At 38.8% G+C, this 57,671-nt stretch carries 58 protein-coding genes, 2 tRNA genes and 3 rRNA genes (2 of these 63 only partly in view); 23 read left to right on the forward strand and 40 right to left on the reverse strand.

The genetic code is table 11. The annotated features are described in order from the left end of the window. From CVT15_RS05835 to CVT15_RS10015, 4 genes are all read left to right on the forward strand, one after another. Positions 1–305, forward strand: partial view of a prepilin peptidase gene (locus CVT15_RS05835; RefSeq protein ID WP_103576804.1) — the final stretch only. It extends 484 nt beyond the left edge of the window; the window shows 305 of its 789 coding nt (coding positions 485–789); its start codon lies off the left edge, out of view; the stop codon is at positions 303–305. Next, complete coding sequence (locus CVT15_RS05840) at positions 298–1,326, forward strand: LptF/LptG family permease (RefSeq protein ID WP_103576787.1); 1,029 nt, start codon at positions 298–300, stop codon at positions 1,324–1,326. Before CVT15_RS05835 ends, CVT15_RS05840 begins: the two co-directional genes overlap by 8 nt. Beyond that, on the forward strand, positions 1,326–2,057 hold the full coding sequence (gene truA, locus CVT15_RS05845) for a tRNA pseudouridine(38-40) synthase TruA (protein WP_107898182.1): 732 nt from the start codon (positions 1,326–1,328) through the stop codon (positions 2,055–2,057). The genes CVT15_RS05840 and truA overlap by 1 nt, the downstream gene beginning before the upstream one ends. A 66-nt stretch (positions 2,058–2,123) precedes the next feature. Next, positions 2,124–2,309, forward strand: a complete 186-nt coding sequence (locus tag CVT15_RS10015; RefSeq protein ID WP_269059543.1) for a hypothetical protein — start codon at positions 2,124–2,126, stop codon at positions 2,307–2,309. Between the two features lie 141 nt (positions 2,310–2,450). Here CVT15_RS10015 and CVT15_RS10330 read toward each other — a convergent pair whose 3' ends face one another. The 11 genes from CVT15_RS10330 to mqnE form a co-directional block, all read right to left on the reverse strand. After that, positions 2,451–2,897: a ComEA family DNA-binding protein gene (locus CVT15_RS10330; protein ID WP_087586583.1), complete on the reverse strand. Its 447-nt coding sequence runs from the start codon at positions 2,895–2,897 to the stop codon at positions 2,451–2,453. Between the two features lie 223 nt (positions 2,898–3,120). Continuing rightward, a 5S ribosomal RNA gene (gene rrf / locus CVT15_RS05855) occupies positions 3,121–3,239 on the reverse strand. A gap of 133 nt (positions 3,240–3,372) precedes the next feature. After that, positions 3,373–6,277: ribosomal RNA gene (locus CVT15_RS05860) — 23S ribosomal RNA — on the reverse strand. A gap of 328 nt (positions 6,278–6,605) precedes the next feature. Next, positions 6,606–6,681 (reverse strand) — tRNA-Ala (locus CVT15_RS05865). Positions 6,682–6,693: 12 nt separating this feature from the next. Further along, positions 6,694–6,770, reverse strand: a tRNA-Ile gene (locus CVT15_RS05870). 94 nt (positions 6,771–6,864) lie between these two features. Further along, positions 6,865–8,375, reverse strand: a 16S ribosomal RNA gene (locus CVT15_RS05875). The 16S, 23S and 5S rRNA genes sit together here with 2 tRNA genes alongside, the layout of an rRNA operon. Positions 8,376–8,739: 364 nt before the next feature. Further along, the gene (locus CVT15_RS05880) at positions 8,740–9,441 is read right to left on the reverse strand and encodes a pilus assembly FimT family protein (RefSeq protein WP_107898116.1); all 702 of its coding nucleotides are present in this window, start codon (positions 9,439–9,441) and stop codon (positions 8,740–8,742) included. Next, positions 9,442–10,659 (reverse strand): glycosyltransferase family 39 protein, encoded by a 1,218-nt coding sequence (locus CVT15_RS05885; protein WP_107898117.1) that lies wholly within the window; start codon positions 10,657–10,659, stop codon positions 9,442–9,444. Positions 10,660–10,668: 9 nt separating this feature from the next. Continuing rightward, positions 10,669–11,109, reverse strand: a complete 441-nt coding sequence (locus tag CVT15_RS05890; RefSeq protein WP_021091484.1) for a phosphoribosyltransferase — start codon at positions 11,107–11,109, stop codon at positions 10,669–10,671. Positions 11,110–11,121: 12 nt separating this feature from the next. Next, the gene (locus tag CVT15_RS05895; RefSeq protein WP_103576861.1) at positions 11,122–12,414 is read right to left on the reverse strand and encodes an NCS2 family permease; all 1,293 of its coding nucleotides are present in this window, start codon (positions 12,412–12,414) and stop codon (positions 11,122–11,124) included. A 12-nt stretch (positions 12,415–12,426) separates the two neighbouring features. Continuing rightward, positions 12,427–13,491, reverse strand: a complete 1,065-nt coding sequence (mqnE, locus tag CVT15_RS05900) for an aminofutalosine synthase MqnE (protein ID WP_103576860.1) — start codon at positions 13,489–13,491, stop codon at positions 12,427–12,429. 110 nt (positions 13,492–13,601) lie between these two features. Between mqnE and CVT15_RS05905 the strand changes: the two genes are divergently transcribed. From CVT15_RS05905 to CVT15_RS10340, 7 genes are all read left to right on the forward strand, one after another. Further along, positions 13,602–16,097 (forward strand): HD domain-containing protein, encoded by a 2,496-nt coding sequence (locus tag CVT15_RS05905; RefSeq protein WP_107898118.1) that lies wholly within the window; start codon positions 13,602–13,604, stop codon positions 16,095–16,097. Positions 16,098–16,100: 3 nt separating this feature from the next. After that, a complete protein-coding gene (glmS, locus tag CVT15_RS05910; protein ID WP_103576433.1) occupies positions 16,101–17,912 on the forward strand; it encodes a glutamine--fructose-6-phosphate transaminase (isomerizing) in 1,812 nt (603 codons plus the stop codon). Positions 17,913–18,059: 147 nt separating this feature from the next. Next, positions 18,060–18,848 (forward strand): peptidoglycan-binding protein, encoded by a 789-nt coding sequence (locus CVT15_RS05915; RefSeq protein WP_103576432.1) that lies wholly within the window; start codon positions 18,060–18,062, stop codon positions 18,846–18,848. A gap of 1 nt (position 18,849) precedes the next feature. After that, positions 18,850–19,272 (forward strand): gamma-glutamyl phosphate reductase, encoded by a 423-nt coding sequence (locus tag CVT15_RS05920; protein WP_103576431.1) that lies wholly within the window; start codon positions 18,850–18,852, stop codon positions 19,270–19,272. A 135-nt stretch (positions 19,273–19,407) separates the two neighbouring features. After that, on the forward strand, positions 19,408–19,629 hold the full coding sequence (locus CVT15_RS10335; RefSeq protein WP_430516348.1) for a DUF4172 domain-containing protein: 222 nt from the start codon (positions 19,408–19,410) through the stop codon (positions 19,627–19,629). A gap of 111 nt (positions 19,630–19,740) precedes the next feature. Then, positions 19,741–19,989 (forward strand): hypothetical protein, encoded by a 249-nt coding sequence (locus CVT15_RS05930; RefSeq protein WP_103576429.1) that lies wholly within the window; start codon positions 19,741–19,743, stop codon positions 19,987–19,989. After that, complete coding sequence (locus CVT15_RS10340) at positions 19,986–20,096, forward strand: Fic family protein (protein ID WP_430516349.1); 111 nt, start codon at positions 19,986–19,988, stop codon at positions 20,094–20,096. The genes CVT15_RS05930 and CVT15_RS10340 overlap by 4 nt, the downstream gene beginning before the upstream one ends. A 179-nt stretch (positions 20,097–20,275) precedes the next feature. Here CVT15_RS10340 and CVT15_RS05940 read toward each other — a convergent pair whose 3' ends face one another. Both CVT15_RS05940 and CVT15_RS05945 read right to left on the reverse strand, forming a co-directional pair. Then, positions 20,276–20,770: a hypothetical protein gene (locus CVT15_RS05940; protein WP_103576427.1), complete on the reverse strand. Its 495-nt coding sequence runs from the start codon at positions 20,768–20,770 to the stop codon at positions 20,276–20,278. Positions 20,771–20,781: 11 nt separating this feature from the next. After that, positions 20,782–21,981: a tetrahydrodipicolinate N-succinyltransferase N-terminal domain-containing protein gene (locus CVT15_RS05945; RefSeq protein ID WP_103576426.1), complete on the reverse strand. Its 1,200-nt coding sequence runs from the start codon at positions 21,979–21,981 to the stop codon at positions 20,782–20,784. Between the two features lie 163 nt (positions 21,982–22,144). Between CVT15_RS05945 and CVT15_RS05950 the strand changes: the two genes are divergently transcribed. After that, positions 22,145–22,747: a YagU family protein gene (locus tag CVT15_RS05950; protein WP_084109298.1), complete on the forward strand. Its 603-nt coding sequence runs from the start codon at positions 22,145–22,147 to the stop codon at positions 22,745–22,747. 84 nt (positions 22,748–22,831) lie between these two features. Here CVT15_RS05950 and CVT15_RS05955 read toward each other — a convergent pair whose 3' ends face one another. The 6 genes from CVT15_RS05955 to thiC all read right to left on the reverse strand — a co-directional run bounded on the left by CVT15_RS05955 (position 22,832) and on the right by thiC (position 28,387). Beyond that, positions 22,832–23,284: a hypothetical protein gene (locus tag CVT15_RS05955; protein WP_103576929.1), complete on the reverse strand. Its 453-nt coding sequence runs from the start codon at positions 23,282–23,284 to the stop codon at positions 22,832–22,834. 156 nt (positions 23,285–23,440) lie between these two features. After that, entirely contained in the window at positions 23,441–24,130 is a 690-nt protein-coding gene (locus CVT15_RS05960) for a cytochrome-c oxidase (RefSeq protein WP_103576930.1), read from the reverse strand. 104 nt (positions 24,131–24,234) lie between these two features. Beyond that, a complete protein-coding gene (locus tag CVT15_RS05965) occupies positions 24,235–25,572 on the reverse strand; it encodes a PFL family protein (RefSeq protein WP_103576931.1) in 1,338 nt (445 codons plus the stop codon). A 9-nt stretch (positions 25,573–25,581) separates the two neighbouring features. Beyond that, positions 25,582–25,923 (reverse strand): ACT domain-containing protein, encoded by a 342-nt coding sequence (locus CVT15_RS05970; RefSeq protein ID WP_269059521.1) that lies wholly within the window; start codon positions 25,921–25,923, stop codon positions 25,582–25,584. A gap of 72 nt (positions 25,924–25,995) precedes the next feature. Beyond that, the gene (locus tag CVT15_RS05975; RefSeq protein ID WP_103576932.1) at positions 25,996–27,096 is read right to left on the reverse strand and encodes an Mrp/NBP35 family ATP-binding protein; all 1,101 of its coding nucleotides are present in this window, start codon (positions 27,094–27,096) and stop codon (positions 25,996–25,998) included. Beyond that, positions 27,086–28,387 (reverse strand): phosphomethylpyrimidine synthase ThiC, encoded by a 1,302-nt coding sequence (gene thiC / locus CVT15_RS05980; protein WP_103576933.1) that lies wholly within the window; start codon positions 28,385–28,387, stop codon positions 27,086–27,088. Before thiC ends, CVT15_RS05975 begins: the two co-directional genes overlap by 11 nt. A 150-nt stretch (positions 28,388–28,537) precedes the next feature. On the opposite strand from thiC, the gene CVT15_RS05985 reads away from it, so the two are divergent. The 4 genes from CVT15_RS05985 to CVT15_RS06000 are packed head-to-tail and all read left to right on the forward strand — an operon-like array spanning position 28,538 to position 32,178. Further along, positions 28,538–29,656 (forward strand): bifunctional 2-C-methyl-D-erythritol 4-phosphate cytidylyltransferase/2-C-methyl-D-erythritol 2,4-cyclodiphosphate synthase, encoded by a 1,119-nt coding sequence (locus CVT15_RS05985; RefSeq protein ID WP_103576934.1) that lies wholly within the window; start codon positions 28,538–28,540, stop codon positions 29,654–29,656. Beyond that, the gene (locus CVT15_RS05990) at positions 29,653–30,543 is read left to right on the forward strand and encodes a response regulator (protein WP_103576935.1); all 891 of its coding nucleotides are present in this window, start codon (positions 29,653–29,655) and stop codon (positions 30,541–30,543) included. Before CVT15_RS05985 ends, CVT15_RS05990 begins: the two co-directional genes overlap by 4 nt. After that, positions 30,521–31,702: a sulfate adenylyltransferase gene (locus tag CVT15_RS05995; RefSeq protein ID WP_103576936.1), complete on the forward strand. Its 1,182-nt coding sequence runs from the start codon at positions 30,521–30,523 to the stop codon at positions 31,700–31,702. The genes CVT15_RS05990 and CVT15_RS05995 overlap by 23 nt, the downstream gene beginning before the upstream one ends. Positions 31,703–31,710: 8 nt before the next feature. Next, positions 31,711–32,178, forward strand: coding sequence for a phosphatidylglycerophosphatase A family protein (locus CVT15_RS06000; protein ID WP_103576937.1), 468 nt, complete (start codon positions 31,711–31,713; stop codon positions 32,176–32,178). Between the two features lie 53 nt (positions 32,179–32,231). Here CVT15_RS06000 and CVT15_RS06005 read toward each other — a convergent pair whose 3' ends face one another. The 3 genes from CVT15_RS06005 to CVT15_RS06015 are packed head-to-tail and all read right to left on the reverse strand — an operon-like array spanning position 32,232 to position 34,565. Next, complete coding sequence (locus CVT15_RS06005; RefSeq protein ID WP_103576938.1) at positions 32,232–32,693, reverse strand: response regulator; 462 nt, start codon at positions 32,691–32,693, stop codon at positions 32,232–32,234. A 49-nt stretch (positions 32,694–32,742) separates the two neighbouring features. Beyond that, complete coding sequence (gene hemH / locus CVT15_RS06010) at positions 32,743–33,699, reverse strand: ferrochelatase (RefSeq protein WP_103576939.1); 957 nt, start codon at positions 33,697–33,699, stop codon at positions 32,743–32,745. Next, positions 33,696–34,565: a Gfo/Idh/MocA family protein gene (locus CVT15_RS06015; protein WP_087586456.1), complete on the reverse strand. Its 870-nt coding sequence runs from the start codon at positions 34,563–34,565 to the stop codon at positions 33,696–33,698. The genes hemH and CVT15_RS06015 overlap by 4 nt, the downstream gene beginning before the upstream one ends. Positions 34,566–34,732: 167 nt before the next feature. On the opposite strand from CVT15_RS06015, the gene alaS reads away from it, so the two are divergent. From alaS to CVT15_RS06045, 6 genes are all read left to right on the forward strand, one after another. Beyond that, the gene (alaS, locus tag CVT15_RS06020; RefSeq protein ID WP_107898119.1) at positions 34,733–37,291 is read left to right on the forward strand and encodes an alanine--tRNA ligase; all 2,559 of its coding nucleotides are present in this window, start codon (positions 34,733–34,735) and stop codon (positions 37,289–37,291) included. Next, entirely contained in the window at positions 37,288–37,788 is a 501-nt protein-coding gene (locus CVT15_RS06025; protein WP_021091492.1) for a hypothetical protein, read from the forward strand. Before alaS ends, CVT15_RS06025 begins: the two co-directional genes overlap by 4 nt. Further along, on the forward strand, positions 37,785–38,327 hold the full coding sequence (maf, locus tag CVT15_RS06030) for a septum formation inhibitor Maf (RefSeq protein WP_107898120.1): 543 nt from the start codon (positions 37,785–37,787) through the stop codon (positions 38,325–38,327). Before CVT15_RS06025 ends, maf begins: the two co-directional genes overlap by 4 nt. After that, a complete protein-coding gene (locus CVT15_RS06035) occupies positions 38,324–40,252 on the forward strand; it encodes a transglycosylase domain-containing protein (RefSeq protein WP_107898121.1) in 1,929 nt (642 codons plus the stop codon). The genes maf and CVT15_RS06035 overlap by 4 nt, the downstream gene beginning before the upstream one ends. Positions 40,253–40,261: 9 nt before the next feature. Beyond that, complete coding sequence (locus CVT15_RS06040) at positions 40,262–40,549, forward strand: ComEA family DNA-binding protein (RefSeq protein WP_107898122.1); 288 nt, start codon at positions 40,262–40,264, stop codon at positions 40,547–40,549. Positions 40,550–40,625: 76 nt separating this feature from the next. After that, positions 40,626–42,197, forward strand: a complete 1,572-nt coding sequence (locus CVT15_RS06045) for a phosphoethanolamine transferase (protein ID WP_107898123.1) — start codon at positions 40,626–40,628, stop codon at positions 42,195–42,197. Positions 42,198–42,242: 45 nt separating this feature from the next. Here CVT15_RS06045 and glyS read toward each other — a convergent pair whose 3' ends face one another. From glyS to CVT15_RS06105, 12 genes are all read right to left on the reverse strand, one after another. After that, positions 42,243–44,261: a glycine--tRNA ligase subunit beta gene (glyS, locus tag CVT15_RS06050; protein ID WP_107898124.1), complete on the reverse strand. Its 2,019-nt coding sequence runs from the start codon at positions 44,259–44,261 to the stop codon at positions 42,243–42,245. A gap of 152 nt (positions 44,262–44,413) precedes the next feature. After that, on the reverse strand, positions 44,414–45,817 hold the full coding sequence (locus tag CVT15_RS06055; RefSeq protein WP_103577355.1) for an endonuclease/exonuclease/phosphatase family protein: 1,404 nt from the start codon (positions 45,815–45,817) through the stop codon (positions 44,414–44,416). Then, positions 45,814–46,293 (reverse strand): tRNA (cytidine(34)-2'-O)-methyltransferase, encoded by a 480-nt coding sequence (locus CVT15_RS06060; protein WP_103577356.1) that lies wholly within the window; start codon positions 46,291–46,293, stop codon positions 45,814–45,816. The genes CVT15_RS06055 and CVT15_RS06060 overlap by 4 nt, the downstream gene beginning before the upstream one ends. Before the next feature lie 74 nt (positions 46,294–46,367). Next, positions 46,368–47,555, reverse strand: a complete 1,188-nt coding sequence (locus CVT15_RS06065; RefSeq protein ID WP_103577357.1) for a CCA tRNA nucleotidyltransferase — start codon at positions 47,553–47,555, stop codon at positions 46,368–46,370. Continuing rightward, on the reverse strand, positions 47,515–47,934 hold the full coding sequence (locus CVT15_RS06070) for a CiaD-like domain-containing protein (protein WP_180998554.1): 420 nt from the start codon (positions 47,932–47,934) through the stop codon (positions 47,515–47,517). The genes CVT15_RS06065 and CVT15_RS06070 overlap by 41 nt, the downstream gene beginning before the upstream one ends. Beyond that, the gene (locus CVT15_RS06075) at positions 47,916–48,161 is read right to left on the reverse strand and encodes a hypothetical protein (RefSeq protein ID WP_087586446.1); all 246 of its coding nucleotides are present in this window, start codon (positions 48,159–48,161) and stop codon (positions 47,916–47,918) included. Before CVT15_RS06075 ends, CVT15_RS06070 begins: the two co-directional genes overlap by 19 nt. Next, a complete protein-coding gene (leuB, locus tag CVT15_RS06080) occupies positions 48,158–49,225 on the reverse strand; it encodes a 3-isopropylmalate dehydrogenase (protein ID WP_103577358.1) in 1,068 nt (355 codons plus the stop codon). Before leuB ends, CVT15_RS06075 begins: the two co-directional genes overlap by 4 nt. 3 nt (positions 49,226–49,228) lie before the next feature. Continuing rightward, positions 49,229–49,708: a 3-isopropylmalate dehydratase small subunit gene (locus tag CVT15_RS06085; protein ID WP_054196874.1), complete on the reverse strand. Its 480-nt coding sequence runs from the start codon at positions 49,706–49,708 to the stop codon at positions 49,229–49,231. 124 nt (positions 49,709–49,832) lie between these two features. After that, positions 49,833–50,006 carry a YgaP family membrane protein gene (locus CVT15_RS06090; protein WP_230853907.1) on the reverse strand — a complete coding sequence of 58 codons (174 nt, stop codon included), beginning with the start codon at positions 50,004–50,006 and terminating at the stop codon, positions 49,833–49,835. Positions 50,007–50,019: 13 nt separating this feature from the next. Then, positions 50,020–50,181 (reverse strand): YgaP family membrane protein, encoded by a 162-nt coding sequence (locus CVT15_RS06095; protein ID WP_021091464.1) that lies wholly within the window; start codon positions 50,179–50,181, stop codon positions 50,020–50,022. A 10-nt stretch (positions 50,182–50,191) separates the two neighbouring features. Next, on the reverse strand, positions 50,192–51,529 hold the full coding sequence (locus CVT15_RS06100; RefSeq protein WP_103600157.1) for an NAD(P)/FAD-dependent oxidoreductase: 1,338 nt from the start codon (positions 51,527–51,529) through the stop codon (positions 50,192–50,194). Between the two features lie 84 nt (positions 51,530–51,613). Then, the gene (locus CVT15_RS06105; protein WP_103577361.1) at positions 51,614–52,258 is read right to left on the reverse strand and encodes a Crp/Fnr family transcriptional regulator; all 645 of its coding nucleotides are present in this window, start codon (positions 52,256–52,258) and stop codon (positions 51,614–51,616) included. Between the two features lie 83 nt (positions 52,259–52,341). Here CVT15_RS06105 and CVT15_RS06110 point away from each other — a divergent pair, with 83 nt between their 5' ends. Further along, positions 52,342–53,301, forward strand: coding sequence for an SLAC1 anion channel family protein (locus CVT15_RS06110; RefSeq protein WP_103577362.1), 960 nt, complete (start codon positions 52,342–52,344; stop codon positions 53,299–53,301). Between the two features lie 20 nt (positions 53,302–53,321). Here CVT15_RS06110 and CVT15_RS06115 read toward each other — a convergent pair whose 3' ends face one another. The 6 genes from CVT15_RS06115 to CVT15_RS06140 all read right to left on the reverse strand — a co-directional run. After that, positions 53,322–54,173 (reverse strand): hypothetical protein, encoded by an 852-nt coding sequence (locus tag CVT15_RS06115; protein WP_103577363.1) that lies wholly within the window; start codon positions 54,171–54,173, stop codon positions 53,322–53,324. Positions 54,174–54,341: 168 nt separating this feature from the next. Further along, the gene (locus tag CVT15_RS06120; protein ID WP_103577364.1) at positions 54,342–55,238 is read right to left on the reverse strand and encodes a DUF4299 family protein; all 897 of its coding nucleotides are present in this window, start codon (positions 55,236–55,238) and stop codon (positions 54,342–54,344) included. 19 nt (positions 55,239–55,257) lie between these two features. Next, a complete protein-coding gene (locus tag CVT15_RS06125; RefSeq protein ID WP_021091421.1) occupies positions 55,258–55,617 on the reverse strand; it encodes a DsrE/DsrF/TusD sulfur relay family protein in 360 nt (119 codons plus the stop codon). A gap of 74 nt (positions 55,618–55,691) precedes the next feature. Further along, on the reverse strand, positions 55,692–56,291 hold the full coding sequence (locus CVT15_RS06130; RefSeq protein ID WP_103577365.1) for a LysE family translocator: 600 nt from the start codon (positions 56,289–56,291) through the stop codon (positions 55,692–55,694). 108 nt (positions 56,292–56,399) lie between these two features. After that, positions 56,400–57,446: a type II asparaginase gene (locus CVT15_RS06135; RefSeq protein WP_107898125.1), complete on the reverse strand. Its 1,047-nt coding sequence runs from the start codon at positions 57,444–57,446 to the stop codon at positions 56,400–56,402. Between the two features lie 85 nt (positions 57,447–57,531). Continuing rightward, positions 57,532–57,671, reverse strand: the 3' portion of a protein-coding gene (locus CVT15_RS06140) for a branched-chain amino acid transporter permease (protein WP_103577367.1). 196 nt of this gene lie beyond the right edge of the window; the window shows 140 of its 336 coding nt (coding positions 197–336); its start codon lies beyond the right edge, outside the window — the gene reads right to left on this strand; its stop codon occupies positions 57,532–57,534.

Here is a 57,671-nt window from a genome sequence, read left to right on the forward strand (position 1 = left end):
TTTTAAATTTATTCCTTTTTGCACTTATCTTTTGGGTGCTTAGATTTGTTGTAAGCTTTGCCATAAAAAAAGAAGCGATGGGTAGTGCAGATATCTTTATAGCAGCGATCATCGGAGCTATCTTGCCAGTCAAACTGGCTCTAGTGGCGATCTATCTTGCAGCGCTTTTTACACTTCCAGTCTATGCGCTCGTTCGCAAAAAGAGCTATGAGCTAGCCTTTGTGCCATTTTTAAGTCTTGGCTTACTTATTACATACGCTTTTAAAGAGCAAATTTTAGAAATTTTAAGGTTTATTTATGAGTAGAGTGAATAGATATCTTTTGTTTAACTTCCTAGGGACTTTTGCATCGCTATTTAGTACGCTTTTTTTGATCATGTCGATCGTATTTTTCATCCAGATCGCGCGCATCACTTCTTACATTGAGATCAGCTTTGGTGAGCTTTTTAAACTCTACTCATTTATGCTTCCACGTGTACTACTTTTTGTCGTGCCTATAGCATTTTTTGTATCACTTGCGATGACTCTTTTTAGATTATCAAAAGAGAATGAAAGTATCGTTATTTTTACGCTTGGTGGCTCACCAAATAAGATTGCTAAATTTTTCTTAATATTTTCAGCATTTTTAAGCACTGCTCTACTTATAATCGCTACCATAATGATACCAATAGCCGCACAGCTAAATGCAAATTTTATTGATTATAAAAAAACTGTTGCAAAGCTGAATTTAAAGCCAACTCAGTTTGGACAAAAATTCTCTGACTGGATGGTCTATGTGGGCAGTGAAATGCAAGATAACAACGGAACTACTTATAAAGATATCGTGATGTTTAATCCTTACATTAAAGACTACCAACGCTTAATCACTGCAAAAAATGCAAAGATCACTAATACAAATCAAAGCATTGAGCTCTCTTTAGTAGATGGAAAAATGTATGACATAAAAGATGAAATTTATCATCAAAGCAACTTCAAATCCATGAAAATAAGGACTGCACAAAGTGAAGAGATAAGCGATATAGGCAGTATAAAAGAGTACTGGGCGGAGGCAAATAGTAGCGAAAAAAGAAGAAAAGACCTTAGCACATATGTGCTTGTTGCACTATTTCCACTTGCCAGTACACTTTTTGCCATAAGCTTTGGCATCGTTACTTATAGATATGAAAAGGGCATGGTTTATGTTGGTACGTTTGGCGTTTTATTTGGGTATTTTACGCTCATAATGCTATTTTCATCAAAGCCAGCTCTTGCGATTCCGCTAATATCTTTTGTTTTTTTATTGGCAGGAATTTTGCTTTTTAAAGCCAAGATCATGCGAAGATACTAATGAAAATCCAACTAATCTATAGCTACGATGGCTCCAAATTTCAAGGCTCCCAAACTCAGCCACATGAAAATGGTGTAGAAGATGAGCTTTCGCGTGCTCTAGCTCACGTTGGAATATTTGAAAAAATAGTCTCTAGCTCGCGTACAGACAAAAACGTCCATGCGATAAATCAAAGCTCAAGCGTAATTTGTGGCGATCATTTTAAAAATTTAGAGCACTTAAAAGAGCTGATCAACCGCCATGCTCATCCAAATATTCATATAAAACGTATAAATTTAGTTGATGAAAATTTTCAAGCAAGATTTGACGCCATAGCAAGATCTTATAGATACATTATAGATCATGGAGAATTTGATGTTTTTGGCTCAAACTATAAAGTCTTTTTGCCAAAATTCGATATCAAAAAAGCAAATGAAATTTTATCTAATTTTGTTGGTGAGCATGATTTTAGCTCCTATATGAAAACAGGAAGTGATACAAAAAGCCCTGTGCGAGAAATTTTTAAGGCATTTTGTTATGAATACAAAAACAAAACTATCATCGTTTTTAAAGCAAATGGCTTTTTACGCGCTCAAGTACGGCTTATGGTTGCAAATCTACTTAAAGCCTTAAGTATCAAAAATGGTGGTGAGTTCATCAATGCTTCACTTAATGGATGCTTTGCCTTAACTCGTATCCCAGCTCCAGCTGAAGGACTTTATCTAAATAGAGTTTTTTATAAATTTAACTAGGTATTTAGAATATTTGATAGTAAGCTTATTTAAAATATTAAATAGAGAATCTTAACCCTCCTTCAAATTTTTAACGCAGTAAATGATAAAGAAAAACTTTTCAAGATCCACTCTGACTCACCTAAAGCCTGCCCACTTGGTGGCAAGATCGAGGGACTTTTAACCGGTCACTTCCTAAAAGCACAAGAAGCTTTAGAAGATAGTTTAAGAAGCATTACTTTACAAGATCTATTAGATGAACTTATTAATTAAAAGCAGGTAAACTAAGTTATAGAATTTAAAAAGCAGGCAGATATATAAAAAACCAATCTATTTTATTAGTTAGAAGCACCATACACTCCTAACTATTTTTATATACTTTATGTAAGAATTTTTATAAATTTCTAGCTTTTATTACTCTTTACTCTTCTCTTTTTTAGCTTTACTCTTTTTCTCTGTTTTATCTTTTAGGCTTTCTTTCTTATCTTTTATCTCTTTTATACTATCATCTTTAGCACTATCTTTTTTCTCTTTTACTTCATCACTCTTTTTACTTGCTTTTTCTTTTATCTCATCTTTTTTAGATTTTATTTTTGATTTTGTGTCATCTATCTTTGTAGTACCTGATACTGATATATCTGATTTTAAATTTTCAAATGTCTTATCACCTATACCATTTACATTTTTTATGTCTTCTATTGAGTTAAATTTATTTGCTTTTCTATACTCTATTATTGCATCTGCCTTTGAAGATCCTATACCATCTAAACTCATTAACTCTTCTTTTGTAGCTGTGTTTAAATTTATGGCTGCTAGTAATGTAGAAGCTGCTACTAATAGTGAGAATACAATCTTTTTCATTTTTGTCCTTTTTGGGTAAATTTGGGTTTGGAGTCTATCATATTTGGTGTTTTTAGTCAACACTCGTATAAAAGCATAAACTAAAAGATATTTATAAATGTAAAGATAAAAAGTCTAATTATTTAAAAATATAAATAAATATAAGATTTGATATTTTGTTATAAATTAAGAAATAATATTTTAAAAGATAATTGTTTAGATAAAGAATATTAAAAATTAACAAAGCCCGCAACGACCTACTTTTCCAACATCCCAGTAAGGGAGAGTATCATCAGCCAGGACGAGCTTAGCTTCTTGGTTCGAGATGGAGCAAGGCGTTTCCTCGTCTGTATAGTCACGGGCAGTGTTAAATAAAAGATATATTAGATAAATCTCTTATTTAACACTACTTGATAAAGTTAAAAGTCATAAACAAAGTTTTATAAAAACATATCTTATTAAGTTTTTATCCTTAACAAGGAAGTGATGCTTATTAAAAGATAAGCAGACGAGCTATTAGTACTGGTCAGCTAAAGGACTTTCATCCATTACACACCCAGCCTATCAAACACATAGTCTATATGAGCTCTTAAAAGAAGATTCATCTTGGAGTTGGCTTCCTGCTTAGATGCTTTCAGCAGTTATCACATCCCAACATAGCTACCGAGCGGTGCTCTTGGCAGAACAACTCGTACACCAGTGGTTGGTTCGACCCGGTCCTCTCGTACTAGGGTCAACTCTCCTCAATCTTCTTGCGCCCACGGCAGATAGGGACCGAACTGTCTCACGACGTTCTGAACCCAGCTCGCGTACCGCTTTAAATGGCGAACAGCCATACCCTTGGGACCTGCTCCAGCCCCAGGATGCGATGAGCCGACATCGAGGTGCCAAACCTCCCCGTCGATGTGAGCTCTTGGGGGAGATCAGCCTGTTATCCCCGGGGTACCTTTTATCCTTTGAGCGATGGCCCTTCCACACAGAACCACCGGATCACTAAGACCGACTTTCGTCTCTGCTTGACGTGTATGTCTCGCAGTTAAGCTGGCTTATGCCTTTATACTCTACGAACGATTTCCAACCGTTCTGAGCCAACCTTTGTAAGCCTCCGTTACATTTTGGGAGGCGACCGCCCCAGTCAAACTACCCACCAGACATTGTCCTACTTGAGGATAACTCAAGCTAGTTAGCTATCAGAATAAAAAAGAGTGGTATCTCAACAACGGCTCACCATAAACTGGCGTCTATGGATCAAAGCCTCCCACCTATCCTGCACATTTTTATCCCAATAGCAGTGTCAAGCTGTAGTAAAGGTCCACGGGGTCTTTCCGTCTTGCCGCGGGTAGGAGGAATTTTCACCTCCACTACAATTTCACTGGATCCCTCTTCGAGACAGCTCCCATCTCGTTACGCCATTCATGCAGGTCGATATTTAATCGACAAGGAATTTCGCTACCTTAGGACCGTTATAGTTACGGCCGCCGTTTACTCGGGCTTCGATCAAACGCTTCGCAGAGCTAACGTCATCAATTAACCTTCGAGCACCGGGCAGGCGTCACACCCTATACATCCTCTTACGAGTTAGCAGAGTGCTGTGTTTTTGGTAAACAGTCGGGAGGGACTCTTTGTTGTAACCTTCAATGCTTACGGAGTAAATCCTTCACAAAGTTAGGCACACCTTATACCGAAGATACGGTGCTATTTTGCAGAGTTCCTTGAAGAGAGTTCTTCCACGCGCCTTAGAATACTCATCCCACCCACCTGTGTCGGTTTACGGTACGGGCAACTATAACTAAACTTAGAAACTTTTCTTGGCTCGACAGTATCAGCAATTCGCTATCCATTCCGAAGAACTTCAAACGCCTGTGGGGTCTCGGCTTAAAAAGATCCGGATTTGCCTGGATCTTAACCTACACCTTTCGACTAGCACTACCATCCGCTAGCTTGCTTAACTCTAAGCGTCCTTCCATCGCACATTATAGTTGGCATTGGAATATTAACCAATTTTCCATCGCATACCCCTTTCGGACTTTGCTTAGGACCCGGCTAACCCTACGATGACGAGCATCGCGTAGGAAACCTTGGGTTTACGGCGTTGGGGATTCTCACCCCAATTATCGCTACTCATGCCTGCATGCTCACTTGTATTCGCTCCAGCACTCCTTACCGGTATACCTTCGACGCAAATACAACGCTCTCCTACCACTTAGTAAAACTAAGTCTAAAGCTTCGGTACTCATTTTAGCCCCGTTATATTTTCCGCGCAGAATCACTAGACCAGTGAGCTATTACGCTTTCTTTAAAGGATGGCTGCTTCTAAGCCAACCTCCTGGTTGTTTAAGTAACTCCACATCGTTTTCCACTTAAATGAGATTTAGGGACCTTAGCTGTTAGTCTGGGTTGTTCCCCTCTCGACGACGGATTTTATCACTCGCCGCCTGACTGCCATGATTACACACTAGGTATTCGGAGTTTGATAGGGTTTGGTACATTGGTGTATGCCCTAGCCCATTCAGTGCTCTACCCCCTAGTGTTACTACATGACGCTATACCTAAATATATTTCGGAGAGAACCAGCTATCACGATGTTTGATTGGCCTTTCACCCCTATCCACAAGTCATCCCATAGCTTTTCAACGCTAGCGGGTTCGGTCCTCCACCGGCTCTTACACCGGTTTCAACCTGCTCATGGATAGATCACATCGTTTCGGGTCTGCAACGTCTGACTAAACGCCCTATTAAGACTCGCTTTCGCTATGGCTCCGTGTTTCCTTAACCTTGCCAGACATCACAACTCGCAGGCTCATTATGCAAAAGGCAGTCCATCACCCTGATAAATCATAGGGCTCTGAATGATTGTAAGCAAATGGTTTCAGGTTCTATTTCACTCTGATCACCTCAGTTCTTTTCACCTTTCCCTCACGGTACTTGTGCACTATCGGTCTAGTAGTAGTATTTAGGGTTGGATAGTGGTCTACCCAGCTTCAGACAGAATATCACGTGTTCCGCCCTACTCAGGATACTGCTAAGTAAAACAAAGCTTTCATATACGGGAGTATCACCCTCTACGCTTAATCTTTCCAGATTATTCTATTAGCTAAGTTTAGTCTATATTGCAGTCCTACAACCCCGTTAGTAAACTAACGGTTTGCCCTCTTACGCGTTCGCTCGCCGCTACTAGCGTAATCTCTTTTGATTTCTTTTCCTGAGGGTACTAAGATGTTTCAATTCCCCTCGTTCGCTCCGTTATACGGTAACTAATATCTCTATTAGTTGGGTTGCCCCATTCAGAAATTCCCGGATCAAAGCCCCTTGACGGCTCCCCGAGACTTATCGCAGCCTGGCACGTCTTTCATCGCCTCTACTAGCCAAGGCATCCACCACTTGCTCTTTGTAGCTTACCTTTTCTATATTAGATTATTCTAATTCGCATCACTTCCTTGTTAAAGATAACTTTAATGTTATTACATTTAAATTCTAGCTCTCAAGACGGAAAGCATTGACTACTATTTAGATAAGTTTTAAATCCTAATTAGATTGTGATGTCAAACTTTTGCATTAAATGCAAAGAGAATAGAAATTTAAATCTTTAACAAGTCCTGTAAAATTGTTTTTAAAACTTGCTTGTGACTATTAACAATATTAATTAAAAGAACATTTAGACAAAAGTCTAATTAGAAAGTTTAAATTTTTAAGCTCTCTAATTAGACTTAATATAGTTAAACTATTTTATGGTGGAGAATAGCGGGATCGAACCGCTGACCTCCTGCGTGCAAAGCAGGCGCTCTCCCAGCTGAGCTAATTCCCCAATTAAATTCTCTGGTGGGCCTAACAAGACTTGAACTTGTGACCTCACCCTTATCAGGGGTGCACTCTAACCAGCTGAGCTATAGGCCCCTATAGGTCTATCAATCTTTCAAAACTAAACAAGGATGATTGAGAATATCTTTCTTATAGATATCTTGTGAGAGAATATCTATATGTACTCTAGAAAGGAGGTGATCCAACCGCAGGTTCTCCTACGGTTACCTTGTTACGACTTCACCCCAGTCGCTGATTCCACTGTGGACGGTAACTAATCTAGTATTCCGGCTTCGAGTGAAATCAACTCCCATGGTGTGACGGGCGGTGAGTACAAGACCCGGGAACGTATTCACCGTAGCATGGCTGATCTACGATTACTAGCGATTCCGGCTTCATGGAGTCGAGTTGCAGACTCCAATCCGAACTGGGACATATTTTATAGATTTGCTCCATCTCGCGATATTGCTTCTCATTGTATATGCCATTGTAGCACGTGTGTCGCCCCGGACATAAGGGCCATGATGACTTGACGTCGTCCACACCTTCCTCCTCCTTACGAAGGCAGTCTCATTAGAGTGCTCAGCCGAACTGTTAGCAACTAATGACGTGGGTTGCGCTCGTTGCGGGACTTAACCCAACATCTCACGACACGAGCTGACGACAGCCGTGCAGCACCTGTCTTAACATTTCTGCAAGCAGACACTCTTCTATCTCTAGATGATTTGTTAGATATCAAGTCCGGGTAAGGTTCTTCGCGTATCTTCGAATTAAACCACATGCTCCACCGCTTGTGCGGGTCCCCGTCTATTCCTTTGAGTTTTAATCTTGCGACCGTACTCCCCAGGCGGTATACTTAATCCGTTAGGTGCATTACTGCCAAGACTAGCTTAGCAACAACTAGTATACATCGTTTAGGGCGTGGACTACCAGGGTATCTAATCCTGTTTGCTCCCCACGCTTTCACGCATTAGCGTCAGTTGAGTTCCAGCAGATCGCCTTCGCAATGGGTATTCCTGGTGATCTCTACGGATTTTACCCCTACACCACCAATTCCATCTGCCTCTCCCTCACTCTAGATTATCAGTTTCCCAAGCAGTTCTATGGTTAAGCCATAGGATTTCACAAGAGACTTGATAATCCGCCTACGCGTCCTTTACGCCCAGTGATTCCGAGTAACGCTTGCACCCTCCGTATTACCGCGGCTGCTGGCACGGAGTTAGCCGGTGCTTATTCGTTAGGTACCGTCATTATTCTTCCCTAACAAAAGGAGTTTACGCTCCGAAAAGTGTCATCCTCCACGCGGCGTTGCTGCTTCAGGGTTTCCCCCATTGAGCAATATTCCCTACTGCTGCCTCCCGTAGGAGTCTGGACCGTGTCTCAGTTCCAGTGTGACTGATCATCCTCTCAGACCAGTTATGCGTCATAGCCTTGGTGAGCCATTACCTCACCAACTAGCTGATACAATATAGCCTCATCCTACACCGAAAAACTTTCCCTATCTAACTTATGTAAGACAGGAGTATAGAGTATTAGCAGCCGTTTCCAACTGTTGTCCTCTAGTGTAGGGCAGATTAGCTATACATTACTCACCCGTGCGCCACTAACTCATAAGAGCAAGCTCTTACTTGTCCGTTCGACTTGCATGTATTAGGCACGCCGCCAGCGTTCACTCTGAGCCAGGATCAAACTCTCCATATTAATTACCTAGCAAAATTTATTTTGATAGGATTTTATTATGAAGTTTTTAATCAAAAAAACTTTTAGTTTTATTTATTAGTTTGTCTAATCTATTATAAATTATAAAATAATAGACTGGCTCAATCGATCACTTGTTTAGATTTCAAAGATTGACTAATAGTTTAACAATTGTAAGTTAAAAGAACAACGATAAAAAGAAAAGGCTTTATTAACCAATGAAGTTAAAGGTGGTTTCTCGTTTCGTGAGCTGGAATTATATACGAGCAATACTTAAAGATAGTTGAAATATTTAGGGAATTTTAGAAAAAATTGTTAGGCACTTAAAAATTTTAAAGTATGTATTTTTATTATAGGTTTATAGGGCTTAGTTTATATATGCGTATCCACTTCTTTTTTCTATATTTATAGAGGCTACATTGTTATTTTTATCTGTTAAAATTATCTTGCAATCACCTTTCAATAGTCTTGAATAAGGTCTTTTTGCTCCTTTATTGTTAGTAACACTCACCACTCTCATGGGCCTACCTAATTCGTCAAAATCAATGGTTTGTGTTTTGCCTTTTCCGCAACTACCAACAAATTTAACTGATTTTATGCCATATTTTTTCTCGATATTTAAATCTGTATTAATTTTATTGCAATAGGACTGAGGAATGCCTCTCCAGCCCGCACTTAAAAATTTATTTGACTTTTGCGTATCGATGGCAACCTCTTCTTTGGAATTTAAGTTACCACTAAATTTATTACCACTACCTCTTTTATCATAAAAAATACTATATTTCCAAGATTTAACCCCAGGCTCATCTACAGAGCACTCTTGCAAACTAGTATCATTAATAGCTATCCCCCATCTCATTTTAAACCAAAATTTTTCATTTTCTGAATGAACAAATTTATCATCTTGCATGGCAAGGTGCTGGGCGTATCTTATATGCGTTAGCATCTGTGTAGCTGCCTCTCTAGCTCCATTTATTTCTAGCCTTGGTATGATCATTGCTGCAAGTATGCCTACGGCAATAATCACAAAGATAAGCTCCATAACAGTAAAACCCTTGTTTTTATGCATCTACCTGCCTCTTATGTCAAAATTTGCAATTACTTTTCCCATTTTTTCTATGCAAAATTTTGATTTTCCATTTAGATCGACGCTTAATAATAAATTTTTAGACTCATCTCTTACATCTATACCATAAAATTTAAGTCTTAATGCAAGCTTTTTATTGTCAGTGTATAAATCCTTGATTTCCGCTTCTTTTAATTTATCAGCAAGCTCTTTTACAATATCAAATTTATAGACAAAATGCTTTGTTGGATTATCCAAAAATAGGTAAAAAATTTGATTAAATACAATCATCGACCAGTTTATAGCCAGAAAAAGCATCACTAAAGTCGTACAAATTTTATAGCCTTTTCTAAATTTTGGCAATCTTACGCGATACGAATTAAAAAAAACTCTTACCATAAGTGGCGTTGCGATCACGCAAAACGGCAAAAACTGCTCAAGCTCTAGCCTTTGGCGCACTGAGACTATCATACAAAAGCAAAATGAGCAAATCGCAATAAACCATAAAAGATCCTTCTTTTCCTTAACCCAAATTCTATAAATAGTATAGACAAAAAAGATAAAAATAAACGGTGAAAAAACAGCGGCAAAGATACCAAAAGTATCAATGAAGTGTCCACTTGGCCTACCATTTGTATCAAAGCCAAAAAAGTAAAGCGTGAGTAAAAATAAAATAGCACTTAGCCAAGCAAGCGGAGGCCTTCTTTTATAAAGTGAAAATATAAAAAATCCTGCGTAAAATATCAAAAAATCGCCATCTATAAAAAAAGAAAGGCAAAAAAATACTACAAATAAAATTTTATTTTTAACATGAAAAAAGTATATACATAGGAGCGCCAGCATAACGCAAAGCCCAGCATTATTGACGATAAGAGCTGAAGCTAGCGTGCCAGGAAGTAAGATAAAAAGCAATACCGCAATAAGTCTATCAAACTCTAATTTAATGTAAAATTTGCTTATCTTATACATTAAAACGACGCTTATGACATGAAAAGCGATCATTACAGATCTTAGAGCAATATCTGTTTGACCAAAAATTTGAACGCTTAAGTTTAAAACATAACTAAGAAAATTTTGTTTGTTAAAAAAAATTTCAGCTTCACTATAACTTATGCTAAGAGAATTTGCCGTATAAAGTAAAAATATACAATCGATCAAACATATCAAAAATACGCTAAAGGCGACGTGATGTCCAACAAATTCCCTAAATTTATCTAGCAAAAATTTTCCTTAAATATGTATATCCCAAAAAAACTCAATCCAATCGTGAGCCTCTTTTACCTTAAATTCTGGCAAAAGCAGAGCTTTCTCTTTATAAAAGACGGTCGCTATTTTGATATCTAAATTTGGATAACGCTTAAGCAGTTCTCTTTTTATCTCGACCATGCTCTCGCCACTATCAATGATGTCATCTACGAGTAAAATCTTAGTGTATTTGCTAAGATCTGGTACGTTAAAGATATTAATCGTATCAAGCTTGTTTGTATCTTCATAGTGGATAGAATTTAGGGTAAATAAATTTCTATTATTAAGCGCAACAGCTAGCGAATGGCCAAGCGTTAGACCGCCTCTTGCCACAGCTAGTATCACCTCTGGGTCAAACTCGTCTTTTATCTGTTTTGCCATCTTTTTGGCATCAACGGCAAATTCATCGTAGCTATAAAATATCATCTTTCATCCTTATCAGTGCACTAAAAATACGATAAAACTAATGAGCGCTAGCACGACTACACCTAAATTTATATCGCTAAATTCTCTCTTTATGAGCTTAACTATTACGTATGACATAAAACCAAATGCAAGGCCGTTTGTGATCGAGTAAGTAAGCGGGATGAGCACAACTATGAAAAATGTCGCTACAGCTATGGCTGGATCTTTGAAATTTATACTAGCAAGCTCAGCAAACATAAGCACGCCAACCATCACAAGGATCGGATAAATGGCATTGCCAGGGATCGCTTTAAAAAGTGGCAACATAAAGAGTGTAAGTATAAATAAAAGTCCGCAAAATACAGCCGTTAGACCAGTTCTACCGCCCTCTTCTACACCGCTAGCACTCTCTACAAACGATGTGGTCGTACTTACGCCTACAAGTGAGCCAGCCGCCGTAGCAATAGCGTCAGCTTCAAGAGTTTTTTCAAGTTTTACGACGCCATCTTTTTTGTTTTCATCAAAAATTCCAGCCCTCGTTCCTACACCAGCTAGTGTGCCTATCGAGTCAAAAAGATCGGTCACAAAAAATGTGATAATAACTGGCAGCAAGGCTAGGCTAAGCGCACCTTTTATATCAAGCTCTAAAAATATCGGAGAGATAGAGGCTGGAGTTGAGAAAATTTCTGTTGGATGAGGAGCGATACCAAGCACCCAAGCTATCACTGAAGTAGCAAGCACAGCTAGGATAAACGCGCCCTTTATCTTCCACGCCCAAAAGCAAATAACTAAAAATAATCCCAAAACGCCAAGAAGTACGTTTGGATCTTTGAAATTTCCTATACCAACCAAAACTGCGTCGCTATTTACGATAAAGCCCATTTGCTGAAACGCCACAAAGCTGATAAATGTGCCTATGCCAGCACTTATCGCTCTTCTTAGATCAAGTGGAATGGATCTTATTATCCACATTCTAAAATTTGTAAAAGATAAGACGACAAATATCACGCCGCTTAGAAAAACAACGCCAAGAGCTGTTTGCCAAGGCACTTTCATGCCGATGCAAAGACCAAATGTAAAATAAGCATTAAGTCCCATACCAACGCTCATCGCAACTGGTGTGTTCGCCCAAAGACCATTTAATATCGTAGAAAAGATGGTAATTAGCGCAGTTGCCGTGATTAGTGCCTCATAAGGCATACCAGTTTTGCTCATAATGATCGCATTTACCGGCACGATATACATCATCGCCAAAAACGTCGTAAGTCCCGCTCCAAATTCCTGCTTCACACTCGTTTTGTTTTGTGCTAAGTCAAAAAATTTCACCCCAAGCTCCTTTTAGTAAATTTTAAGTTCGTTATATAAGCTATCACGCTCAACCGGCGTAAAACCAGATGTCTTTATGAGATCGCAAAATGTCTTTAGTGTAACGCCATTTGCGCTATTTGCGCCAGCTGCACTTTGGATGCTCTCTTTTTCTATCGTGCCATCAAGATCATCAGCACCAAATTCCTGAGCTATCATCGCTAAATTTAGCGTCGAAGTAGCCCAGTAAGCTTTGATATGTGGGACATTATCAAGCACAAGACGTGAGATCGCCAGAGTCTTTAAAATTTCAGCTGATCCTAGAAATTTCACATCTTTTAAGTAGTTATTTTCTCTTTGATAGACAAGCGGGATAAACGCGTTAAATCCGCCAGTTTCGTCTTGCAAGTCTCTAATCCTTAGCATATGATCGATCCTGTTACCGCGGCTTTCTATGTGACCAAAAAGCATTGTTGCGTTGCTTTGTTTGCCGTGATCGTGCCACATTTTATGGATTTTGAGCCAGTTTTCGCTACTAACCTTGCCTTTGCAAATTTTAGCCCTAACCTCTTCATCAAAAATTTCAGCCCCGCCGCCTGGCATGCTATCGACGCCGTATTCGAGCATCTTCTCTATCACCTCATCATAGCTTAAGCCGTAATGTCTTGATAAAAAGTCGATCTCAGCTGCCGTCATCGCCTTTACGTGAAGCTCTGGATGAGCTGCTTTTATCTTTTTAAAAATTTCTAAATACCACTGCCAGCCACTTTTTGCGTTGTGAGCTGATACGATGTGTATCTCTTTTACGCCGTGGCTTACGCTCTCATCAACGATCTTTAAAATTTCTTCGTGGCTCATTAAGTATGGATTTGGATTTTTTCTGTGAGCCGAAAATGCGCAAAATTTACAAATATCAGCACAAATATTTGTTGGATTGATATGGCGATTTACATTAAAAAAGACCTTGTTGCCGTACAGTTTTTTGCGCTTTTTATCGGCAAATTTAGCCAAGGTAAAAAGATCAAGCCCATAAAGCGAAAAAGCCTCTTGCTTGCTTAATCTCTCGCCACTTTCTAGTTTTTGTAATAGATTCATTATTTGTATCGTCCTAAAGCTGAACTTAAGGCTTTATTATAGGCAAATAAAGCTTTGTTTTTGCAAAAATTATGTAACATTTGCCAAGATATTTTTAACAATGGAAACATTAAATGCTGTCTGATAAAAGTACCAAAAATAGCGATAATTATTTAAAAATCAAAGAGAAATTTCTTGATTTTAAGGCAAATTTACCAAAACATTTTCAAAAAAATCAGGGTAGAAATTTTGCAAATTTTTTAGCCAAAGAATACGATGATTTTATAAAATCTTATTTAAATGAAACTATGCGAGATTTTTTTGATGATTTTATTCCGCAAAATGACAGCTTTGCCTTTAGCGTTCTAGCCACTGGCAAATACGCCCAAACCTTACTTAGCGCAAATAGTGAGCTTGAAATTTTACTAGTTTATAAAAATTTAAAAGGCTACAACATAAAGAATTTCTTAAAAGAATTTAGCGAAATTTTAAGTAGCTCTGGAATAAATTTTTATATAAAAAGCGTTGAGTTAGATGAAATTTTTACAAATTACAAAGACGATCTCAAATTTAAAAGCGAAACATCGCAAGTCCGATATATCTGTGGTTCAAAAAGTCTCTACCGCCTAGTAAAAAGTGAGATCGTAAAATTAAAAGAATTTGATAAAAAAGCCTTTTTAAACTACCATTTAAAGGCATTTTTGCCGTTTTCTAGCATCAGCTACTTAGCCCAAGAGCCAAATCTAAAAAGTGGCTTTGGCGGGATAGATGAAATTTATCACTTAAACTGTATACTAAACTGCCTAGATAGCGACATTTCAGTTAGATCACAGGCTCTAAAAGTGATGAATGAAAAAGAGATCGCTAGTTTTAATCTAAATGTGGACTTTTTACTAAGCCTACTAACCACCTTAAATTTAACGCAAAATTCTGATACTTTTAGCGCTTCAAGCGTTGAAATCACGACAAATTTCATGCAAACAAAGTCTAAAAAGCTTCAAGATAACGAAAGCGTTATCAGCCAAAAGATGCTAAGCTCAATGAATAATATTGCTATTTATTCAAGGTTTATAGTCGCTTCTCTTTGCAGGCCATTTTTTAAAAGCGAGCTAAGCTTTGATCAGAGAAAATTTGCAAGGCTAAAAAATGGCTTTTACGAAATAAATGGCGTTATTTACGTGCCACTTCATAAAAAGCCAGCTCTCATCGAGGATCTCATAAATGAGCTTTTAGAACTAAAAGATGTGGATTATAAATTTGACATAAGCGCGATCTTTTACATCAAGCGAGCCATCATCACAAAAAGCGGCTTGGAGCACGCTATAAGCGAGTTTAAGAAGATATTTTTAAGAAAAAATTCCTACGCGATTTTAAAATCATTGCTCGATGCGCAAATGATACAAATTTTAATAAAGCCAATGGAGCATATCAGCCAGCTAGCTCAGTACGACGGCTATCACGAATTTACAGTCGATGAGCATAGTATTTTAAGCGTAAAATTTCTTGAAAATATAAAAGATAAATTTATAAAAAATCTCTATACCGAGCTTTGCTTGGAGGGTAAAACAATGCTAAAGATCGTGACTTTAATGCACGACGTTGGCAAGGGGCTTGGCAAAGATCACGCAAATATCGGAGCAAATATCTTTAGAGCCTACGCAAACAAGCTAAATTTAAGCCAAAAAGCCGTAAATATCGGCGTCATCTTGATAAAATACCACACGCTAATGAGCAATGTCTCAAACAGAGAGGACATTTATTCGCAACGCGTTATTTTTGCTTTTATCTCAAAGCTTGGCGACAAGCAGGTTTTAAAACTACTTTACATCCTTAGCTACTGCGTGATAAATGCGACAAATGAGAGGCTTTATAATGCCTACACAGCAAAGCTTTTAAGGGAACTTTATGAAATTTCTCTTAGTGCATTTAGCGATGAAAATTTACTTGATGAAGCGACAAGACGTGTAAAAAAAGAGCAGTCTATAAAACGAAATAGCGAGTTTTTGGCGCTTGAGTCAAGCTTGCAAGAGAAAATTTTTAAAATTACATCAAATCTTGTCTTTATAAAATATAATGCGAGTGAGATCATAAATTTAAGCAAGGTCGCAGATAGCTTAGATGCGACAGAAATTTTTATAAATAACTCTAAAAATTTAAGCATTCAGATCTATACAAAAAAGAGTCTAAATTTAAGCGCCCTGCTCTATGAATTTGCCAAATTTGACCTTGCATACATGGAAATTTTTGAGCTATTTGAGAAGAAATTTTATATTAGGCTTGATTTTAACCAAAATGTTAAAAAAGAGGAGCTTGAAATTACTAAAAATTTAGCTCTAAAATCCCTAAATAGTGAGGTTCTAAAAGAGCCTTTGAAACCAAACATTAACAAAGATGAGATAAACTTCGAGCTAAATCACTCAAAAGATTACGCCAAACTTAACATCAACGCAAAAGATCAGCGTGGGCTAATGGCTTATGTGATGAGTGTTTTTGACAGGCTTCATTTTCAAGTCACGAGTGCTAGAATTCAAACGGTCAAAAATAGAACAAGAAATCTCTTTTTGATCGAGAAAAACGAACGACTTGAGAGCAAAGGCGAAGAGATATTAAATTTATTAATAAGTGAGTAAAAAATGTGTGGAATCGTAGGATACATCGGAGATAAAGAGAAAAAAGAGGTCATTTTAAGCGGTCTAAAAGAGCTTGAGTACCGAGGATATGACAGCGCTGGCATGGCTGTGATGAGTGATGGCAAGATCGACTTTTTTAAGGCTGTTGGTAAGCTTGAAAATTTAGTCCTAAAGACAAAGGACTTTACATCAGAAGGTTTTGGCGTGGCGATAGGTCATACACGCTGGGCTACGCACGGCAAACCAACCGAGATAAACGCTCACCCACACCTTGGAGAGCACTCATTTGTCGTTCACAACGGCATCATCGAAAACTACAAAGAGCTTAAAGATGAGCTTGAGGCAAAGGGCGTGAAATTTGTCAGCCAAACCGACACCGAAGTGATCGTGCATCTTTTTGAAGAAATTTTAAAAGAGAAAAAAGACCCATTTAAGGCTTATGAGGCGACTATCGCAAAGCTTAGAGGCGCTTATGCGACGCTACTTATCACAAAAACTGCACCTGATAAGATATTTTTCGCAAAAGATGCTGCTCCTATGGCGATAGGCAAAAGCGACAAAAAAGAGCTATATTTTGCCTCATCAGATGCCCCACTTATCGGCAACGCAACAGAAGTAGCATATCTTGATGATAACAACTACGGCTACGTGAGCTTAGATGAGATAGCTGTTTTCAAACACGGCAAAAAGGCTAACATAACATTTAACGCACTGCCAAAAGATAAGAGCTATGCCCAAAAAGAGGGTTATACATTTTTTATGGAGAAAGAAATTTACGAGCAAGGCACTGTTGTGTCTGAAACCATCATGGGAAGGGTTAAAAACCACAAAGTAACCCTTGAAAATTTAGACGATGAATACCTAAAAGGCATCGATGATGTCGTGCTTTGTGCGTGCGGTACGAGCTACCATGCAGCGCTAACTGCAAGCTATCTGTTTGAAAGGCTTGCTAAAGTTAGAACAAAGGTCGAAGTGGCAAGCGAATTTAGATACAGAAAGCCTTATCTAAACAAAAACTCGCTCTTCATCGTCATCTCGCAAAGTGGCGAGACAGCTGACACTCTTGAGGCGCTTAGGATAGCAAAAGAGGCTGGACTAAGGACACTTGCGATTTGCAACGTCGATAACTCATCTATCGTTAGACTAGCTGACAATACTCTTCTAACTCGTGCTGGCATCGAAAAAGGTGTGGCGAGCACAAAGGCCTTTGCAACGCAGATCATCGTACTTTGGATGCTTGTGCTTCAAATGGCATCAACAAAAGAATCTATCAGCAAAAAAGAGCTTGATCACGAGATCAAAACGCTTCTTCACATTCCACAAATTTTAAATATCAATAACTCTCTTCAAGAGAAGCTTCACCGCCTAAGCAAGCACTATTTACACGGTCATGGCTTCTTCTTTATCGGTAGAGATATCTTCTATCCGCTAGCACTTGAAGGTGCGCTAAAGCTTAAAGAAATTTCATATCTTCACGCCGAAGGCTATCCATCAGGTGAAATGAAACACGGCCCTATCGCACTTGCAGATGAGAAGCTATTTACGATCGCTTTAATGCCTCAAAATTTACTTTACGAAAAAACAAAAAGCAATGTCGAAGAGCTTGCCGCAAGAGATGCTTACATCCTGGCGATAAGCCCACTTGAGTTTGAGCTAAGCGATGACTACGTAAAAACAAGCGTTCAAGATCATTATATGAGCGAATTTTTTGAGATGATGCTAGTGCTTCAGCTACTTGCACTTGAAATTTCTGTTAGACTTGGCAACAACGTCGATATGCCAAGGAATCTTGCAAAAAGCGTAACTGTCGAATAACTCGTGTGGCTGGCATCTTGCTGGCTACTTAAATTTTTATAAAAGTAGTTTTGCATTATGCTACTAAACATAAATATTATATTAATATTTTTATAATATTTGCTTATATATAATATTAAAAAACCAACTTAAATATTAAGGATAAAAATGAAGTTAAGTTCATCTTTACTAAGCATAGGCCTTGGAGTTTTACTTTTAAGCGGTTGTGCAACTGGCAATAGCAACGGTGTAACTGGCAGTGCTGCTGGAAGCAATAACAATAATGCTAACACAAAAATAGAAAAATGCAGTAGCACTCTTGGAACACTTGCGTTTTATGAAGACCAAAATTCTGATTGGTATTCATATTTAACACACAACTACAAGCTCACATCAACTATTCCGGTTTTGCGTCTTCTTGCGCAACAAACTGGTTGTTTTGTTATAGTTGAACGTGGCGCTATGATGGATAATATGATGCAAGAGCGTGCACTTGATAGATCAGGCGAACTACGTGGTGGTTCCGGCTTTGGTAAAGGTAAAATGGTAGCAGCTGATTATACTATTCGCCCTGAAATTTTCTTTAGCAACGAAGATACAGGCGGAGCAGGTGCTCTTGTTGAAGCACTTTTTGGTAGTGTAGCAGGTGCTATAGCTGGTGGTTTTTCAACAAAAGAGACACAAACCACATTGGTTCTTATAGAAAATCGTTCAGGTGTTCAATTAGCGGCAGCTATTGGCTCAGCTTCTAGCACTGACTTCTTTGGCATGGGCGGCGGTGCTGGCGCTTCTCTTGGCGCGGGACTTGGCGTATATTCAAGAACACCTGAGGGAAAAACACTTGTAAATGCTTTTCTTGATTCGATGAATCAATTAGTTATTGCCCTAAAAGATTACAAAGCACAAACCGTAAAAGGTGGTCTTGGAAAAGGCGGAAGTCTAAAAGTAGGAGAATAACATGAAATTTTTAGCCATTTTATTTTGTTCATTGACTTTTTTGTTTGCTATGAGTTATGAAAAAAAAGTTGAAGCTAGGCTTTGTGGTCTTATAAATCAAAGAGAAATGGCTAAAATTTATGGCGATATAAGAAGCATTGATAGCTTTGACAAAAAAATAGAAAGCTACAAATTTCGCAACGGAATAGAAAAATTTGACGAGGATAGTTGCCGTGCAAATGGCTACTATCCTGTTGATCCAAACTATGCGCCATATCCGCCTAACTACCGCCCATACTATCGAAATGAGTACGAAAGATATGATAGATTTCAGCGTGGTTACCGCGGAGGCTACTATAACGATGACGACTATGATGATGGTTTTGAGCGTGGATATAGACGTGGTTATAAGGATGCTAAAAGAGATTATAGGTTAGGTAGATAACTTATCTAGCCTTAACCTTGGCTTAATTCTAATAAAAATGATTTTTACAAATAACAAATCAAAAGCAATATATATATCAAATTTTGTTGCTATAAATAAGTTCAGTGCATTGATTAAAAATTACAAAATCTGTGGATACGACAACATCCCAACTACCCAAATTTTTCTTTCGACAAAAGAGTAATAGACACCCTTACAAATAAGCTAGAGCAAGACCATAAAAATTTAAAAGAGCTAACAAGCAATATCAGCAGAGACGATCTTTTAAAGGTGCAAATTAATGCGCTTGAAGATGAAATAATAAGCTCATCTCTCATAGAGGGCGAGAGACTTAATAGATCAAGCATTCGCTCGTAGATAAAAAAGAGGCTAGATGAAAATTTTGACTGGCTAGCTGATACTCATGCGACTAGACACAGTGTTAATCTAGTCTCGCTTTTGCTTGATGCAAATTTAAACAAAGCTCCTATGAACTTCGAGCGGCTACATGGCTGGCACAATGCCTTGTTTGAATATAGTCAAAGCAAAAACCACAAGATAAAAAGAGCTAAATTTAGAGATGATGAGATGAGCGTAGTCTCAGCTCCTTCAAAAAATAGGCAAATCCACTATGAAGCCTTGCCAGCAGAGCGTGTAGAAAATGAAATGAGAAATTTTTTAAATTTTATCAGAAAACGCCTATGTAAAAAGCGCCTTAGCGCACCTTTGGTTTGTTGATCATCCATCCTTATGATGACGGTAATGGACGCATAACAAGGGCTTTGGCACACTACTTTTTAAAAGAAGATGTTGTTAAGCCATTTTATATCTCTAGCACTATTTAAGCAAATAGAAAAAATTATTATGAAATTTTAGAACAGATAACAAAGCTTGGAAATAATTTAAATTTTGATTTCACAGAGTGGATAATGTAGCACACCTACAATCAGTAAATAGCACTATAAACAAGCTATAAGCTTACTAAAAATATAAAATTTCTATCGTAATTTAAGAGTCAAAGCCATTAAATTTTATCTTTACCTAGTATCGTTGTCAGCTGTTCTTTGATTCTATCATCAAATTCACTAACGCTTATGACACCCCTACTTTCGCACATCTTAGCATCATTAACATCACAGTAGTCGCTAAGTGCGTTTTTGTATCCGCCCCTTATACAAGCCTCTCTGTCTTCTAAAAATCCAGCCCCACCAAGGATTAATACGCCAAGGTCAAAACCTATCTTAAATTTCGCACTCGCCGAGCTTTTAACCCAGCTTAAAAATATCTCATCGTATCTTAATCCAAGTGCTCCAACGCCATCTGGCACGACTAAGATATCCACACCATAAAGACTTTCAGCATAAATTTCTGGATGAAGCCTGACGCCAAATTCATCGACAACCTCAGGCTTTAGTGCGTAAGTCTTGATATTAAAATCCTCAAATTTATGTAAAAAATCATAAATTTTGGCAAAGCTTAGTAGATTTAGCTTGTCAAACATCAAAATGCCAACTTTCATGCTAGCTCCTTTTAATGAAGTGCCTCATTTAGCTTGATCGCCCTTTTGCTCGCACTTGCAGTAATCTGACCTGTTTGGCTATTTTGTCTAAAATGAAGTCCATTTAGCCCGCCAAGTTCAAGTGTTTTGTAAATTTCAGCTTCAAATTTAAACTCTGGATTTAGCTTAGCTAGCTTTTCGCGCTCGTTAGCTGATATATAGACTTTTGTGCCCTCAAGCACCGCTATGCCAGCATCCACGATGCAGTTATCGCCAAGAGGTACGCCTGTGACTGAGTTTGCGCCAAGCAAGCAGTGTTTGCCGATGCTTACAGGATTGCCGTTTGTGCCACTTAGCACGCCAAGTATGCTAGCTCCGCCACCTACGTCGCTACCCTCGCCCACTACGACAGAGCTACTGACTCTGCCTTCAACCATCACGCCACCGGTTGTACCTGCGTTAAAGTTGATGTAGGCAGCACCAGGCATAACGACTGTGCCAGGATGCACAGCAGCACCCATGCGAACCTTGGCTGAGTCTAAAATTCTCGTATTATCAGCTGGAATAATATGGCTTAAAAATCTTGGGAATTTATCGACGCTAACGATCGCTGGATATTCGCCAAACATCTTTAGAGAAATTTCATTTTCTCTTAGCCATTCAAGCTCGATTGGCGTATTTTGGCTAGTCCATGCAACATTTGGTAACACACCAAAAGCTCCATCAAGCACGATTGTCCTAGGTGCGACTTTGCCAAGCGATATCAAGTAAAGCTTGAGATATACAGCCTCCACGCTAAGTGGTTTTGCATCATCAAACAAAAACACAAGCTTAAATTTATTCTCATTTAGTTCAAGATCGTCATCAAATGCCATTTTTACGGCATGCAAATTTTGTACATTTTTATGAGAGCTTATCTCTTTTTCAAAGACGCTAAAGAGCTTGCTGGCTTTTTTCACTACTTTTGGTGTAAGATCAGCTACAAATTCAGAGCCGTTAAAATCAACCTTAACATCACATTTTTGCAAAGCATAGATATAAGCAGCTGCGCTTAAAAAGCTCTCTTTGTAGTTTACAACAGCAAAAGTCGCTTGCAAAATTTTATCTGTATTTTTTTGTCCACGATCGATCCTAGCGATACCAAAAGCAAGTGGATCTTTGTAGCAATCTTTTTTTCTAAATTCTTCAAAAAATTCCTTAAATTCATTTGCATCTTTAAACTCTTTAGACATCTATTCTCCTTTAAATTTTTTCTTAGTCTAGCCAAAAATGGCTAAAAATTTTATGATTTTAAGTCCATTAAAATTTTTAAATATTTTTATATTTTTAATAATGATTAATCTTATCATAAAGTAAATTGCAATAAGATTTTGCAAATTTAAAGAAGGGGTTTAAATGTCAAATTTAGTAACAAAACCTAGATTTGCTCTGGCTGCGTTAATCGGCCTTATCGCTGGTGTTGTCTCAGCCTTTGTCAAATGGGGAGCGGAATTCCCACTTCCTCCAAGAAGTCCGATGGATATGTTTAACGCTGCTTGCGGGCCAGAAAGTGCCATTAGAGCAGCCGATGCGATCGATTGCTCTAGAAATTTCTTAAATCCGCCTTATGTATTTTTAAGAGATTATTTGGGAGTGGCCGATCCAAATGCCGCTATTTACGAGTTTGCAGGGCATGCGTTTAACTACGTAATGATGACGCATATATTATTTTCGATAGTTTTTGCGGTTGCTTATTGTGTTTTGGCTGAGAAATTTCCAAAGATTACAATATGGCAAGGCTTACTAGTTGGCGTTATCGTAAATATCGCTGTTCACGTGATCACACTACCTATTTTGGGGCTTACTCCACCACTTTGGACACTTCCTTGGTACGAGCATGTATCTGAATTTGTCGGCCACATGATATGGTTTTGGTCGATAGAGATCATCCGTCACGACTTAAGAGCTAGGATAACAAAAGAAAAAGATCCAAGTGATTATTGCTGCTGCAACGCATAAATGCAAATTTTTGCTGTTTTGGGCTAAAAACCTAAAACAGCAACCAAATTTATCTCACCATTTAAAAGCAAAATTTATCCGCGATTAGCACTCCTGGCTAAGCTCTAAATTTTCTAAACGAAGTGGCTTTTCACCTTCAAAAATCACCCCAATACCAAAAGGCTCGCAAATATCAAGCGCACCCTCAGCAAATCTCATCAGCCACTTTCTATCATGCGCATAAAAGGTACATTGTGGCGAGCTAAAGGGCAGGTCGCAAACTGGCACGTCAAGCAATTTAAGCTCGTCCTTGCTCAAAAAGCACCCTCGCCTAAGCTCATCTTTTAAAAAGGCAAGTGCCTCTTTTATGTACCGATCGATATCGCTGGCGATGCGCTCTGCTAGCAAAGTAGTCTCATCATCCCCGTCTGCCCCATCTGTGCTAACAAGGCAAAATGGCACCTGTCCAAAAATTTCGCTTTTTAGCTCCGTCTCCGCGTACCAAATAAAGCCCTCATCTGTTGCAACTTTTTCAAGCTTGCCAAATTTCAAAGTCATTTTTTATTCTCATTTTTGTAGTTTCGCTACTCTTGTAAAAAGAGCCAAATTTAAGCAAATTTGTCGTGATTTAAAATAGAGATAGCTTGTAAATTTGCCCTTTTAGCATAAAGCGAAAGCTAAATTTACAAGCAAATTTTCAGTTTTTCTCGCTATTTAGAAGCAAAATTTCTCATCAGTGCCATTTTGCTTGCGCATAGCTTTAAAGTTAGCAAGATTATCTTTATCTAAAAAGTAATCTTTCTCTTTTTTATTGCGGGCCTCTAGCTTTTCTATGCCTTTTATAAGGGCTGCTTTTCTATCTTCGTGAGGCGAGCTAAATTCTGGCGAGAACATCGCTTCATAGGCATTTTTCTTAGTCCATCCAAGCGCTTTATCAGCGATCTCTTGTTGCTTTTTGATATCGCAAAATGCATAAGGATTGACCACGTCACCAACAAGCTTCATAAACGCCCCTATCGCGGCCACCACGTCAGTAAATTTCTCGCCCTCCATGTCTATAACACCTCTTAGCAAAATCGCGCGATTTTTTGCCGCATAAAACCAAAATACCGCATCATCGCGAAGTCCAAGATCGTATGCGCGAGCCGAGAGGACAAAAAGAGTTATCGGAGAGACCATTTGTGGGGCGTCTTGCACAATCTTTTCAGCCTTTTTAAAGTCCTCTTCTTTGCCACTTTTTAAAAGCTCATCTATCTTGTCATAGACCTTGACGTACTCCACCTTGCCAGCATTTGCTGAGTAGTATGGCGTGACGTAGATGTCGATACTTCTTACTTTGTCATCATTTGCAAAGCCACATACCGCTCCAAAAAGTAGCACCGTAAGCAGTGATAAAATTTTCATTTTAGCTCCTTGGCTTAAAATTTTTATTATTTTAACTAAAAGCAGTTGAAAAGATTAGGATAAATTTAAGAAAAAGTCCGCAAATTTAAAGCGGACTTTGAAGATTAGTTTTTAAAACTATGAATTGGAGCTGGAATTTGTCCGCCACGAGCGATGAAATCAGCACTTGAGGCTTTGTTTATCTTCATCACAGGCGCTCTTCCTAAAAGACCGCCAAACTCGATCATATCGCCCTCACGGCCTAATGGTATGATACGAACCGCCGTTGTTTTTTGATTTATAACGCCGATAGCCGCCTCATCAGCGATCATCGCAGCTATGCTCTCGCTTGGCGTGTCCGCAGGTATGGCGATCATATCAAGACCAACCGAGCATATCGCGGTCATCGCTTCAAGTTTTTCTAAATTTAGTGAGCCAGCGCGCACCGCAGCTATCATGCCCTCATCCTCAGAAACTGGTATAAATGCACCGCTTAAGCCGCCCACTTGGTTACATGCCATTACACCACCTTTTTTGACCGCGTCATTTAGCAAAGCAAGTGCCGCAGTCGTGCCATGCGTACCAACAGCCTCAAGCCCCATCTCTTCAAGCACACGAGCTACCGAGTCGCCCACAGCTGGTGTTGGGGCAAGAGAGAGATCGACGATACCAAATTTAACCCCAAGTCGCTCGCTCGCCATTTGGCCAACTAGCTGGCCGATACGCGTGATCTTAAACGCCGTTTTTTTAACGGTCTCAGCCACCACGTCAAAGCTCTCGCCACGCACCTTTTCAAGGGCTCTTTTTACCACGCCTGGGCCAGAAACGCCAACATTTATCACCACATCAGCCTCGCCCACGCCATGAAATGCACCAGCCATAAAAGGATTATCTTCGACTGCGTTTGCAAAAACGACAAGCTTGGCGCAGCCCATCTCTGAAGCTGCCGCCGTCTCTTTTATGATGCGTCCCATGTCACGCACAGCGCTCATATTTATGCCACTTTTTGTTGAGCCGACATTGACACTTGCACATACTTTTGAAGTCTGAGAAAGTGCTTGCGGGATAGAATTTATCAAAATTTCATCGCCCTTTTGATAGCCCTTTTGAACTAGAGCCGAAAAACCACCTATAAAATCAATACCAACTTCAATAGCCGCCCTATCAAGCGTCTTTGCGATCATCACGTAGTCTTTTGCATCTGTTGCGGCGCCGATTATCGAGATAGGCGTCACGCTCACTCTTTTATTGACGATTGGTATGCCTAGCTCAGCAGAAATTTCGTTGCCCACTCTAACTAGGTCTTTGGCTTTAGTGGTGATTTTTGCGTAAATTTTGTCGCAAGCTTTGTTGATGTCAGGATCGATGCAGTCAAGCAAACTAATGCCCATCGTGATCGTTCTGATGTCAAAATTTTGCTCTTCGATCATCGAGATCGTTTCGGTTACGTTTTTGATGTCCATTGTTTTTCCTTAGATTGTATGCATCGCATCAAAGATAGCAGAACTTTGGATATTTATCTTTACTTTTAGGCTCTCTCCAAGCTCGTTAAGTTCTGCTCTTAAGGCCGTAAAATCTTTATTTTCATCACTTGAAACCACCGCCATCATCGTAAAAAACTCATCTAAAATAGTCTGTGATATATCATCTATATTTAGCCCTAGCTCGCTAAGCTTTGCTGAGACGCCAGCAACGATACCAACTCTATCTTTTCCGACTACGGTTACGATCGCTTTCATGTTTTCTCCTGTTAAATTTAAATTTTTGATTTGAAGTGTATTTTGGCTCCAAAATTTAAGCCAAGCATCAAGCAAAGCTAAATTTTGGCAGCCAACTTCAAACTGGCAAATTTTAAAATTTGCTCTAAATTTTTATCTTTTGTAAATTTACTTCGAGCAAGCACTCTTGCCGTCATTTACTGGTTGGATTGCTGAGTTATCAGCTCCGCCATCACTATTTATATTTTCTATCACTTCCCAAAGTCTAGCAGCCGCGCTCTCGTAGCGTTTTGCAGTGACTGAGTTTGGCTCGTAGAAGCTAACTGGCTTACCATTATCGCCACCCACGCGAACAGCTGGCTCGATAGGGATTTCAGCTAAAATTTGCGTATTGTAAGCTTTTGCTATCTCTTCAGTCGTACCTTTGCCAAAGATGTCGTACTCTTTGCCGTTATCTGGGCAGATGAAACCACTCATATTTTCGATGACACCAGCGATTGGGATGTGAAGTTTCTCAAACATATCAAGCGCACGCTTGCTATCGTCAAGTGCTACCACTTGTGGCGTTGTGACGCAGACACCTGCCGTTACTGGCACGCTTTGAGCTAGAGTTAGCTGTGCGTCGCCCGTTCCTGGAGGCATGTCAAGAAACAAGACATCAAGTTCGCTCCAAAGTACGTCTTTTAGCAGCTGCTCGATCGCTTTCATTATCATCGAGCCACGCCAGATGAGGCTCATGCCCTCTTCCATCAAAACGCCCATACTCATCATCTCAACTCCGTGACTAAGTATCGGTTTTAGCTTGTTACCAACGACTTGTGGCTGAGTATTTACTTCGCCAAGCATTCTTGGGATATTTGGTCCGTAGATGTCAGCGTCTAAAATTCCCACTTTTTTGCCTAGTTTTGCCATTGAGATGGCTAAATTTAGCGTTGTAGTTGATTTACCAACGCCGCCTTTTCCAGAGCTTACCATTACGAAATTTTTAACTTGAGGTGCGATATTTTTGCCACTTTGAGTGTTACTTTTCTCCTCAGGTATCTTTGGCTGGATCAAATTTAGCACATACTCATTTGAGCCCATGACGCGTTTGATGTCCGTTTTTAGCTCGTTTGCCACATCAGAGCTTGAGCTAACTATCTCGATATCGATCAAAATTTTCTCACCTATTTCAACATTTTTTACAAAGCCAAAGCTAACTATATCTTTTTCAAAACCAGGATAAATAACACCTTTTAGTCTATTTAAGACCTCTTCTTTATTTAACATTTTTCTCCTTTTCTAGATCTTTTGAAATTTTATATGCACAAAATTTTGGTCCGCACATCGAACAAAAATGAGCACTCTTAAACGCCTCTTCTGGCAAGCTCTCATCATGAAGCTCTTTTGCTTTTTTTGGATCAAAGCTTAGCTCAAACTGCTTGTTCCAGTCAAATGCATATCTAGCATCGCTCATCTCGTGATCTTTTTCGATCGCTCCCGCCTTACCAAGTGCGACGTCAGCGGCATGAGCTGCTATCTTATGAGCTACGATGCCCTCCCTTACGTCATTTTCATTTGGCAAGCCAAGGTGCTCTTTTTGCGTCACGTAGCAAAGCATGCTAGCGCCGTGATATGCCGCCATCGTGCCACCGATCGCCGAGGTGATGTGATCGTATCCTGCACCTATGTCTGAGACAAGCGGTCCAAGCACGTAAAATGGGGCGTCATGGCAGAGCTCTTGTTCGATTTTCATATTATACTCAATTTGATTTAATGGCACATGACCAGGACCCTCAATCATCACTTGCACATCTTTTTCCCATGCACGAAGCGTTAGCTCTCCAAGCACCTTTAGTTCACTAAGCTGTGCCTCGTCTGTCGCATCAAAAAGGCATCCTGGGCGAAGTCCATCGCCAAGCGAGAGCGAGACATCATATCTTGCGCAAATTTCTAAAATTTCATCAAAAATTTCATAGAAAGGATTTTGTCTATTTAACTTTGACATGTAGCTTGCGCTTAAACTGCCACCGCGGCTTACTATGCCCATTTTACGCTTTTTAACAAGTGGCAAAAACTCACGCAAAAAGCCAGCGTGTATCGTAAAGTAACTAACTCCTTGCTTTGCTTGCTTTTCAAGTATCTCTAAAATGAGCTCATTTGTGATATTTGTAACCTCTTTTGCCTCTTTTAAAATTTCATACATAGGCACTGTGCCAACTGGCACGCTTGAATGCTCGATGATCGCACTTCTAATAGAGTCTAAATCGCCGTCTGTACTTAGATCCATAACCGTATCAGCGCCAAATTCGAGGCAAATTTCAAGCTTTCTAAGCTCAGCGCAAATATCGCTACTTAAGCTTGAATTGCCAATATTTGCATTGATTTTTGTCTTTAGCTTTCTGCCTATGCCCATTGGCTTTAAATTTTTATGATTTATATTTGCTGGGATGATGATGCTACCTTTTGCAACCTCATCCATCACCAAATTTTCACTAAGCCCTTCGATCCTTGCCACATAGCTCATCTCTTGCGTTATCTCGCCGCGCCTAGCATAATGCATCTGCGTCTTTTCTCTCATATAATGCCTTTTACAAATTTTATAAAAGCACCATTTTAGTCCTTTTTTGATTTAAACTAACTAAATGGTAGCTAAAAATTTCTTTTTTTAAAAAGAAATTTTGAAGTTTTGAGATGTATAATTCTGTAACAATTTTTAAAAGGAGCTACCTTGCTTGATATATCACTTATAATGCTTGGAGCAGGAAATTCTAGCCGTTTTGAGCTACCAGTAAAGAAGCAATGGCTTCGTATAGGCAGTGACCCACTTTGGCTATTTGCCACTAAAAATTTGAGTAACTTTTACACATTTAAAGAGATAATAGTCGTTAGTAAAGAGTGCAAATACATGTCTAAATTTGCTCCAAATTATAAATTTGTTGATGGCGGCGAGACAAGGCAAGATAGCCTAAAAAACGCGCTCGAGCTAGTTAGTAGCGAATTTGTCCTAGTTAGCGACATCGCGCGCCCTTGCATTTCAAGCGAGCTTTTTCACAAAATTATAGAGGCAGCGAGTCAGGCTGATTGTGTGGTTCCAGCGCTAAAGATCGCAGACACTGCTTATCTTGGCGAAAATGTGGTTGATAGAGATAAAGTAAAACTTATCCAAACACCACAACTCTCTCGCACAGCACTTCTTAAAAAAGCTCTCAGTAGCGGTGAAATTTATACAGACGATAGCTCAGCTATGAGAGCCATTGGCGCAAGCGTATGGCAAATTTTAGGCGATGAAATGGCAAGAAAGATCACTTACAAAGAAGATCTTGCCAAAATTCCTGCTTTAAAAGAGCCAGAAAATGAAGTCTTTGTGGGAAATGGCTTTGATGTGCATGAGTTTGAAAAAGGTCGTCCTTTGATTCTTTGTGGCGAGAAGATCGACTATGAGTTTGGGCTAAAAGCTCACAGCGATGGCGACGTGGCGCTTCATGCGCTAACTGACGCTATCTTGGGAGCTGCTGGCCTTGGCGATATAGGTGAGCTTTTTCCTGATACGGATGCTAAATTTAAAGATATTAGCTCCATTTACTTGCTTGAGGAAGCTTACAAAAGGGTGCAAAGTGTGGGCTTTGTGCTAACAAACGCTGATATCACGATAATGGCACAAAAACCAAAAATTTCAAAACTAAAGTCAAAAATGGAGGCAAATATCGCAAAAGCTCTAAATTTAAGCCAAAACCGCATAAATGTAAAGGCAACGACTACTGAAGGTCTTGGCTTTGTAGGTAGATGCGAAGGGATCGCTGTAATGGCAAGTGCAAGCCTTAAATTTTATAACTGGAAGCAAATATGAAAATTTTAATAGTAGAAAATGAAATTTACTTAGCTGGCTCGATGGCTAGTAAACTAGCTGATTTTGGCTACGACTGCGAGATCGCAAAGAGCGTTAAAGAGGCATTGAAGTTTGAAAATTTTGATGTAGTGTTACTTTCTACCACACTCCCAGGGCAGGATTTTTACCCTGTTATCGAAAAATTTAAAAACTCTATCATTATTTTACTAATCGCTTATATCAATAGTGACACTGTGCTAAAACCAATCCAAGCAGGAGCGGTTGATTACATCCAAAAGCCATTTATGATAGAAGAGCTAGTTAGAAAGATAAAGCATTTTGAGGAATTTAGAAATTTCAAAAATGAAATCAAGAACTATGAAAGCTACGTAAATTACGCTTTAAAAGAGTACGAAATTTCTAGCTTTGAGGCAAAAAAGATAAAATTTCCACTGCTTTTAAAATCAAGCAAAAGCGGATATAGCGATAAATTTATATTTAGCTACGTAAAAGCTTGCAAATTACCATTTTTATTTTTAGGCAAAGCCTGTTTCTCTGAGCTTGAAAAGGCACTAGCCAAAAATGGTGATGAGCTAATCTATATGACAAATTTGGAGGAGCTAAAACAAGAAGAAAAAGAGAGAATTTTAGAAATTTGCAAAAAGAAAAAGGTTGCGATCTCAACTAGCGATTTTGCACAAAAAGCACCATTTGACGAGCTTGAACTTTCAGGACGCGATAAAAATTTCAATATCGATGAGATCGTTACGATCGATGAATACATAAAGTACATAATCGTTAATTATCAAGATAAATTTCCTGATACAGAACTTAGCAAAAAGCTTGGAATTTCTAGAAAATCACTTTGGGAAAAGAGAAAGAAATATGACGTCAGCAAGAAAAAATAGCGAAATTTCAATCAATACCGAAGTTTTTGGTGCTTTGGAGCTAATAAAAAATAAAATTCTCTCAGATTATGACTCGCTGATGGATGATGAACAGATAAAAGAGGTGAGTAAAAAGGGCTATTTTAATGGCGAGCCGATGCCGTATTCTTTTGGATTTGCTCCATTTGGTGAGCTAAATCAAAATATTACTAGCAAGCTTACTCCTGGGCAAAGGGTAAATCTAAGTCTTGATGGTAAGATCGTTGGACACATCAATGTTGCCAAGGTTTTTAAATTTGACGAGAGCATGAGGGCTAAAAATATATTTTTAGCAAATGAAGCCAGCAATGATAAAGAGCTAAATTTAGGCAAATACGGCATTAGTGGTGAATTTGAGCTTTATGATGAAAGTATACAAATAAGCAAAAATGCACTAAATGATCTAATAAAAGAAGATGGCGCTAAAAAGATAACGGCGGTCTTTTTAACGGCTGATCCATTTAATAGAGCTCACGAGCGCCTTGTTAGAATGACTATTGACAAGGCTGATTTAGTAATCATTTTTTTAATACGAACACGCGAAGAAAAACACGTTGATTACGAGATTAGAAAGCAAGTGCTAGACTATTTTATACAAAATTATTTGCCAATAAAAAAGGTCTTTGTCTTTGCTCTAAAAAACACGACTCTTTTTAGCTCACACGCGAACCCAACACTTGAGTGTATCGCTGCTTCAAGATTTGGAGCAAATAAGCTAGTCATCGGGCAAAACCACTCAGGAATTGGAATGTTTTTTGATCACAATGAAGCTCATACGATTCTTGATATTTATAAAAACGACCTAAATTTAGAGGTAATCGTACTGCCAGAGCTAGTTTATTGCAATAAATGCAAAACACTAGTTAGCACCAAAAGTTGCCCACACGGACAACACCATCAGATCAAATATCATCCAGATGTTATCAAGGAGCTGCTATTTAACGGCATTATGCCACCAGCCATTCTTGTGAGGCCAGAAATTTCTGCAATAGTTTTAAGCAAACTCTTTACAAATCGATTCAAAGATGTGCAAAAGCTTTGCGATGACCTTTTTGTAAATTCAGGACTGCTTGAAAACAAAACTGACCGTGACTTTTACGAAGAGCTTATGAAACTTTATCAAACATCCTCGATGACTTAAGGAAATTTATGCAAAAACTATTTTTAACTTTTTTTGGATTTGGACTTTTACCAAAAGCACCTGGCACTTGGGGTTCTATTGCTGGCGCTGTAGTAGCTTATTTTGTGCTTTATTTTTTATCATCAACCACGCTTTTTCTAGCTAGTATTTTGCTATTTTTGGTAAGCATTAGTGTTATTGATGATTTTGAAAAAAAGGTAAATTCTCACGATGAAAGTTTTATCGTTATAGACGAAGTTGCTGGAGTTTGGCTTGCTATTGCCATTAGTGGAGCTACGATCTCTCAACTCATACTCTCACTTATGCTTTTTAGAGTGCTTGATATCAAAAAGCCTTCGATAATAGGCAGGATCGACCGCAATGTAAAAGGTGGCCTTGGCGTAATGGGCGATGATATGGTAGCTGGTTTTTTTGCTGGAATAATTAGCGCAATAATATACGGGGCTGCTATAAAATTTGGCATAACTTTGCCGTAAAAATATAGATTTTTGGCAAAGTTATATAGGCTTAAATATCTTTTATATAAATTTTAAGCAAGTCCTAGCTCATTTAAAACAGAACTTAGATTAACCGAGTTACTACTTTTACTATTAAGATTTTTTTGCTTCTCTAGCAGAGCTTGATTAGCAAGTGCTACATTTAGCTCTTTGCGATAATCGCTCAAAATTTTATCCATTATCTTAAGCAGCTCATTCTTTTGATCCTGTGTTTTTGCGGGATCATCTATACCTAGAAGTTCTGTTAGCTCCTTTTTCTTTTGGGCTATTTTCTCTTCTATCTTGTTAGAATTTAACTCGCTTATAAAACCAACTGCGCCGATTTCAGTAAGCCTTTTTTTAAACTGTTCAACTTTATCTGAAATTTTTGCATCGCTTGCGATCTTATCCATAGCAAGGCTTAAAATTTCATCAAAACTATTTTTTTTATCTTTAGTTTTGCTTGAGCCTGATTGCAATAAATAATCGATTATGTCGTTATTTTGTACCTTCATATATCTCCTTTTACTGTATTGAGATATATTTTATAAGCAAGATTTATTCCTAAAAGTTAGTCTCTTTGGCTGTTTTTGCTTTTTGTAAGATAAAACTAGCAAACTCATCACTAAAATTTGGGCACCAAACAACCTTGTAGAAGCTAAAATTTAGCTCTTTTGCGATCTTTGCATACTCAATAACTAGCTCAAAAATAGTCTCAGAGTTATCTATACAAAAAGAGAGTGGATAGATAAGAGCCTTTTTACTCTTACACTTTGCCAAAATTTCATTTAGTGAGGGCTCTAGCCATTTTACAGGGCCAAGGCGCGATTGGTAGGCTAAATTTATCTCTTTGAAGTTTAATCCGCTATCTTTTATCATTTTACTTAAAATTTGCACATGCTCATTTATATGCTTTTCGTAAACATCGCCTTTATCGATAATTTTTTGAGGCAACGAATGAGCTGAAAAAATTAAGCTTACATCGCTTGTGTCTATACCACTTATGGTTTTATTTATGTGGGAAATTATGATTTTATTATAGTTCTCATCGTCATAAAAGGTATCGCAAAGTAAAATTCTAGCCTTAACCCCCAGTTCGTCTTTTGCTTTTTTAAAATCATCCAAACTAGAAGATATCGTGGTTTTAGAGTGATGAGGATAAAGTGGCAAAAGTACTATCTCATCAAAATTTTCATATTTTTTCAGCACTTCTTTTGTAAAAGGCGAAGTATAGTTCATCGCAAAATCAATCGCACTAAACTCATTTTCAAAGCTTGAAATTTTATCGCAAAGCTTTTTTGTAAGCTCACAAATAGGCGACTTGCCACCGATTTGTTTATAGTTGTGCTGTGCAGCCTTTAGTCTACCTTTTACTATCATAAAAGCTACAAGTTTTCTTAAAAATTTATTTTTTATGCCCAAAATATATGGATCATCAAACATATTTTTTAAAAAAATTTCTACATCATCAAGGTTATTTGCACCACCCATATTTAAAAGCAAAAGTGCCTTTTTCTTCAAAATAACTCCTTAATTTTTATAGCATCGTCAATACTTGAAAGTTCGATGTTTTCGCCGCTTTGGCAAAGGTCATAAAAAGCATCGTATTGAGCTTTTATTTCATTGTTTAAAGGATCGGTTTTTAAATTCATCTGACCATTTTCATTTACTCTGTGAAGTTTATAATCAATAAGATCACCAAAATAAACACCTTCTTTTGCATTTACTTCTATTTTGAAACGTTCTAATGAACCACAGAACGAATCGGTAATATTTACTAAAATTTGATTTTTCATTTTAATGTTAATTCCAACATTATCGCATACTTTGGTATTGGTTTTATTTGCCTGAGTATAAAAGAAATTGCAGACTTCGCTACCTACTAAATTTTTAGCAAGATCTATATCGCAAAGCGAAAGCTCGTTTATAATATTTCCCTCACAAAGTGGTTTAAAATGCGCAATTGAAATGCTATAAATTTCTTCTTCTTTCAAAAGTGCCTTTTTTAATGAAATGATGGTCGGATTAAAGCGCTCATCAACGCCAGTACAAACTCTGACTTTATTTACAACTGACGCATATTTTATCTCTTTTAGCTCACTTACGCTTTTAAATACAGGCCTTGAAATCAATATATTTTGACAATATTTTGCACACTGACAAAAGGCCTCTACGATCTCATGTTGAGGCAGACAAAGTACGACAGCTTGCGGCTGGGCTACTTCTATAAATTTCTTAAACTCATCAAAAAACGGAGCTCTGCAAGCATCATCTCTATTTTCTTTATCAAAAACTCCACAAACTTCAAATTTGTCAGAACGCCTCAGCTCCATATAGTGCCGCTTGCCAACTAGATTGTATCCAACAATGCCAATTTTGAGTTTCACTAAAGACCTTTTAGTTATAAATTTTTAGGCTATTTTAATTGCAAATCGCTTTTAAACAAATAAATTTATAAAATATATTAAGCAAAAATTAATTTTGTATTTTTTTATAAATTTACAAACGATTTTTAGCTAAAATCGAGCAAAATTTAAAACTAACGAGGATAAAAATGCAAAATTTAGATATAAGAAAGGCGTATCTTGATTTTTTTAAATCAAAAGGTCACGAAGTAGTAGCTTCTGCACCACTCGTGCCAAATGATGCAACGCTACTTTTCACAAACGCTGGTATGGTGCCATTTAAGAGTATTTTCACAGGCGAAGTGCCACGCCCAACACCACCTATTCGCACTAGCTGTCAGACCTGCATAAGAGCTGGCGGTAAGCATAACGATCTTGATAACGTCGGCTACACAGCACGCCACCACACGTTTTTTGAGATGTTAGGGAATTTTAGCTTCGGCGAGTACTTCAAAAAAGAGGCGATCTCTTACGCTTGGGAATTTGTAACAGAAATACTAAAACTGCCAAAAGATAAGCTTTATGTGACCGTTCACGAAAGCGACGATGAGGCGTTTGCGCTATGGGAGCAGCACATCGCAAAGGAGCGCATTTATAGATTCGGCGATCACGATAACTTCTGGCAGATGGGCGATACTGGACCATGCGGCCCTTGTAGCGAAATTTTTTACGATCAAGGTGCTGAACACTTTAACACGCCTGAAGACTACATGGGTGGCGATGGCGATAGATTTTTAGAGATTTGGAATCTTGTTTTCATGCAGTATGAAAGAAGCGCCGATGGCAAACTAAGCCCACTACCAAAGCCAAGCATCGATACAGGTATGGGACTTGAGCGCGTTACTGCCATCTTGCAAGGTAAATTTAGTAACTACGACAGCACACTTTTTATGCCGCTCATCAATGAAGTAGCAAAGCTTTGCGGCAAGCCATACGTCTATGAAAGTGGCGCTAGCTACCGCGTCATAAGCGATCACATCCGCTCGGTTACATTTTTGCTAGCTCAAGGTACAACATTTGACAAAGAAGGCCGTGGCTACGTACTTCGCCGCATCTTACGCCGTGCGATCCGTCATGGATACTTGCTAGGCATAAAAGAGCCATTTATGTATAAGCTTGTTGATAAAGTTTGCGAGCTAATGGGCGAGCACTACACCTATCTAAATGAGAAAAAGGCGGCTGTAAAAGAGCAGATAAAGCTTGAAGAAGAGAGATTTTTGGCGACAATCGCGAGTGGCTTAGAACTATTTGAGAGCGAGCTTAAAAATACAAAAGAAATTTTTAGCGGGGAGGCTGCGTTTAAGCTTTATGACACATTTGGCTTCCCACTTGATCTAACGGCTGATATGCTTAGAGAAAAGAGCTTAAAAGTCGATGAGGCAAGGTTTGATGAGCTTATGAGCGAGCAAAAAGCACGTGCAAAAGCTGCTTGGAAAGGCAGTGGCGATAAGAGTGCAAAGGGCGATTTTAAAGAGCTACTTGAGAAATTTGGCGAGAATAAATTTATAGGCTATGAAGAGCTTAAAAGTAAAAGTAAAATTTTAGCCCTACTTGATGAAGAATTTAAAAACATAGATACGCTAAGTGATGGCAAAGAGGGCTGGGTAATGTTTGATGTAACTCCATTTTACGCTCAAAGTGGCGGCCAGTGCGGCGATAGCGGTAAGATAGTGGGCAAAGCAAATGTGCTTGATACGCAAAAATTTCATGGACTAAATTTATCTTTAGTAAAAACTAATGCAACGCTAAAAGTTGGTGACGAAGTAGAGCTTGAAGTTGGCAGTGATAGAGCCCAGATCGCGCGTCACCATAGCGCCACACACTTGCTTCATGCAGCCCTTAGAAACGTGCTTGGCACGCATATCGCTCAAGCTGGCTCAAGTGTAGAAGCGGATAAGTTAAGGTTTGACTTCTCTCATCCAAAAGCACTTACTAGTGAAGAAATTTCAAAGATTGAAAATTTAGTAAATGAGTGGATACTAAATGGTGCTAACTCAAAAACAGAACTTATGAAACTTGAAGATGCTAAAAATAGTGGAGCTATCGCACTATTTAATGAAAAATACGCTGATGATGTGAGAGTCGTTAGCTTTGGTAATGTCAGCAAAGAGCTTTGTGGCGGTACACATGTGAAAAATATAGATGAGATAGGATCGTTTTTCATCACAAAAGAGAGCGGCGTAAGTGCTGGTGTTAGGCGTATAGAGGCTGTTTGCTCAAGGGCTGCACTAAATTTAGCAAGGTCATTTAGAGCTGAGCTTGATGAGTTAAAAGATGAGTTAAAGAGCACCGAGCCACTAAATGCGGTCAAAAAGCTAAAAAATGAATTAAGAGTTTTAAAAGATAAACTAAAAAATGCTAAAAATTCTCATGAGCTAGTCTATTTAGACATAAATAAAACCAAGCTTTGCGTCACAAGCGTAGATGGTGGAGATATAAAAACTTTGATAGATGAGTTTAAAAATGAGCATGAAAGTGCTGCTATTTTGCTAATCCAAGCTGATGAGAGTGGCAAAATTTCTCTTGCAGCTGGAGTCAAAAATGCTCCTTTAAAAGCTGGTGCTTGGGTAAAATTTGCAGCGCAAATCCTAGGTGGCAATGGCGGTGGCAAAGATGACTTTGCAACAGCCGGTGGCAAAGATGCATCGATGATAGAAGATGCGATAAAAGACTCACTTGAGTACGCAAGGCAAGCCTTAGAAAAATGAGTCATTACGATATAGCTTTTATAAAATTTGACCAAGTAGTACTATTTTTGCATGTATGCTTTGTAGCTCTTTTTGTGGGGCTACAAGCCGGTCTTGTGCTTGTTGGAAGTTACTTTATAAAAAATAAATTTGAAGACAAGGAACGCTATCACATCTTACTTCACATTATAAGACGCTTTGGCATTGCGATTTTCATACTAATCCTTTGCGTGATAGCGACAAGCATAGTTATAATTTTTGGATTTTATGATACAAATTTGACAAATCCTATGGCAAGTGCAATGGTAGCAACAAAATGCGCAATAGAACTATTTTTGCTATTAAATTTAAGTTATATATTTTATAGATACAAAAAGGCCTTAAAAGCACTAAGATCGCATGAAATGATCGAGCTAAACGAGAGTTTGATCGTTATAATTTATTACTTCACACCGCTAAATTTATTAGCTTCTTTAGCAGCTATTTATCTTGGTATAAGCTATAAGGTATTTTTATGATAACACTTGCTTCAAGCTCACCAACAAGGGCAAATTTATTAAAAGATGCTGGTATAAATTTCACTCAAATTTCTTTCCAGTTTGATGAGAGCAAGATAGAAAAAAATGTAAAGCCTGAAATTTATGTCCAAAACGTAGTAAAAGCCAAAAAAGAGCAATTTTTAAAAGAAAACATGGGTCTTAAAAATTTACTCTTTGCAGATAGCTGCGTGGCGTGTGGAGATAAAATTTTAGGTAAAGCAAAGGATGAAAAAGAAGCGATTGCTATGCTAAATTTGCAAAGCGGCAACGAATGCAGCGTCTATACGGCGATGATATTTTTAGGCGAATTTGAGCTTATAAACGTAAGTAAAACTATGTATAAATTTAAAAAATTTGACGAGCATGACATTAATGAATACATAAAAAATAATGAGTGGCAAGGCAAGGCTGGAGCCATGACGATAGAAAATTTTAATAAAAAATATATCATCTCCCAACACGGCGAAACCAGCACGGCCATGGGACTAAATTTAAAAATATTAAAGGCATTTTTATGAAATATATCTTGGCATTTATCTTTATAGTTGCCATTTCGCTTGGCGGAGCATTTTTATATTTTTATTCGCAAGTTAGATTTGATGCTTACGCTATTATTGATTATAAACCAAAGCTTACAACGCAAATTTTTGATAGAAACAACGAACTCATCGCAAATATCTTTGAAGAAAATAGAATTTACGTAAAGTATAACGACATCCCGCCGCGTGTCATCGAAGCACTCGTAGCTATCGAGGATACAAGCTACTTTGAGCACGGCGGCATAAACGTAGAAGCTATGGTAAGAGCTGCCATAAAAGATATTAAAGCTAGAAAGTTAGTCGAGGGAGCTTCAACACTAACACAACAGCTCATTAAAAATTTGGCTCTAAGCCGTGAGAAGAAATTTACAAGAAAGATAAAAGAAATCGTGCTTGCCATGAAGCTTGAAAGCGAGCTTAGCAAAGAAGATATCATCGAAAGATACCTAAATCACGTCTATTTTGGACATGGTTACTACGGCATAAAAACAGCAGCTGAGGGATATTTTAGAAAAGAGCTAAATGAGCTAAGCATAAAAGAGGTTGCCATGCTAGTTGGCTTGCCAAAGGCTCCAAGCACTTATGATCCTACAAAGCACCTTGACTTGTCGCTTAGCCGTGCAAACAGAGTGCTTGAGAGAATGTATAGCATCGGCTGGATAAATGAGGACGAGTACCGCAAGGGCGTGCTTGAAGAGCCAGCGGTCTTTGATGACACACTCACAAGAAATAAAGCCCCTTACGTAGTCGATGAGATAATAAAAGAGGCTTCAAAGAAATTTGACGATATAAAGACTGGTGGCTATAAGATACAAAGCACAGTTGATCTAAATGTCCAAAAGATCGCTCAAGAAGCTCTAGTCTATGGCTACAATGAAATTTTAAAACGCGATAAAAAAGCAAATGCAGAAATCCTAAATGGAGCTATAGTAGTTACTCATCCACAAAGCGGTCAAATTTTGGCACTAATTGGTGGCATCGACTACGCAAAAAGCAGCTATAACCGCGCCACTCAAAGCAAGCGTCAGCCAGGATCTAGCTTTAAGCCATTTATCTATCAAATTGCCCTTGATAGTGGCTACTCAGTTGTTTCTCAAGTGGCTGATATCGCCAGGACATTTGACATGGGAAATGGCAAAGAGTGGACGCCAAAGAACTATAGCGGCGGTTTTCAAGGATATATCACTATAAAATCAGCCATAACCCAGTCGCGTAACCTCGCAACCATAAATTTGCTAAACGATCTTGGTCTTAGCTCGGTTCGTAAACAGCTTACTGATATGGGCTTTAACGATATCCCAGAAAATTTATCTATCGCACTTGGAAGCTTTGGGATTTCGCCACTTGATTTTGCAAAATTTTACTCGATGTTTCCAAATGAGGGCGAGATGGTTGAGCCAACACTTATTAAGCATATAGAAAATAGCTTTGGGGCTTCGATGGACTATGAACCACAAAGAAAGCAAGTGCTAAAACCAGAACAAGCATTTTTGATGACGACACTTCTTCAAAATGTCGTAAATAACGGCACTGGACGCAACGCTAAAATAAACGGCATCCAAATAGCAGGCAAAACCGGTACAACAAACAATAACATCGATGCTTGGTTTTGTGGCTACTCGCCCGATATCGAAGCGATAATCTGGTACGGAAATGACGACAACAGCCCTATGAAAAAGATTGAAGGCGGTGGTAGAACAGCCGCACCTGTGTTTAAGAAATTTATGGAAGGCTACATTAAGCTTTATCCTACTTTAAGACGTGCATTTGAGCAGCCAGATGGTGTTTATAAAGGCTATTATGGTGGCAGTGACGAATACTACACAAATGACTCACCACTACCTCAAAATATGCCAGCAAATGATATCATACAAGATCAAGAAAATGACGGGTTATTATTTTAGGAAGATAAGATGAGGATTAAAATTTTACTTTGTTTAGTAGTCGCAAGTATTGCATGTGGCGCTAATCTAAATACGGCCAGCAAAAACGAGTTAATGGGGCTTGGGCTAAGTAAAGGTCAAGCGTTAAACATTATAAAATACAGAAAAGCCCATAAATTTAAAAGCATCGATGAGCTTGAAAAAGTCCAAGGTATTGGCTTTAACGATATGCAAAAAGTTAAGGCAAAACTTAGTATAAAAGAGAATACAAAAGTAAAAAAATCTAAAGCAAAAAACTCCAAAGACAAGAAAAAATAATCTTATTTTTTATTTGAAATTTCTAGCCATTTACATTTGAGTTCTATTATTATGGCTTTTTACAAAGGTTAGAAAGATGCTAAATATTAATAAATTTAAAAATATCAGTTTTTTAAAGTTTCTGATTTTATTTACTGCTTACATATTTTTTATAAATTATATATTTTTATACAAAGGCGTTCTTTCAGGCTTTCTACAAAATAATCAACTCTCTTTTTCTATATTCTTTTTTCTTATATTTGCAATTGTCTTTATCTTGGTTTTCGCTAGTATTTTTTGTATTTTATTTTTGCCTTTTTTGCTAAAGCCAATTACAATTATTTTGATTTTAGCAAGTGGCATATCTGCTTACTTTATGCAAGCATATGGTGTTATTATAGATAAGGATATGTTATTAAACGTCCTACACACCGATACCAAAGAAGCCTTTAGTTACTTTAACACAGGTTTAGTTTTCTGGATAATTTTTACAATCATCTTACCTTGTGTATATGTAGCATTTGTAAAGATTAACTATAGTAGTTTCAAAAATGAGCTTAAATTAAGAGTAAAAATTATCTCATTTTCTATAGTTGCGATAGCTATCATATTTTCATTAACTTCTAAAATTTTTATACCATTTTTTAGAGAGCATTCGAATTTAAGAACTGCATTGCTCCCATACTATCCCATCTACTCAGCTATAAAACTAGCAAAATCGATCACACAAAAACTACTACCTTTTACTTATGTAGCAGATGATGCGGTACTAACTAACGATAAAAAGAAAATTTTAGTTTTGATAGTTGGCGAGACGCAAAGAAGCAGAAACTATTCACTAAATGGCTACGCCAAAAATGATACGAATAAATTTACTAAACAAAAAGATGTGGTAAGTTTTACAAATTTCTACTCATGTGGAACAGCCACAGAGACTAGTGTGCCTTGCCTATTTTCAGACTTAAAGCGAGAAAATTTTAGCAACCGCGAAGCAAAAGCTCGTGAAAATTTAGTCGATATCATCAATAAACTTGGTATAAAGACATACTTTTTTGGCAACAATAGTGGAGGTTGCAAGGGCGTTTGTGACAATCTTGATCAAAACCATACTTCAGATCATCGAGCAGAAGGCTTTGATGAAGTGATATTTGATGAGGCCAAAAAGGTCATCAAAGATGCAAATTCCACCACCTTTATCGTGCTACATCTGCAAGGCTCGCATGGCCCTATCTACTACAAAGGCTACCCAAGCAAATTTAAAGAATTTACCCCAACTTGCGATACTGCCGAGCTAAATAAATGCACACCAGATGAGATAGCAAATACCTACGACAACACCATTTTATATGAGGACTATCTACAAAGTGAGCTAATAAACGCTCTTGAAGTAAGAAAAGATGAATTTGAAGTCACCATGTTCTTTTTCTCAGATCACGGAGAGAGCCTAGGTGAAAACGGTATATATTTACATGGTCTGCCTTACTCCATCGCTCCAGACGAGCAAAAACACATCCCAGCCATCGTCTTTTCAAGCGATAGCGAACTTTTAAAAAGGCTAAAAACCAGAAAAGATGAGAGCCTTTCGCATGATTTTATATTTAGCTCAGTTCTTGGATATTTTGGGGTAAAAACTAAGGCCTATGAGCCAGAATTTGATATCTTTAGGTAGTAAATTTAAAGCCAGCCTAGGCAAGAGCCTGAAGCTGGCGCAAATTTAAAAGCTGATCTCTTTTATATCAGCTACTTTTAATATCTCACTATAAATTTGACCGATGATCGCGACGCGATTGTTTCGCACTTTCTCGTTTTCAACATTTATCATAACTTTGTCAAAAAACTCATCGATCTGTGGTTTTAATGCAAATAGCGCCTTTAGCCTTGGCTCATACGCTAGGCTCTTATCAACTGCTCTAAATGCGTCATTTAGGGATTTTTCAGCATCTATCTCAAAGAGGTTCTCATCAACCTTGCTAAATTTATCATCTTTTATGATGTTTGCAAGGCGTTTAAATGTCGAGAAATTCTCTCTAAAATTTGGCTCGCTAGAAATTTTAGCAAGTGCCTCTATCATCTTGGTTAGCTCCAAGATATCCTTTTCGCCGCTTTTTATGCACGCTTTTACGATAGAAGCATTTGCATCAAAGAAAGTGTAGAGCCTATCAAGGATGAAATTTATAAGCACTTCAACATCAAATTTTTTATAGTCTTTTGCGATATCTTCTAAAATTTCTTTTACGTTAAATTTCAAATTATGTGCCAAAACGATCTTTATCACCCCATTAGCCGCACGTCTTAAAGCGTATGGATCTTTGGTGCCGCTTGGGATTTTACCGATACTAAAGAGCCCTATTAGCGTATCAAGCTTGTTTGAAAGTGCCACGACTGAGCTAAAGACCTTACTTGGGCACTGTGCCTCCTCGCCATCAGGCAAATACTGCTCTTTTATAGCTAAAACGACGTCTTCATCCTCATTTTTTGCCTTTGCGTAGTAAGCGCCCATGATACCTTGAAGCTCGGTAAACTCATAAACCATCTGAGTTGTAAGATCAGCCTTGCTTAACATCACAGCTCGCTCCAGCTTAGTCGTGTACTCGCCAGCTTCTTTTTTGAGTAGCTCGTCATAGTTGCTAGCAAGCTTTTTAGCCACTTGTAGCTCTCTAAGCTCTTTTTCGTAGATACTTCCAAGCTCTTTTAGATAAGTTATATTTTTTAGTTTTTCTGGGCCAAATTCGTGCGCTAGGTCGCTTTGCCAAAAGAACATCGCATCACTTAGCCTTGCTCTTAGCACCTTTTCGTTGCCTTTGATGATGAGCGAGTAGTCCTGCGTTATGGCGTTGCTAACGACAATGAAGCCGTTTGCTAGCTTACCATTTTTAAAGACTGGAAAGTAGCGCTGATTTTCTTTCATAGAAGTGATGATGACCTCGCTTGGCACCTCCAAAAACTCCTCTTCAAACGAGCCAAGAAGGGCTGTTGGATACTCGGTGATCGCCACGACTTCAGCCAACAAGTCTTTATCGATCTCGATCTTTAACCCACTTTTTTGGCTGATCTTTTCAAACTCATCAAGGATTATTTTTTCTCTCTCGCCTGCTTCAAGCACGACACCACGGCTCTTTGAGCCTTCAAAATACTCTTTTATGTTTAAAATTTTTATCTTGTCATAGCTGATACTTCTGTGTGGATAGGTTGAATCACCACTCTCAACGCCAAATTTATTAAATTTTATGACCTCATCGCCAAGCAAACACAAAAACGATCTTATCGGGCGGATAAACTCGAACTCTCCGTTGCCCCAGTGCATAGACTTGCCAAAGTTAAGACTCTTTAAAAACTCCTCAACCATGTCGCCCATTATCTTGGCAACCAGCTCGCCTTTTACCTCTTTTTCGTAGTAAAGCACCTCTTTCCCGTCTATCTCTTTAAATTTAAGCTCACTTTCATCTATGCCGCATTTATTTGCAAAGCTAAGCGCAGCCTTTGTAAATGTTCCATCTTTTAGCGCCACTTGCTTTGGCGCACCGATAAAACTAGCCACGCTGTCAGGCTGAGATTGTGGAAATTTCTCATGAAAAAAGACCAAACGACGCGGCGTATAATAAAATTTAAAAGGGCTTACAAGATTATATTTTTCAAGCACAGCCTGCCATTTAGCATTGATATTTGGCAGCTCCCTTAAAAACGGTATCGCTGGAAGCTCCTCAACTCCAATTTCTAATAATAACTCTTTCATATTTCACTCTTTTTATTAAAATTTTCTCTTTTTTCTCTTACCATTTTTCTTGCCCTCTCCTTCTCCTGTGACTGCAAAATGACGCCTCTTATCATAAAAATAAGAAATAAAACAAACGCCGTAATCATAAAAATATCTAAAATTTGCACTCTCTACTCCACAACGATTTGGTTTTCTCTCTTGTAAATTTTAACTCTCGAGTTTTCAAAACTATACTCGCCATCTTTTAGCTTTTTCTTACTATAAACCCTGATCTTACCGTATGGTGTATGCAGATAGCCTCTCTCTAGTCTGCCCGAAATTTTAGCAAAGACATCGCCACTTCTAGCTTCGCTTAATTGCGATGCATCTAATAAATTTTCACTAATATCTTTTGTGCCATGCTCATTTATGATCTCATAATAGCTAACTTCAAGCGCATCTTTATAAATTTTCATTCGCCTTACTAAAATATCTAGCTCTTCGCCTACAATAACGCTATTTTTAGGATCATAAACATAAATTCCGCGGTGATTTTTCGAGATAATGAAGCCATGCTTATCTTTTAAGATAACAACCGCTTTTTCGATCACGACTGGCACTGCCTCTGGGTGATCAAAAAGCGTATCCACATCAGCCGTCTTATAGCTTTGTTCGCTTATTTTTTTATTGGCTTTGTTTTCATCTTTTTTAAAAATTTTACTCACAAAGCCCTTTTTTATTGGACTTGGATCAGTTGAAATTTTAAACTTTAGTGCAAAGTGATCCGAATAAAGGTCGCTCTTTGCAAAGCCCTTTTCATCGACTGCAAAGCTTGGTTTAAAGACTTCAAAACTGCCACTAACATAGCTTAGATCGCCATTTTCCATAAAACTAGGCGAAAGCAAAACATGATCGATCGCTCTTTTTTTGCCATGCACTGCGTGAGAATATCTATCTTTTGGCTCAAGCTCTTTATAAAGATCATAAAAATTTCTTGTTGCAATGATGTCATTTAGGATGGATTTTTGTCCAAAGGGTGAGTTAAAATCACCCAAAATAATCGCATTTTTCTCTTTGCCTAGAGCCGTTCTTAACGTTTTTTCGGCCTTTTTTTGCATATTTATGCCATTTTTATAAGTTGGAAAGTGATTTACAAATATGCTAAATTTCTTGCCTTCCGTCTCAAAAATAACCTTTAAAATATTTCTCGTCTTTACGTTTGGAACTTTAAAAATTTCACTGCCACTTGGCTGCAACTTTGAAATAAGCCCAAGCCCAACAGGCGAGTTTTTCTCCTTTGTAAAGCTTATAAATTTATACTCGCTATCACTTACTAGAGCTTTTAAAACTTGCTCATTTTCGATCTCTTGAAGTGCGATAATGTCAGTATTTAGTGCATTTATGACTTGTCTTGTCCTTTGTAGTTTTGAATCAGCTGCCTCGCAGTCCCATTTTGATACGCCTACTTTAAAATCAAGATACTCGCTACCATCATCTTTGCAATCAAATAAATTTTGCACATTATAAGTTGCGATGCTAATTTCACTCGCAAATGCCACTAAAATGGTAAAAACCAAAGCAAAAACTACTCTCAAATCTCACTCCTAAAGTCAAATTCAGCGATATTTTGCCTAATCGCTTCATAAGCGATAATGCCAGCACTCATAGCTAAATTTAAGCTCCTGCCCTCTTTTCCCATTGGTATGGTTATGGCATTTTTAAAATTTATATCCATAAACTCTCTTGGCAGCCCAGTACTCTCGCCACCAAAAAATATAAAATCTCCTGGCTTAAACCTAGCCTCGTAGTAAAGCCTATTTGTCTTTGTAGTAGCGAAGAAAAATCTATCCTTGTGGCTTAAGTTTGCTTCTAAAAATTCTTCCAAACTATCCCAAATTTTTGGATTTAAAATTTTCCAGTAGTCAAGCCCTGCTCGTCTAACAGCCTTTTCGCTCAGATCAAAGACCGTTGGCTTAACGATATGCAGCTTTAAATTTGCATTAACACACATTCTGCCGATAGCTCCAGTATTTTGCGGTATCTGAGGATGGACTAGGACTATGTTAAACATAAGCTTTCTTTGCCTTAAAAAGTGTTATGAACTAGCCTATTTTAGCCAAAATGGGCTTTTAAGAGTTTTAAAGACTAATCTTTTCTAGGCTTATGCTCGCTTAGATATTTTGAAATTTCAAGCTCTTGCCTACGTTTTATCTCTTTTGCGATCTCTTCGTTTTTAAAACCAGCTGATAAAATTTCTGCCACATCGACTTTCGGGTCAAATTTCGTCTCATAAATTCCAAGCTTCTTGGCACGCTCTATCCGCTCTTTATTATAAGCTCCAAGCCATGATTTTATGGGCATATTTATGGCAATTTGCATTAGCTCTTTATCGCTTGGCATGTCCTTAAAATAAGGCTGCTTTAAGATAGAAAAGTAGCTCTTTGGCAGATGCATTTTCTCTAAAATTTCTTTTGTGTCAAGCTCAAATTTGCCAAACAAAAGATATAAAAATAATCTCTCATCATCCACAAATTCTCTAGCACTCTTAAGATCGCTTAAAAATCCATCGTCCATAGAAATTTGCATACCAAAAATTTCTTTAAAAAGTCCAAGCTCAAAAAGATAGTAAGCTCCTTTTTCTAGATGCTCTGAGCGAAAAAATTTAATAAGCTCAGTATTTATCCTATCTCTGCTTAGATGCTCCAAACTAAGGCTTTTCATAAGGACTATCGTCTCGTTTGCTATACTAAAATCAAGCCTTGAGCTAAACTGCACCCCACGAAGCACCCTTAGCGGATCTTCTTTAAATTTTTCGCTATCAATGTGCCTTAGCGTCTTGCTAGACAAATCATGCACTCCACCATGAAAGTCTAAAATTTCTCCACTAAAGATATTCATCATCATGGCGTTTATCGTAAAATCTCGCCTAAGGCTCGCAATTTTGGGATCGTTAATATAGCTTACCGCAAAGTCTTTGTGCGAATTTCCTGTTTTGCTCTCGCTTCTTGGAAGCCCAATATCGTAGTTTTTGTATTTGTAGATAAAGTAGCTTTTGCCAACTCCGCTAGCGCCTATGCTAGCCATTAGCTCATTAAATTTAGTAGGCTCAATGTCATAAACTTCGATGTCATAATCATAAATTTCTCGTCCCAAGAACGCATCTCTCACGCACCCACCAACTAGATAAACGCGCGATGAAAAAGGAGCAAATAGCGATCTAAAAAAGTCTAGCTCACTATTTTTATAAATTTTATTTTTGATTTTTATCTCATTTTTTGAGCCGTCCAATGGCTTATTTTGAGAGATTTTGGAGTCTATTTTCGATATTTGCAAGGGTAAATTCTAAAAATTTTGTAGTTAGCTCAAGCCTTGAAGCGAGATCTTGCTCTGGAGTTTGCTTAAGCCCTTCAAAAAGCACTTCTATACGTTCAGCAAGGTTTGCTAAGAAAATTTTCTCTTCGCTCACCTCTCTACTTACTGGCTCCTCTTTTACCTCAAACGATTGCTCATTTTGTAAATTTGCCTCAACTTTTAGCTCGTTATTCAGTGCATTTTCATTATTCTCTATGGCCAAAAGCTCTTTTTTTAGATTCTCTCGCTCAAGCTCTTCTTGCTTTTTATTTTGCAGCGCTTCTATTTTTTCAAGCTCAGCACTAACCTCACTGATTGCCATTCTAGCAATATCATCAAGCTTCATAATCTTATCAACCACCTTTTAAATTCATTTATCTCTTCATCACTTTTCATCGCTATAAAAAACTCTTTCATCTGCTCATTTTTTATCGCTCGCTCTTTGCGAAGTCCGCTCAGGCGATTTATCGCGCCAAGGGCATCTTTGTTTGACGGATCTTGCTTTAAGATATTTTTATAAATTTCAAGCGCATCATCTTTTAGCCCCTGAGCTTCGTAGATCAGTGCTTCAGTGATTGTATTTTTCATTTTTTGATAAATCCTGCTATCACGTCGCCTATCTCACTAGTTGAGCAAACCTCAACTGCGTTAAAAGCGGCAATATCTTTTGTTCTGTACCCATTAGCTAGTGTAGTTTTTACAGCGTTTTCTATGGCGTCTGCTGCCTCGCTCTCGCCAAATGCGTATCTTAGCATCATAGCTGCACTTAAAATGGTGGCTATTGGATTTGCTATACCCTGCCCTGCGATGTCTGGAGCTGAGCCGTGTATTGGCTCATAAATTCCCACTTTACCGCCCATACTTGCACTTGGAAGTAGTCCTATCGAGCCACAAACCATACTCGCCTCGTCGCTTAAAATATCGCCGAATAAATTTTCAGTAAGTATGACGTCAAAATTTGCTGGCGCTCTTACTAACTGCATCGCCGCATTATCCACATACATAAAGCTAAGCTCTACTTCAGGGTATTTTTTAGCCACTTCGCTAGTCACCTCACGCCAAAGCTGACTTGTCTCAAGCACATTTGCCTTATCGACCATGCAAACCTTTTTCTTGCGAAGCATTGCTGTTTCAAAAGCGATCTTTGCGATGCGCTCGATCTCCATTTTAGTATAAACCATCGTGTTAAACGCTCTATCTTCGCCTTTTTCACGTGGCTGGCCAAAATAAAGCCCACCTGTTAGCTCACGAACCACGACAAAATCAACGCCTCTTAAAACCTCTGGCTTTAGCGTGCTAGCATCCACTAGCTCATCAAAAACGATAGCTGGGCGTAAATTTGCGTAGGCTTCTAACTCTTTTCTAATCTTTAAAAGTCCGCTCTCTGGCCTAAGATGCCTTGGTAGACTATCCCATTTTTCTCCGCCGATCGCTCCAAAAAGCACAGCATCAGAGCTTAGAGCAGAACTAAGCGTCTCATCTGGCAAAGGCACGCCAAATACATCATATGCAGAGCCACCCATAAGCTTGTAGTCGTACTCAAATTTTATCCCAAACTCAGCGCTAACAACATCTAAAATTTTTATCGCCTCATCTATGATCTCAGGGCCGATGCCATCGCCTTTTATAACACAAATTTTATATTCTCTCATTATTTAATCCAACTTTACTTTTGCGTATTCTATAAGTCCGCCGGCGTTTAAAAGCTCTTGCATAAACGGCGGTATGGGGCTAAATTTATACTCTTTGCCGCTGGTTAAATTTACGATCGCGCCGTTATCTACGTCTATTTTTAGTTCGTCGCCCTCGTTTATCTCGTCCGTTTCTTTGATTTCCAGTATCAAAAGTCCCGTATTAAAGCTATTTCTATAAAAAATTCTCGCATAACTTTTAGCTATCACCGCGCCTATACCGGCAGCTTTAAGCGCGATAGGAGCGTGCTCGCGAGAGCTACCACAGCCGAAATTTTCGCCCGCTACGATAATGTCGCCCTTATCTATCTTGGAGCTAAAATTAGGATCGGCGTCCTCCATTATATGTTTTGCTAAGATATTTTCGTCGGAAGTATTTAAGTATCTGGCGGCGATAATTATATCGGTATCGATATTGTCGCCGAATTTCCAAACTTTATTCATCGTTTCGCCTTTTTTAAATTTTCGAGATTTTAACCAAAAGTAGCTAAATAATTCATCAAACGGCGAATAAAATTTGCGGCCCAAACGGCTAAAGGGCAAGGCAAAGGGCGTTTAACGCCCCCTTTTATTTTTTTAAATTTAAAGAACACCTGCCTAGGAATTTACACGCCGGGCAAAAACCCGTAACGCCGACGATAATCGGGATTAACCCGATTAACGCCCAGTAGCTCTCGTAAAAATACCAAACTGCCGCCATAAAAACTAGCCCTAGTACGACCCTAACAATTCTACTTTTCACGCTTACCATATTTTTACCTTTTCTTAAAAATTTTATAAAGCGGGCAGTAACCGTAATATCCCGTTAAAAGCGGAATTAGCCCGACCGTCCACAACCAGCAGTCGCAAATAAATCCAAAAATAAAAAACCAAATCGCCGCTATAATCAAACGTATAGTTTTATCTAAAACGCTCATTTTATCTCCTTTAAGCTAAAGCTTTTAGCATTCCGTTCATAACCATAGGTTTAAATCCGTAAATTTTAACCAGCCAACTCATATAGCTCTCCCTGGTAGCGCCGAAGCACTCTAACGTCGGAGCCGTTCCCTCCCAGTCGAACTCTACCATTATAGCCTTGCCGTATTTGGTGATAAAAGGGCAAGCCGTATATCCTGTAAATTTCTCGCTAGGTTCTCGTCCTTTTATCGTATCGGCTAAATTTTTAGCTAAAATCGGATACATTTTCCTAACGCTAGCCCCCGTTTTGCCGGCCGCAAATCCGCAAATATCGCCGATACCGAATATATTTTTAAATTTTGTACTTTGCAGGCTGTATTTATCGACGGCTAAAAAATTTAGCTTGTCGCCCTCTTTGGTTAGGCCGGCGCGAGCTAAAATTTCGCTTCCTTTTTGCTTAGGCGGCAAGTGAAGCCAGTCGTATTTTACGTCGATTAGCTCGGACGCGATTTTATCTTCACCGTTTTGCCTATACGCCGTCCAAAACTCGAAAGTGGCGGTATTTGAGCTTTTATCGACGGCTACGATTTGGTGGCGAAGATTAAATTTTATCTTTCTTTTTATCATTATTTGAGTCATCGCCGCGGCATAAGTCGGATCGCCGAAAAGCTTGCCGCCGCCGACATAAAGATTAACGCTGCCTTTATCGCGGTTGCCGGCCAACCTCAGCCTATCTTCGCTCATGCAAGTTACTTTTTTATTTGCGCCGCTACATTTCATCGGGGTTTTTTGATCGCAAAACACCGCTGCACCGCCGTTTTGAGAGAATTTTTTCATCAACTCGTTGCTCTTTACGGCGCCTTGTAGAGTGTAGACGGAGGATATGTTGCCGCTCGTATCGTTAATATCCTCTAAGCTTAGCCCCTTAACGGCTTCAAAGTCGTATTCCACGCCACTTGCTACGATTAGATAATCATATCCCAGCTCGCTCCCATCGTCTAGGACGAGTAGATTAGCTTCTGGCTTTATTTCCGATACGTTTTTGCGTATCCACTCGGTTCCTTGCGGGATATAATCCGCTTTTTCGTAAACGACGTCGCTAGCTTCGTAAATTCCGACGGCGATTAGCGTAAAGCCCGGCTGGTAGTAAAATTTCTCGTCTTTATCCACGAGAATTACCTTGGCGTTAGGCATATCTCTTCTAAGTTTAGCCGCCAACGCGATACCGCTAAGTCCCGCGCCCATTATGACGATTTTAGAATTTATATCGTCGTTTTCGCCGCCCGTTACCGAGCAACCGCTCATACTCGCGGCTAGTCCCGCGGCCCCCATTAGCTTTAAAGCGTCTCTTCTTTGCAGTCCTTTCATAAATTCTCCTTTTAAACGAGTTTATGAAATGCTACCTAAAAAAGGCCGTCCTCTCCGTAACAAAGTTACCTTAAAACGAGAATTTTAAGAAACAAGCTTTATTTCGCCGCGACTTTGCGTTATTTGTCCGCTTCTCTCAAGCTCTTTTAGCACCCTAGATACCGCCTCTCTAGCGCTTCCTAGGTGATTCGCCAGCTCTTCGTGAGTTATTTTTATAAAATTTTCGTTTAGATTTTCGATGCTTTGGGATAAAAAATTCATAATCCGCGCCGAAAGCGGCGAAAACAAAGCCTGCTCCATAACGTTTATCGTTCTGGCAAACCGATCGGCTACGATTTTTAGAGTAAAATTTAAAATACTCGGATATTTTTCTTTAAGAGGTTTGTAAATCCGCGCCGGAATAACGATGATCTCGCTATCTTGCTCGATTTCGACGCTTACTTTATTTTCTAGCGAATTTATAGAACACGTATCGCACAGCACGCAACTCTCGTCTTTAGTTAGCCTAAATATCGTTATTTCCTTTGCGTTAGACGATACGAATGCCCTTAAAACGCCTTTTAGTATAAGGATAAATCCAAAGCAATCGTTTCCGGAGTAAAATATATCGCCCTTTTTTACGGTTTTTAGATATGCGTTATCAAAGATCGCATTTAGATCCTCGCTTGCTAGATCGAAATTATTCGTAAATCTCTCGCGCAAAATTTCTTTTAACTCTTCGCTTAGCATTTTGCCCTTTCGTGACTTCGTTACAAAAATTTAACCTTATTATAGGTAATATTGCATAAAAATTTAATACGAAAAGAAAAACAATGCACGACGTTAAGCAAAACGACTCGCAAAGCAAAATAAAATCGCTTCCGATTATGCTTTTTGCCGGTACTATGGGGCTTGGAGGGCTTTGCGCGGCTTATAAGAAACTAAGCGAAATATTTGATTTACCGGGCGAGATATTCTCGGCGCTTAGAGCGCTAGACTGCACGGTATTTTGCCTACTTTCGGCGTTTTACCTCTTTAAGCTTTTAAAATTTAAAGAAGAAGTAAAGGCCGAATTTTCGCACCCTATAAAGATAAATTTTTTCGGCGGGTTTATCATCTCGCTTTTTCTTTTAGCTCTAGCCTACAAAGACGCGCCGCTACTATACTACTCGCTTTTTTACGCGGCTTTAGGCTTACAAACGATTTTTACGCTTTACGTAATTTCTTTTTGGATCGACGAAAAATTCGATATCGCGACGCTAAATCCGGCATGGTTTATCCCCGTAGTGGGCAACTTGCTAATCCCGATCATAGCCGAAAAATCTCAAGCGATCTGGTATTATTTTAGTTTGGGGCTATTTTTCTGGATTATTTTATTCGCCGTTATATTTTATAGGTTAGTTTTTTGCGATAAGTTAGCCGATAAATTCGTCCCGACGCTAGTCATTACGCTAGCGCCGCCGGCTATGGCGTTTTTGGGATACGTAAAATTAACCGAGCGATTCGACGCTTTTGCGGCGATACTGCTTAATATAAACGTATTTTTCGCCGCGCTTATACTTTTTTCGTATAAAAGATTTATTAAACTCAAATTCGCCCTATCGTGGTGGGCTTTTACCTTCCCGACGGCCGCTAGCTCTATAGCGTTTTTAAAAGCTTACGAAATTACGCAAAGCGATTTTTATTTAGTTTTAGGCGTCGGCGCTTTTACGGCTCTAGTCGCTTCGATTTTGATAGTCGGGTTTTTAACGGTTAAATCTATAATAAACGGCGAAATTTTTTCGGAAAAATAGCCTTAGCTCAAAAATTTACTTTAGTAGTATTCGTAGCTGATTTCCAGCTTTTTATATAGGCCGATTTCCGTTATGTCGCCGTTTTCGTAGTATTTGTCCGCGGGCTTAAATTTGACCGAGGTTTTACGCGTCAAATTTCCACGCTCGTCCCTCGTTATGTCTTTAAACTGCAAAATTTGCCAGATTTTTGCCTGGGAGCCGAAGTAATTTACCGACGTATACTCCATCTCGTCGCCGTTTGCGGCGTAGTAATAAACCCATTTTGAGCCCGGGGCTTGCGTGATTTTTTCGTATTCGCCGTTTGGCTTGCGCTCGAAGCTTATCTCTATGCCATGCTGCGGCTCCATATTATTTTCTATCCGCGTTAAAACGCCCTTTTCGTCGTAGACATAGCTATCGTCCGTCACTAGCGTCCCGCCCGAATACGCCGCCCGAGCAATCATTTTGCCGTCCTTGCCGTAAGTGGTTTTCTCCGTGCGCGGGTAAAATTTATCCTCAACATGCTGCTCTTTGGCCGTCGCGACTAAATTTTCGCCGTCAAATTCGTATTCGTAGAGATAAACGGCGCTATCTTGATACTTTTTGCGCATTAGCCCGTCTTTGCCGTATTCAAACAAAACCGAGCTGTTTGGCACGCCGTTTATATGCTCGGTTTCTTGCAGTATATAGCCGTTTTCGTTAAACTCCGTCCGCTTTACGCGTGTATTTTCTAGCGTGCCGGAGCCGTCTATAGAGTATTCGTACTCCGTAGCCGTCATGCTTTTGACCTCGCCTTTTAGATCCTTTTTGCTCCAGTCGCTTTCGGGTAAAACGGCCGAGTTTAGATAGCAAACCGCCGATGCCGCCGCTAAAATAGCCTTTAAAATTTTCATTTTTATCCTTTTTCAAATCACGCAAAGCCTAGATTAGTTTAGGCTAAAAAGCGGCAATACCAGTAAAATTCTATCTTTTACGAGTTTAAATCCGCGCTTGAAACCGACTTAAATTTTTAAGCAAGCCTGAGGCGAATTTTCATTTTCGAGTGGTTTATTAACTTAAAACTAAGCTTCATTTGCCTTTTTAAAAATTTCTCTCATCTCTTCTTCGCTAAGCGGCTCAACCAGTATATTTGCGGCGTCTATGAAGCGATATTTTTCTTTTGGCAAATTTGCCATAAAAGCGCCATATTCGCATTCGCCGAGCACGTGCGCGTCCCTATCGTCTACGCCGACTACTAGCGTAAGTATCCAGCGCGAGACCTTGCGTTCACCTAGGGCTTCTTGCGCTTGCCACGAAGGAGAGGGAGCGTAAGGCAAGATGGTCGGTAAATTTTCACTAAGCGTATATGCACCAAAAATTTCATTCCCATTTTTATCTTCGTATAAATTCTCTCTTGCACTATAAGCGTCAAGATACTGCACCTGCCTCATCATCTCATCAAATTTAGCCGCAGGGCTAGTACTTGCAAAAATTTCATCTATCATAACCGCGTCAAACGCCACATCTCGCTCCACGCCATAGATATAAAGCGTTTGATTTTTCTCTCTTGCGTCCTTTAGAGCTTCGAGTCCCCACATTATATCAGCTTCATAATCAAATTTTAAAATTTGCTCTTCATCGTAAATTTCCTCGTTATCGCACTCTATTGGTGAGCCAATTTTGGCTGAGAGCTTTGAGAGTAGCTCAAGCGCGATCCGCCAGTCGCCAACGCCGCTTGGAGTGCAGACTCGAACGATATATTTGCCGTCTTCATAGTTTAGCTCAAAACCGCGAGCACTCTTTTGCCGTACGCCTGATATCATCACGTTTTCGTTTAGCGAAAGCTCGCTCGGCTCGTCGTTTTGACCATTAAAAAAGCAAAATCCCTCTATAACCTCTGAAATTTCACGCTCGCTTAGCGCCTTTTCATATCCGCCGAAAAGTTTCTTTTTATTTTTTACCTTAAATGCTATGCTCATAAATTCTCTTTCGCCTACTCTAAAACGTCATCACTTGATCGCACTGCCTAACCCACTCGGACAAGATATCCATGCTGCCTTTCACTTCAGCCTCGAAATAAGGCTCTCCCGCATGCAAACCGCACCTCGTTTGGCAGCTACCGCAAACCTTTAACATAGCGCCGCTAGCGTAAAGCTCCTTTAACATCGCTACTAGATCTACGTCGTAGTCTTCCGGCTTTTTGGTGCTATTTCGCGCAAGATCGACCGCGTCGTTCATTAGAAAAATTCTAACCTCTTCGCCTTTTTCTTTTAGCGTTTTAGCTAGCCTTAATGCGTTGTAAGCATTATCGGTACCGTTGTATGGTTGATTTGTAAGTATAAATAGAAATTTTTTCATCTTTTTCTCCTTTTGCCAAAAATGTAGCGCAAACCGAGCAAATTTTAGCCAAGCTATATAAAAAGAGGCTAAATTTATCTAAAAAGTAAAAGTACGCCGATCGTGCAGACGATAATGGCGGTGCAAATTTCAAGCAGCCTTAGGTGCGTTTGTAAAAATTTCTTTAGCATAGCTCCGCCAAGCGCATAGATATTTAGCGAGCAAAACTCGATGAAAACGAGCGTTGCCGTGATCGCGCACATACGAGTTAGGCTAAAGGGATCTTCTTTATCCAAAAATATAGGCAGTAAAGCCGAGAAAAATATCCATGCCTTTGGATTTGTGATGCAAACAATGAGGCCGTTTATAAACATCTGCTTTTTGCTTGGTAAATTTGAGACGTTTGTTATGCTAAGCTCGCCCTTGCCAAAAAGAAGCATCGCGCCAAGATAGAGCATATAAAGGCCTGCAATGATGTTTAATGCCTTAAATGCGTACTCAAAATGATGAAGCATCACGCCCACGCCAAGCATACAGCAAAATGCCACGAAAGCAAGCGAAAGAAGCTGCCCGGTCATCATAATAAGCGAGTGCTTATAGCCAAAGCCCATACCGATACTCATCGCATAGGTCATGTTGATGCCTGGCATTAGCGAGATAGGAGTAAGTGTGGCGAAAAAGAGTAAGAAGTCCATAAAAAGCCTTGAAATTTAGCTAACAAATATAAAAATTTAAGCTATAGATCTGATCCAGCAATCAAATTTATAGCTTAAATTTAAAAGGCGGGCCAAGCCGCCTCTTTTTTAGTGAGTTAAGAAAAACTCTTGAATTTTTGCTTTATCGCTTGTTTTTGTAAGAGCAAGCATTAAAAGCACTCTAGCTTTTTGAGCGTTTAGGTTATCGCTTGTTAAAAAGCCGTATTTTGCGTCATCAACTTCGCCGTTCATAGTTGTCTCGCCACTTCCTACACGTGAGTCACGAACTACTACTACGCCAGCTTTTGAAGCCTCGCCAAGTGCGTCAAGCACACTAAAGTAAGGGTTGCCGTTGCCTAGACCAGCGCTAACGATACCTTTTGCGCCGTTTTTAACAGCTATGTTTACAAAGTCAGGGTTGTCATTTGCATGAGAGTAGATGATATCGACTCTTGGAAGTTCTTTAACGCCTTCTAGGTCAAATGCTGATTTTGCTGTGTGTTTTCTAAGCGGGTTCATATAGTATTTTACGTTGCCGTAAAAGACTGTGCCGATTTTGCCGCTATTTGGTGATTTAAATGTATCAACGCCAGTTGTATTGGTCTTTGTCACCTCTCTACCGGCGTGGATCTCATCATTCATAGTAACCACAACGCCTTTTCCTACGCTATCTTTGCTAATAGCAACGTTTACAGCGTTAAATAAATTTAGTGGGCCGTCTGCGCTTAGCGAACCGCTATTTCTCATCGCACCTACAAGGACAACTGGCTTGTCGCTTTTAACTACTAAATTTAGAAAGTAAGCTGTCTCTTCCATAGTATCTGTGCCGTGAGTAACGACGATACCATCAGCTTTGCCGCTGTTTAAAAGCTCATTTATTCTATTTGCAAGCTTTAGCCAAACTTCGTTGTTCATATCCTGTGAGCCGATATTTGAAATTTGCTCGCCTTTTATGGTAGCGATCTTGTTGATATCTGGCACGGCTGCGATAAGTTTATCGACCGTAACAGTTCCAGAAGTATAGCTCGAATCAAGCGAACCCGAGCCGCTTCCTGCTATCGTTCCACCAGTAGCTAGTATGTAGATGGTTGGCTTTGCAACCGCTAAAGTAGCACCTAAAATCATGAGTAACACCGCCTTAAAGATTAAACGCATTTTAGCTCCTTTGCATTAAAATTTGCAAAGTCATTATAATGCCATTTATTTAAAAAAATTATTAACTTCCAAATTTTATATTTATTTAAAAAATTCTTATCAAAAACATATAAATTCCGGTTGAAATAACTATGCTAAGAAGGGTATTTTTAAATTTTAAATGCATCAAAATAGCTGTAAAAACTGCTACTATCTCGCTTAAACCATAAGGAAACTCGCTAAATT

It is taken from the genome of Campylobacter concisus (genome assembly GCF_003048595.2).
GTDB lineage: Bacteria > Campylobacterota > Campylobacteria > Campylobacterales > Campylobacteraceae > Campylobacter_A > Campylobacter_A concisus_L.

What these genes read in the sequence shown, in the direction of transcription:
- CVT15_RS06105 (WP_103577361.1), bottom strand. Translation starts at nt 52,258, where the DNA reads ATGCTAAGCGAAGAGTTAAAAGAAATTTTGCGCGAGAGATTTACGAAT.
- leuB (WP_103577358.1), bottom strand. Translation starts at nt 49,225, where the DNA reads ATGAGAGAATATAAAATTTGTGTTATAAAAGGCGATGGCATCGGCCCT.
- CVT15_RS06095 (WP_021091464.1), bottom strand. Translation starts at nt 50,181, where the DNA reads ATGAGCGTTTTAGATAAAACTATACGTTTGATTATAGCGGCGATTTGG.
- glyS (WP_107898124.1), bottom strand. Translation starts at nt 44,261, where the DNA reads ATGAAAGAGTTATTATTAGAAATTGGAGTTGAGGAGCTTCCAGCGATA.
- CVT15_RS05955 (WP_103576929.1), bottom strand. Translation starts at nt 23,284, where the DNA reads ATGACTTTGAAATTTGGCAAGCTTGAAAAAGTTGCAACAGATGAGGGC.
- CVT15_RS06060 (WP_103577356.1), bottom strand. Translation starts at nt 46,293, where the DNA reads ATGTTTAACATAGTCCTAGTCCATCCTCAGATACCGCAAAATACTGGA.
- CVT15_RS06085 (WP_054196874.1), bottom strand. Translation starts at nt 49,708, where the DNA reads ATGAATAAAGTTTGGAAATTCGGCGACAATATCGATACCGATATAATT.
- CVT15_RS05905 (WP_107898118.1), top strand. Translation starts at nt 13,602, where the DNA reads ATGCTGTCTGATAAAAGTACCAAAAATAGCGATAATTATTTAAAAATC.
- CVT15_RS05930 (WP_103576429.1), top strand. Translation starts at nt 19,741, where the DNA reads ATGAACTTCGAGCGGCTACATGGCTGGCACAATGCCTTGTTTGAATAT.
- CVT15_RS05995 (WP_103576936.1), top strand. Translation starts at nt 30,521, where the DNA reads ATGACGTCAGCAAGAAAAAATAGCGAAATTTCAATCAATACCGAAGTT.
- CVT15_RS05920 (WP_103576431.1), top strand. Translation starts at nt 18,850, where the DNA reads ATGAAATTTTTAGCCATTTTATTTTGTTCATTGACTTTTTTGTTTGCT.
- CVT15_RS06125 (WP_021091421.1), bottom strand. Translation starts at nt 55,617, where the DNA reads ATGAAAAAATTTCTATTTATACTTACAAATCAACCATACAACGGTACC.
- CVT15_RS05940 (WP_103576427.1), bottom strand. Translation starts at nt 20,770, where the DNA reads ATGAAAGTTGGCATTTTGATGTTTGACAAGCTAAATCTACTAAGCTTT.
- CVT15_RS05945 (WP_103576426.1), bottom strand. Translation starts at nt 21,981, where the DNA reads ATGTCTAAAGAGTTTAAAGATGCAAATGAATTTAAGGAATTTTTTGAA.
- maf (WP_107898120.1), top strand. Translation starts at nt 37,785, where the DNA reads ATGATAACACTTGCTTCAAGCTCACCAACAAGGGCAAATTTATTAAAA.
- CVT15_RS06110 (WP_103577362.1), top strand. Translation starts at nt 52,342, where the DNA reads ATGCACGACGTTAAGCAAAACGACTCGCAAAGCAAAATAAAATCGCTT.
- CVT15_RS06005 (WP_103576938.1), bottom strand. Translation starts at nt 32,693, where the DNA reads ATGAAGGTACAAAATAACGACATAATCGATTATTTATTGCAATCAGGC.
- thiC (WP_103576933.1), bottom strand. Translation starts at nt 28,387, where the DNA reads ATGAGAGAAAAGACGCAGATGCATTATGCTAGGCGCGGCGAGATAACG.
- CVT15_RS06115 (WP_103577363.1), bottom strand. Translation starts at nt 54,173, where the DNA reads ATGAAAATTTTAAAGGCTATTTTAGCGGCGGCATCGGCGGTTTGCTAT.
- CVT15_RS05890 (WP_021091484.1), bottom strand. Translation starts at nt 11,109, where the DNA reads ATGATATTTTATAGCTACGATGAATTTGCCGTTGATGCCAAAAAGATG.
- CVT15_RS05960 (WP_103576930.1), bottom strand. Translation starts at nt 24,130, where the DNA reads ATGAAAATTTTATCACTGCTTACGGTGCTACTTTTTGGAGCGGTATGT.
- CVT15_RS06135 (WP_107898125.1), bottom strand. Translation starts at nt 57,446, where the DNA reads ATGCGTTTAATCTTTAAGGCGGTGTTACTCATGATTTTAGGTGCTACT.
- CVT15_RS05965 (WP_103576931.1), bottom strand. Translation starts at nt 25,572, where the DNA reads ATGGACATCAAAAACGTAACCGAAACGATCTCGATGATCGAAGAGCAA.
- CVT15_RS06025 (WP_021091492.1), top strand. Translation starts at nt 37,288, where the DNA reads ATGAGTCATTACGATATAGCTTTTATAAAATTTGACCAAGTAGTACTA.
- CVT15_RS06045 (WP_107898123.1), top strand. Translation starts at nt 40,626, where the DNA reads ATGCTAAATATTAATAAATTTAAAAATATCAGTTTTTTAAAGTTTCTG.
- alaS (WP_107898119.1), top strand. Translation starts at nt 34,733, where the DNA reads ATGCAAAATTTAGATATAAGAAAGGCGTATCTTGATTTTTTTAAATCA.
- CVT15_RS10330 (WP_087586583.1), bottom strand. Translation starts at nt 2,897, where the DNA reads ATGAAAAAGATTGTATTCTCACTATTAGTAGCAGCTTCTACATTACTA.
- CVT15_RS06075 (WP_087586446.1), bottom strand. Translation starts at nt 48,161, where the DNA reads ATGAAAAATACAATCACTGAAGCACTGATCTACGAAGCTCAGGGGCTA.
- CVT15_RS05950 (WP_084109298.1), top strand. Translation starts at nt 22,145, where the DNA reads ATGTCAAATTTAGTAACAAAACCTAGATTTGCTCTGGCTGCGTTAATC.
- CVT15_RS06000 (WP_103576937.1), top strand. Translation starts at nt 31,711, where the DNA reads ATGCAAAAACTATTTTTAACTTTTTTTGGATTTGGACTTTTACCAAAA.
- glmS (WP_103576433.1), top strand. Translation starts at nt 16,101, where the DNA reads ATGTGTGGAATCGTAGGATACATCGGAGATAAAGAGAAAAAAGAGGTC.
- CVT15_RS06100 (WP_103600157.1), bottom strand. Translation starts at nt 51,529, where the DNA reads ATGAAAGGACTGCAAAGAAGAGACGCTTTAAAGCTAATGGGGGCCGCG.
- CVT15_RS05975 (WP_103576932.1), bottom strand. Translation starts at nt 27,096, where the DNA reads ATGTTAAATAAAGAAGAGGTCTTAAATAGACTAAAAGGTGTTATTTAT.
- CVT15_RS05840 (WP_103576787.1), top strand. Translation starts at nt 298, where the DNA reads ATGAGTAGAGTGAATAGATATCTTTTGTTTAACTTCCTAGGGACTTTT.
- CVT15_RS05990 (WP_103576935.1), top strand. Translation starts at nt 29,653, where the DNA reads ATGAAAATTTTAATAGTAGAAAATGAAATTTACTTAGCTGGCTCGATG.
- CVT15_RS05880 (WP_107898116.1), bottom strand. Translation starts at nt 9,441, where the DNA reads ATGCATAAAAACAAGGGTTTTACTGTTATGGAGCTTATCTTTGTGATT.
- truA (WP_107898182.1), top strand. Translation starts at nt 1,326, where the DNA reads ATGAAAATCCAACTAATCTATAGCTACGATGGCTCCAAATTTCAAGGC.
- CVT15_RS06040 (WP_107898122.1), top strand. Translation starts at nt 40,262, where the DNA reads ATGAGGATTAAAATTTTACTTTGTTTAGTAGTCGCAAGTATTGCATGT.
- CVT15_RS06035 (WP_107898121.1), top strand. Translation starts at nt 38,324, where the DNA reads ATGAAATATATCTTGGCATTTATCTTTATAGTTGCCATTTCGCTTGGC.
- CVT15_RS05915 (WP_103576432.1), top strand. Translation starts at nt 18,060, where the DNA reads ATGAAGTTAAGTTCATCTTTACTAAGCATAGGCCTTGGAGTTTTACTT.
- CVT15_RS06120 (WP_103577364.1), bottom strand. Translation starts at nt 55,238, where the DNA reads ATGAGCATAGCATTTAAGGTAAAAAATAAAAAGAAACTTTTCGGCGGA.
- CVT15_RS06130 (WP_103577365.1), bottom strand. Translation starts at nt 56,291, where the DNA reads ATGGACTTCTTACTCTTTTTCGCCACACTTACTCCTATCTCGCTAATG.